This window comes from Bacillus cereus (assembly GCF_002567495.1).
In the GTDB taxonomy this organism is placed as follows: Bacteria; Bacillota; Bacilli; order Bacillales; family Bacillaceae_G; genus Bacillus_A; species Bacillus_A cereus_AQ.
In genome coordinates this window covers 1-57,671 of record NZ_NVAP01000043.1, presented here as the reverse complement: position 1 = coordinate 57,671, position 57,671 = coordinate 1, and the positions used below count along the sequence as shown (strand labels likewise).

The window sequence follows — 57,671 nt, the reverse complement described above, 5'->3', positions numbered from 1 at the left end:
CTACATTCATACTCGCTACAGCCACTATACCTATCACTACACCGATAAGTATCGATAAAAAATTTTTCATAAGTATCTTTCGCTCTTTAAATAGAGGGATAGCTAACGCTACAATTGCAGGGCTCAAGAATCCTGAAAGAATGTCTCCCCCATTTTCCTTATAATCTTGATGCGAAATTCCTAATGTAAGGAATAAGCAAATCATAATCGCTGTTACCGTTAACACTGGTAAAGTGAATGGAAACGTAATTTTTTTATATAACTTTGTCGCAAATATATATATTATTACAGTAATAAAAATTAAGAGCATTTCAATAACGCACCTTGTCGATTTTATTTTTAGATGTTACTAGCGATTGACTTACATAACCTGAAACAATCAATGTTACTACCGTACTTGCAACAACTAAAAGAAAAATACTACTCCCCTTACTTAAAAGAAAATGTCCATATTCCATTAATCCCGTTGTCGAAGGAATGAGAAATAACGGTAAAAATACTATTAATTTTTCCGCACCTATCTCAAACCACTTTAATGGTAAAATACGAGTAGAAAGGAGTATGAACAAAATTAACATCCCTATTAAACTTCCTGGCATCGAGAGTTCGAAAACTTTCTGAATCCATAGACCAGCTAAGCTAAATACATATAGCATTCCTACTTGAAGTAAAAGCTTTACATACTTCATTGCCTTCCCTCATTTCAATGTCGCACATCCTTATGATAAAATCTCATTTAAAGTCTCTGCAAACCTTGTAATTCCAATCTGAATTTGTTCTCCATTTGCTCTACCAAAAGTAAATCGTATATAGTCACTTCTCGAACCTAGAACACTCCCTGGAACAAACGCTACACCATTTCGTATCGATTCACCTAATAAATGATATTCATCAAATGCTCCTTGCACTTTGCACCACAAATGTATTCCGCCCTCCGGAATGAAAAATTCAACTCGGTCCCCTAATAATTCTTCAAGCTTTCTCATTAATTCATCTCTTCTTTTCTTCAATTGTCCCCGAAGCATTGTAATATGCGTATGAAAATCCTCTGATTCTAAAAATTGATTTGCTACCCACTGTGTAAATACACTATGGCCAAAATCAACTTGCTGTTTTGCATCTGCTAAACGCTCTATTACGCGCGTAGGACCAATTATCCATCCAATACGTAATCCTGATGCAACAATTTTTGATAATGAACTTATATAAAGAACATTTCCATTTTGGTCCATTGATTTTAATGTCGGGTTCATCTCTCCATTAAAAGAAATCAAACTATACGGATCATCTTCTACAATTGGTATACCGAACTCAGAAGACAGTTCTAAAACCTTTTTACGTCTCGCTAATGAAAGCACAGTACCAGTTGGATTGTGATAATCTGGATTCAAAAAAACCATACGAATACGATGCTTTTTGTGCAAATCGATTAAGTCATCTGGATTCATTCCATATTCATCAACAGGTAAATGAAATATGTTTAAAGCGGCCGATTTAAACATTGGAAGCGAAAAACAATACGAAGGATCTTCAATCGCAATCGCATCGCCAGGTTTTAATAAACATTGAACGATAAGATTAAGCGCCTGTTGTGCTCCAGATGTAATAAGAATAGAGCTTGAATCTGCTTCAATTTGTTTATATTGCTGAACATGTGCTGCAATTGTTTTTCTCAACATCTCATTTCCAAGTGGATGGTCATAACCGAGGTTTTCCATAAATGTTTTCTCTGACAAAATCGTTCGAAATCTATCACTCGGAATTAATTCTGGTGACAGTTCACCACTTGCTAAATTAATTAAGTCATCTTTTTGTGTTTCCGTTCGAATTTGTTGGACAAGCGGTACGTTAGGTAAGAACGATCCATCTTCAACGTACCTACCCCAGTTCGGTATTCGTTTATGTGAGACACCCCATATGTCTGTATTCACCCGTGTTCCGCTTCCTTTTTTCCGTTCTACCACTCCAAGTGATTTTAATTCTTCATACGCAGCTACTATGGTGCTCCGGTTCACTTGTAATTCCTTTGCCAATATACGCTCAGAAGGTAACTTACTATCAGAAGGAAATTCACCTGAAGAAATGCCTCTTTCAATATAATCAGCAATTTGTTTATAAACAGGTGTCTTATCTGCACGATTCGGTTTCCATTCCATCTAGTTCCCTCCTTTCAAAACGAATGATCCTCCATTTATTACTAACAGTATTCACCGTAAAATTAGTATTAATCAGTCACATTTTCTTACCCTAAAATGGATATATCCAAAATGGTTCTCTTTCCGATTACTCGATAGCTTCTGAAATTCCAGCTTCATACTCTCGTTTCAGTTCTGTTACAAACTATCAAACCATTACCGCATACCATGTTACCCCCATCAGTAGAACAAAAAGAAGAAGAATATAGATTGCAGATAAGTTTTTCACATTTCTCTTTGTAGACTTGCCGTAATTTCCCTCTACATTTCGCGCAACTAGTACGGTTCCAAATAGCGATACAATTACAATAATAACCACTAGTGAAATTGCAAAACTCATTGTCTTTTCACCTCTCTAAGAACCATCTATTTTAATTAAAAAACTTACAAAAAACCTTCCTCTTTAAAACATTGATACAATACTACCTTTCTTCTCTTATCATAATAGATGTTTGCAAAAAACGGACCAACCACTTTCATGTTTTTTTGCTCATCCACTTTAATAATAAAAAGCAACTGATCACTTAGGACCAATTGCTTTTTCGCTGGATTATTTATATTGATTTTCACTTGAAATTAATCCGATTTAAAAGTTTCGTCTTTTCATAATGAAACATCGATTGAGATAACTCGAAAATTGTTCCATTTACAAGATAAACTGTATTTTCAATAAGAAGCGCCGGATCACTTTCATTTAATTCTAAAAGCTGTGCATTTTCTTTATTTACTTTTTCACAACTAATAACTTTATCGGCAAAACCAATATTTAATCGTAAATCTTCAATTAAATAACTGTATACAGAACTCAATGCTATTTCTTCATTCAAATATGGAATAATATCCTTTTTGAAATAACTTACTTCAATAGAGAATGGTTTAGCATCTACAATTCTTAAACGCTTCAAAAAATACAGCCTAGTTCCAACTTCGCATTGCATCCGCTTTGCTATCTCTTCGTCCGCATCTATTACTTCAAGCTCTAACACTTTCGTTTCAATATTTTGCGAAACGAGATTTTTCGTTAGTCCACGTAAACTTCCTAAATTAATGTAATCTGTTACAGAAGTTTCGCGTAAAAACATGCCACTACCTTGTACTTGAAAAATATAACCTCTATTCACAAGCTGACTAATTACTTTACGTATCGTATTACGGCTTACTTCAAACCGATTCATCAGCGCTTCTTCTGTAGGTAGTTTTTTCGTTTCATTAAAAAGCCCGTCTCGAATGTTTTGCTCTAACACATCTGCAATTTGTTTATACTTTGCACTCATACACTTTCTCCTAAAATACTCTTTTATCTGTTATAACTCTTCTCCTCTCGTTTCGATCACATGTTTATACCAATGAAACGAAAGTTTCTTCTTACGTTTTAAGTTATCATTATGATCGACAAAAATAAAGCCATATTGCTTTTTATATCCATTTAACCAACTTAAAAGATCAATCACTGACCATGCATAATAACCTTTTAAATTAATTCCCTCTTCAATTGCACGCTTCATTACTTTTAAATGCTCTTCAATGAATTTAATCCTCGGAACATCTACAATTTCTCCGTCAATGATTGGATCTTCATCACCAAGTCCATTTTCCGTTACATACATCTTTATGTCACCATAACGCGCTTTCAACATATGCAATCCATCTAAGAAGCCTTCGGGAGATATTTCCCATCCCCATTTTGTATATGTTTTATCATCCATTTTGACTGTTCGATAAAAACCATCAAAAGAAGGATTACCTGGAGCAAGTGTTGAGTTTTCTCGAGAATGTTCCTCACTCTTTATATCCATATCGTATCTTTCTACTCGTATTGGTTGATAATAATTCAAACCAATAAAATCATTTTCTTCTGCATTTTGTTTAATGATTTCTAATTCTTCAACCGTCCAATTAGGAGTCCACCCTTTTTCCTTTAATTGTTGTACAACATAAGACGGATACTCACCTTTTAACACTGGATCATAATACCAATACGTTTCATATTCATTCGCATGATTTGCTGCTCGTATATTTTCTTTTTGATCATCCACACTATAAGCAGGTAAGAAAACATGTGTAATCCCAATCTCACCATATTGTTTCAGCTGCTTGTACACCGCAACTGTTTTCGCATGTGCATAAAATACATAATGAGTCGCTTGAAAATACTTTGGAACATCATTTTGTATTCCTGGTGGATGTGCACCTTTTAAATAACCTAATCCACAAAACATTACTGTCTCATTAAAAGTAATCCAATGCTTAACTCTGTCACCAAATGCATTAAAACAAGTTTCTGCATATTTTACGAAAGCCTCTGCTGTTCTTTTATTCGTCCATCCACCATCTTTTTCTAACGGTAATGGTAAATCCCAATGATATAAGGTGACAAACGGTACAATCCCGTATTTTAAACATTCATCAATTAAGTTGTTATAAAATTCGATTCCTTTTTCATTTACCTCTCCATCTCCAGTCGGCAATATTCTCGCCCAAGAAATAGAAAAACGATACGATTCTAACCCCATCTCAGCCATTAAGCGAACATCTTCCTTATATCGATGATAATGATCAACAGCTACATCACCATTTGTTCCATTATATGTTTTCCCAGGAATTTTTGAAAACTCATCCCAATTCGTAATACCTTTTCCCTCTTCATTCCATGCACCTTCTACTTGATAAGAAGCTGAAGCAGCTCCGAATAAAAAATCATGTGGAAACTTCATAGTATATACCTCCATTTCATTACAACAAATCAAATTCATTACTACATATAAAATTTATAGGTACAAATTTTATATGTATAATTATATCGTATGTTTTTATTTTTTTCTATCATGAAAGTACGATATCTAATGTTGGTTTTGGGGAAACAAAAAGAAGCGACGTATTTTATCGCTTCTTTCTATCATCTTTATTCTTTTATAAGTGACTTATTCGCTCTTATAACTTCTTGATACAGCAACGGTGACCACTTTTCATTTATGTAGTCTTGCATTACCCAGCCTACTCTTGTAGGTTTCTTTTGTTTTATATCGTTTGCAATTTCAGGATTTATATAAGAGGCGTAGTAATATGGACTATTCCATGCTGTACCACCAGAAGACAAACTTGTAAAATTAATGTACAGATGATTAACATCTTCACTATTGTTAATCGTTTCATTTATCGTATCTTTAATAGATTTTACTTTCTCATCATAACTCACTTTATATTTATCCTGAACTGTTACATTTACACTTTGATTTACAGTTGTGGTAAATGTCTCATTATCTGGCCAATAAAAATTATTATATCCTCCCGTTTCATTACTGCCACTATATCTTTTTAGTAGTACAATTTTCCCACGAGCATCTCCAAGTTTTATATTTCCTTCTGTTTTTAAAAAGATAGGATCAACAAAATAATTTTTTTCAAACGTACTACTAAATGAACCTTCTGCCCCTTTCATATCCTCATACTCTTTTTTTAAAGACATAATAATTGTTTCACTCGGGTTATCTTTTAAAAATTGTTTCGCTTCGTTTACGAATTCATGCAATGTTACATAAAGATATAATGGCCCATGATGAAGTACTATCGTATTATCATCTGTTAAACGTCCTCTTATATCAAAAATTCTAGCTCCATGATCCATTTGATAACGAAAGTCATGTTCTTGCGTCATTCCCCATACTTGCTTAATCGGATTTTGCAACTTGAACGTCCCACTATCGTGTGTTCCTGGAATTGAAATTCGTGCTAACGGAATATTATCAGGTATAGGTTGCATCCATTTTGACCAATTTTCAAGCTCATTAGCAGAGCTAGCTGCAACTACTTGCTTATCATGTAAAGCAAATACGAATGTGATAAATATTGTACTACATATAAATAATTTCAAAATAAACTTCTTATTGCTCATTATTATCCCTCTCTTTTTCTGTTTTTTATATCAAACTTATTGAATATAATATAAGCTAGTTCATAAAAAATAAATAATATTTCATCAATATGAAATATTGCATAGAAATAAAATTAAAAAATCATTCACATATACTGAATTAGAAAATTTTAAAGGAACTTCATCTGAAGTTCCTTACACCTATTTTATATTCAATACATATGAACCATCTTTATTCTCAAATTTATAGACGTATAAATAATATTTACCTGGCTTTGCATTATAAGTTCCTTTAACTACATTTCCTTCATTTTCACCATATGCTACATAGTTATTTAAATCTGATTCATGATGAAGTACCCATGTCATTCCGATATTTTGTTCATTTAGTAGAGAAATATTAATATTTTCTGGCGAGTCAATTTGGAAAGTAAATACATCTACTCTATCACTATTATGTAGTGTTCCTTTCATCGGTGTATGAAAGTTAACTTTAGTTGCCTGTCTAGGCTCATTATTGGGTTCATTTTCTGTTACTTGTACCCCATTCCCACCGTTTGGTTCTCTTTGTTCATACCCTAAGTTTACTAGTATAGACTTCAAATCTGGTAAAACACCAATTTTATCTGCATATGGATCTTTAGATTTTGTTCCTGTGCTCTGGTTGCTTAATATTGCTCTTAGTTCACTAGGTCTATATGGTTGTCCTAAACGTTCTTTAGCAATACTTTGTACTAAAGTTGCTGCCCCAGCAATAATTGGTGAAGCGCTAGATGTTCCGCTAAAGCTTGAAGTATAAAGATTTACAGCACTTCGACTTTGCTCGGCTGTAGTTGTATCTACATTTTCTCCCCACCCGTATACATCAATACGGCTTCCATAATTTGAAAACCACATACGCTCATGAGGAAAAGATGAAGAGCTGGCTCCTACCATAATTGCACCTGAATCTTTAAAATCTTTACTATTACGATTTAAGACTTGTTTACCATTTCTATCTTTAAACTGATCTAAATCATTCCACCCATTTGCTCCAGCCTCTATAATTACAACACCCTTATCTGTACCAGCACGAATTGCATCAAAGATATCTGGTTGTACTTCAACAGGTAAATATTTATCACCATATCCATCAAAGGATGCTTGTGCCTCTAATAATAAAACATCTCCAGTTTCTAAATGATTTACAGCACTTAGTATTGCATCAGCTGTATTATACTGTCCGTTATCTCTTATTTGAGAGATAACCTTTGCTTTCGCTTTTGGCGCAATCCCGATATTCCCAACTTCATTATCCTCAGATGATACAATTCCTAGTACAGACGTCCCATGGCCGACATGCTGATCTATATTTCTTCCAGACATTAACTCAATATTTTGATGTAATAAATCCTCATGATTTAATAGCCAACCGTATTCCATATCAACAAAAGTTATACCATTTCCATTACCGCCTTGAACTCCCCAGGCGAAAGGCGCATTAATACCGTATGGAGCTGCTTCAAGATAGCCTTGTTTTTTAAATCTAGGATTGTTATTAGGATTAAGCGATACACTTGATGGTTGCACTTCAGGTGGCATTATTTTCTCTTGTTTCTTCATATACACATCTTCTATTAAAGAAGATGCCTTTAACTTATCCACTAGTTCTTCTTCATGCCCACTATTTTGATTTTGAAGAATATAGTAGTTTGATAAACTTGTAGATACATTATTAGGTGCTTTCACTTCTAGGTTTTGTATTTGTTCCGGACTTACAGATGTGAATAAACGAGTAAATGTTACATCTGGATATTCTGTCAAAAAATCTTTTATTACTTTATCGTTCGTTTGAGATTGTATTTGTTTTTCAATACCATCTTCATATGGCAATTTCAAATCCGCTCTAAATTTTACAATGATTTGCTTACCTGTTTCTTGTTCTATCCCTAATTTACTCTGCTGTTTTATAGAATCAGCATTTACAATATTGACAGTGCCTCCTATTCCTAAAAATGTTGTAATGATTACAGTTGACGCACACATTTTTTGAAATATTTTCATTACATCAATCCTCCTATTAATAATTATTAATCATTATATTAATCTATAATGATTTTATTTCTATAACATATTCCCTTTCTACTAAATAGATTATAGTAATCAGAAATATGAACTTCAATGTATTTTCATATGCAATATTTCATATTCGGACTCTACACTACATGAATAAGAAACTTATGGTGATTATTTATTTTATATGTGCTAATATACTTACATTAATATATTACGCATATATACATTTCAAACTACATTACTTAACAGTTTCACCTTAATTTTTTCTTAGGAGGATTTACAATGAAATTATTAAAACTAAAACATATAATCCCTTTATCTGCAGCTGCAATTACATTTGTATGTAGTCAAAGTACAGCTGAAGCTTCTACCATTCATACAGTAAAAAAGAACGATACACTTTGGGGCATTAGTAAACAATACGGCGTTTCAATACAATCCATTAAACAGGCTAATAATAAAGGAAACGATCAAACTTTTATTGGCGAACAGTTACATATTCCAGAGTCCGTGAAATCAAATAAAATCACTGTTAGTCAAAACGCCAAATCTGCGAACATTTCTGGACAAATTATTTATCAAGTACAACCGGGAGATTCATTAGAAACGATAGCAAAGCGTTACAATGTCACCGTCCAATCTATAAAACAAATTAACAATACAGTCGGAAACAAGCTTTATACAGGACAACATTTAAAAATCAACTCAAGCATTTCAGAAAAAGAAAAAGACTTAATGGCACGCTTAGTTACCGCTGAATCAGGTGGCGAATCCTATAAAGGAAAAGTAGCAGTAGCGAAAGTTATACTAAATCGTGTACATGCAAAAGGTTTTCCAAATACAATAACAGGCGTTATTTATGAACCTATTAAATACGGATATGCCTTTACTCCTGTTACAGATGGAAGAATTAATCAGCCTGCAAGTGCTGAAGCAAAAATGGCTGTAGAAGAGGCTATCTCCACAAACGGAGTACATTCTGATTGGCTTTATTTCTACAATCCAAAAACATCAACAGACAAATGGATTACGACACGTCAAACAGTAGCGGTAATTGGTAACCACGCGTTTGCTAAATAAGAGTTAAAATGATTAACAGACCTCTTTACTGAAAAGGTCTGTTCTTTTTTATATCTAATATTTTATTAAGCATATAACAAAATAAAACTATAGCTGCTTTCAAATAAAAATGTTTGTATTTAATCCATCCTTCGAAGAAATTGAAAAAGTATAAAGTTCAAAAACTCTCTCTTTATTAATAAAAGCTATTTCTTAACTTTATAAAATTGTTATACACTAGAAAAATAAAAAACAAACTATCCGTTAGCAGGTGAAAGAATATGTATGATGTTACAATTATCGGCGCTGGAGTAAGTAGCATTTTTATGGCTTATTCACTAGCTAAAAGTAACAAAAAAGTTTTAATTCTTGATAAAGGTAAAGCGCTAGAAGATCGCCATTGTCCTTTAGACGAAGGAAAAGTGTGTAATTGTACTACATGTGATAAATATTTTGGGTTTGGTGGTTTAGGAAAATCTGAAGGGAAATTTAATTATACAAACGGATTTGGCGGAGAACTTGAGCAAAAAGTCGGTAAAGAGGGCTTTATCCAACTCATGGCTGAAGTAGATGAAATTCTATGTCAGTTTGGTGGAAGTTCGGTTTCAAAATATTCTACTGAAAATTCAAGTCTCACTAAGAGAGCTGAAGCGTGTGGTTTACAAATGCTAACAACAGAAGTAAGACACCTTGGTACTACACTTTCCAGTAACATTTTTCAGCAGCTCTATGAATTTTTACTTACGAAAATAAATATTCAATTTCATATAGATGTACAACATATTCTGAAACAGAAAGATTATTTTACAATAGAGACAAATCAAGGAACAGTTCAATCTAAGCAAATAGTATTTGCAACTGGACGCTCTGGGGCGGATTGGTTAAAAGAAATGTGCACTTCATTAAATATTTCCCAGGAACAAACTCGTGTAGATTTAGGTATTAGAGTAGAAATGAAAGAACATCAATTACGTTCTATATTAAAAGATACTTTTGAAACAAAACTTTCTTATCAAGGTGAGCATTTCACAGCAACTACTTACTGTATGAATCCAAAAGGACGCATCATTCGAAAGTACGAAGAAGGTTTAGTTATGCCTGACGGTCAAAATTTTCGAGAGCAAGGAACTAGCACTTCTAATTTAAATTTCACTTTATTTATTCCTTGCTATTTTCCAACTCTCAAAGAAGCAAATCTGTATGCAAGTTCAATTATTAAAGGTATTAACCAAGGACGAGACCGGATTGTTATACAGCGCTTAGAGGACTTACTAAAGAAACAACCTACGGCGGAAAACAGCATGGAACATAATCGTATACAGCCTACCCTACAAGGGGATTATGGAGATTTGAATCAAGAAATTCCTCAATTATATATTGAAGGGCTCAAAAAATTTTTATTATGTTTAGAACAATTTATACAAGAGCCTATCGATCAACATACTTTATTATATGGAATGGATGGAAAGTTCTATGCTCCTACGATAAAAATTAATAATCATTTCGAAACTAGTATACATGGGCTATTTTTAATTGGAGATTGTTCAGGCGTTACGCATTCATTATCTCAAGCAGCTGCAAGTGGTCTGTATGTTGGAAAGTACTTATCTGACATTTAATTTCTATTATTAAGATGTCAGTCAAATATTTTCAATTTCAAAATACTTTACTTATATATAGTAAAAGTATATTAATAAGTCCCCTATCCTTCCCGGCTAATAATTAACCGACAAAAAGTCGAGATTTTACAAGATACATATGTAATATAACTGTATATTTAAAACGATTGGCATTCAATTCTAATAAATTGAATGTCAACAGTTTTAAAAGTCTCTATCCATTTTCACTTTCATTTGTTCGATATTTTGTAACATCATCATAGTGTTTAATATGGTAGGATGTCTATAAGTCAATTTCACTACAACTATGACTTGTTCTGCCCGTTTCTCAAAAAGAGTTATATTTATGCTACTACGCTTTAAAAATCCCCATTGTATGTATATGAATACTTCAAATTATTCCCTTTAGAAAACAGAGTCGAAATGGTTCATTACACTCTAATAGTTATAAAAACATAATATATAACTCCAGTTAAATAAATTGTATAAAGAAGGTGTAAAAATGAAGAATAAAATAAATTTACAAATGCAAAATATAAGCTTTGTTATAATAATGGCTTTAGCAGTATGGTTAAAAACATATCTTATTACGCGATTCAGTTTTGATTTAAAAATCGAGTCTTCAACGCAAGAGCTTATTTTGTTTATTAGTCCTCTAGCCGCATCATTAGCATTTGTTGGATTAGCATTATTTGCAACTGGTGAAAAGCGAAATTATATAGCGCTATGTATTAATTTCTTATTAACAATCGTACTCGTTGGAAATGTAATGTTCTATGATTTTTATAGTGATTTCGTTACATTACCAGTACTTGGACAAACCTCAAACTTTGGACAATTAGGCGGCAGTATTATAGAAATATTAAACTACAAAATTATACTCGCATTCGTAGACATTGTTTTCTTCTTTATTTTATTAAAAAAGAAATCATTGGTCTTTAAAACAGAACGTGTAACTCATTCTACACGCTTGTTATACTTTCTTTTAACAATTGGTGTATTCTTTGCGAATCTACATCTTGCAGAAAAAGAGCGCCCTGAATTATTAACGAGATCATTCGACCGAGTCATGCTTGTCAAAAATTTAGGCCTATATACTCACCAAGTATATGACTTAACACTGCAAGTAAAAGCCGGTTCACAAAAAGCGCTTGCTGATAGTAGTAAATTACAAGAAACTGAAAACTACGTAAAAGCAAACCAAAGCGAGCCAAACCCTAATATGTTTGGTGCAGCGAAAGGAAAAAATGTAATTGTCGTCACTCTTGAATCCCTGCAAACCTTCTTAATAGGCGCATCAGTTAACGGTCAAGAAGTTACACCATTCTTGAATCAATTCATAAATGAAAGCTATTACTTCGATAACTTTTTCCACCAAACTGGGCAAGGAAAAACGTCCGATTCTGAATTTCTAATTGATACGTCGTTGTATCCATTAAATCGAGGAGCTGTATTTTTCACACACGGTAACAATGATTATACTGCGACGCCAGAAATTTTACGTCAGCAAGGTTATTTCACTTCTGTATTCCATGCGAATAACGCAACATTTTGGAATCGTAACATTATGTACTCTGCTCTTGGTTATGATCGTTACTATAATGAACTTGATTACAAAATTACGCCCGAAACAAATTTAAATTGGGGATTAAAAGATATCGAATACTTTGATCAATCTGTAGATATATTAAAAACTGTTGATCAACCATTTTACGCTCGTTTCCTTACGCTAACGAACCATTATCCATTTACGTATGATGAAGATACAAAATTCATTGAACCATATAACTCTGGTAATGGCGTATTTGATCGTTATATCGTAACAGCACGTTACTTAGACGAATCCATCAAAAAATTTATTGAGCGTTTAAAAGCCGAAGGAATGTATGATGATTCTATTATTGTATTGTATGGTGATCATTATGGCATTTCTGAAAAACATAATCGTGCAATGGCACAGTTTTTAGAAAAAGATCAAATAACAGAATTTGATACTTTAAATTTACAACGCACACCTTTATATATTCATATGCCTGGCCAAACAGAAGGTCAAACGATTTCAAAGCCTACAGGACAAATCGATATGAAACCTACTATTCTAAATTTACTTGGGATTGATACTACGAACGATATTCGTTTTGGCCATGATATGTTTTCAGATGAATATACCGGATTTGTTGTTTTACGTGATGGTAGCTTTATTACAGATAAGTATGCATACAAAAACAACACTTTCTACGACCGTATAACAGGTGAAATTGTAGATTTACCAAAAAAAGAAGCTCAAGCCCTCATTAAACGTGCACAAAATGAATTACGAATGTCTGACAAAATTATTGAAGGCGATTTATTACGCTTCTCAGAAAGCAATAAAATTAAAACTGGCGAAGTACAAACTAAAATTAAAGAAACAGAAAAATAATCTATATATGAAAAAGGGAGCAACTTATAACAGTTGCTCCCTTTTACTTTTATTCTACGCTTGTTTCTAAAGCTACATCCGTATAGGTATTATCATCACCTATATTTAAAATTACTTCACATTGACGCAATCTCAATTCAAAGAGCATGATAGAATCATGATAGATTTCAGGATTTGATTTCATCTTATGTAATATCTCTTGTTTTTCTTGTATTTCTAAATGCGTGTTTTCTACAGCTTGCTTTAAGGAGTTAAATGGATTCCTAAAGAATATATTAATATCTCGCTCTTGTGTGTTTTCAAACAGCTCAAATTGCAAGAAAAATTTCTTCATAATAGAAGCCGTTACCTCAGTATAATCTTCATTTTCTACATACTGTTTGTATTTGTTATATAGCATAGATTTATTTTTAGGAAGAACTCCAAATAATTTACCGGCACTTTTCAGTAAAAATTGTGCTGGCGTAAATCGACGTAAAATATTTACTTCATCCATTTGTATTCTAGTCGTCATCCTGTCAGTATCTCTGCGCCAGTCATCAAGCACTTTAAAGTCACATTCTAACTGTATTCTATTTTCTCCAAATAGTGAATTAAGCCCTTCACTAAGTTCTTCTAAATACGTTTGGCTTTGAAGAAGCTCATTATTAGAAGTTGCAATCCAATTTTGCATAGAAAGAGCAAGATTAGGTAGTACAGTTTGTTCTAAATATTTATGCACTCTTTCATTCATTGCTTTATTTAGTTCCGTATCCATGTGCCCGAAATCACTTTCTTCACTAATTATATTAGAACAACTCTTTAATATCTTCGGGATATTTTCAGTAAGATCATTTGTAATTTCAGTCTTCATTGAACGATATGATTGTGTAATGAAATGAATTTTTTCCCTCTCAAATGCAGTAAGGTTATTAATGCTACCGTTTAGTTTCACTAGCATATCTTCATTCCAATTAATAGCATCCACTAGATTGTTTTCTTTCTCAACACGTTTATCCAAAAGATATGTAATTGTTTTTCGAATGAAATATAATAACTTTTCAGTACGTTCTGCATCGATATGTTTATGATTAAAGTTAAAATGAATAAACTCAGTTAAATCAGTTAATTGTTGACTACTTGTATATAACGAAGAATAAGGGAAAATTCTCGCATGTGGGAAATATGTGTTTATTCTCGCTGCCGTATCATGTAATACCCTTTTTACTTCTGCTTCACTGTAAATGTTATCGATTTTATTTAATAAGAAATGAATTTGTAAATTTGGCGTATGTTCTTGAATACTTAATAGAATGTCACGTTCTTTATCAGTAAAAGGTGAATCCGCATTCAATACGAACAGTAATTCGTCTACAGAATTTAAATATTCGAATATCTCATCTCTAGTGTCGTTATTCCTATTAAAGCCAGGTGTCACTACAAATGTAAGTTTATTTTCATTTAAAAATCTGCATGGTAATTTAAATTCAACACATGCTCTATCTCTATATGTTTGATGGTGCTGAGACATCATATTATGGTAATCAGAGACATCTTCCGTTGTTGTAATTACTGAATCTGTTATAGCGTTTATTTCTATATGAGCATCATTTTTTAAAACTACTACATTTGAAATTGATTTTTCTAATATATTTTCTCCTAATATAGAGTTAATAAATGTAGTTTTTCCGTTTCCTGAAGTTCCCGTTACTAAAATACGATTTGTTCTTAAATCTGCGAGCTCGTCAACTAGCCATTTAAATCGGTGACCTATTTCTATATTGTGCTTTTGTGCCCATTGTGTAATAGATTCAAAAAGGTGCAAACTATACTCTAAGCCATTCACATGATTAATAGAATATAACAACAAATTTTCCGCATGTTTTATATTTGCTGAATCTATTTTAGAAGGGAAAATCTCATCCCATGCCAATACAGCTGCAGATGGAAATACAGCATAAGATGGATTGACTACCTTTAACCAATTTGCTAACAGATTTGGTATGATATCGTTTAATTGTCTAAGCGTATATTGACCTTGAATTAATGCAAAGTACGTTTCTTCGTAAAGAGCAGAAACTTTGTTCCATATATCGGACGAATGTATTTCAATATGTAAGAAAGATTCATTTATTGTATTAAGCCATAATAAATAATTTTGTTCATCTTTATAACTGTTCCAAAGTGATGAAACCATTTGTGTAAATTGTACTTGATCTACATTATTTAATGTAGCTAATGCATCATAAAAATAGTCTGGTGAAATATGTTTAGTAAACCCTTTATCGATATATCCTTTTAACACCTCAAACCATGGATACGATTCTATTCGAATTAACTCATCCACAGCAAGCTCTACTGCACTATCAAAATCTTGCTGTTCCTCATAAAAGGAACGGGCAATTTTTGTGACATTCGGATAATCAGGATTTAAAGAAACTGCTTCTTTAATAACACCGAAAGCTGAGTCAAAATTATTTTGCTCAATGTAAAGAGAAAGTAATTGTAATCTAATTTCGGTCATCAATATTTTATTATCAGTAGTAATGGAAGTATAAATATTTTCAGCAAATGATAATTGATTAAGTTCGAAATAAGCATCCGCAATATTTTTTTGTGCCCATGGTGCTAATTCATTACTAACCTTCTCCCATTTAAAAATAGCTGCTTCAAAATCTTGATGACGATAATAAAATTCACCTTGTGCAAAACGGATATAAGACCCATCAGAAATCTCATTTTTTTCTTCGTTTACATAAGCTTGTCCAAGTACGTCAAGAGTTGGTTTTGTTTCATTCTCCATTAGGAATGTTTCATAATACACCTTTTTTATTAATTGTTTTTCTAATCTCATCTTTTCCCCCACTATATCTTGAAAATACATTTTTAAGATATGTCAATACTTTTTGTATGTATGCTTTTTATCTTAACAAAGAATATCTTTTGGAAAATTTCATTTTCCTTTCATTTTTCAAGTTAGATTGAATTTTTATGAGAAAAGTTTCAGTTTTTTTTCAATTTCCTTTCAGTTATGAAACAGCATTAAATGTTCCTAATAACCTAATAACACTATAATATCCCACATTATATTATCAGGAAAACCCCATATAAACCATATTATAAAAACAATCTATATTGAATTTATATGCATAATTCACTGTGCTGTCAAACAAAAAAACAACAATAGGAGCTAACAGCTATTCTTACCATTTCTTCTCAAATTGTTTTCCTTTAAAATGTTTCAGTTGTTATGTAATTAAATTCCATTAACCTATATAAATAACTAGTCCAAAAAAAATCTATATGCATATCATGTTATAGTAAAGAATTTAGGAGATCCTAAAAGGAGGCATTTTCATGTTTGAAGATAAATCTAAAATAAATTACCCATATGAATTTACTGAAACTACAACAGTTCCTCTAAAGAACCCCATTGATAAAAAATTCAAGAACGGGACAGGTACACATAACTTTCCAATTAAGAAGCACTATAAAGAGCAAGTTCTATACACTGAAAAAATTAATAATAATAAAAATAAATAATTGTATAGATCCTTATAACAATTAGCCAAATAAGAAGCAACATTTGGCCATGCATAGTTATTTGGTTAGTAATGTAGAAATCTTTATTATACAATTCATGCACCTTTTAAAAAGTGCTGTATACAGCGCTTTTTTATACATAGATAAATTTAAGCTAACGCAACCAAGAAATAAACTGCAAAATTACTCCACCATATTTTCGTTTAACAATTAAATCTACATATTAAAAGGGAGCAACAGTAAATGTTGCTCCCTTTTGAAATGTAATTTTATTCACCCTACATAACCCTCTTAAACATCTTCTCCAATTCATAAGTAGAATGGTGCACAAGAATCGGTCTTCCGTGCGGGCATGTGTACGGATTTGTTGTTGTACGAAGTTCTTCAAGTAAAGCAAATATTTGATCGTTCGTTAAATATTGATTTGCTTTAATCGATGCTTTACAGCTCATCATGATGGCTGCTTCTTCACGTAGTTTTTTAATATCAACTTTTTTTAGTTTAACAACTTGCTCCATCATTTCGTCGATAATTTCTGTTTCTTGTCCTTTCGGGAACCACGTTGGATGTGAGCGGACGATAAAGGATTGATGGCCGAATTGTTCTAAGAATAAGCCGACTTTTTTCAGTTCTTCTAACTGTTCTTCGACACGTAAAAATTCAGTAAGAGATAAATCAATACGATATGGTACAAGTAGTTCTTGTACTTCTTGTGCTACCCTTCCTACTTTATCACGGAAGTATTCATAATTGATACGTTCCTGTGCTGCATGTTGATCAATCATATATAGGCCATTATCATTTTGAGCGAAAATATATGTTCCATGCATTTGTCCAATTGGATAAAGCGGTGGTAAGTCATTACCGTTCATTTCAATCTCTTTTATTTCTCCGACTTCTTCTTCCAATTCCTCTAATTCAAAGTCTTCATCGTTACTGTTCCACGATTTCTCTTCTCGAATCGGTTCTTCCATTATCGGTTTAGTAGATGGTTGCCAACTTTGTTCTTCTCTGACGAGCGACTGTGGAGGTTGCCATTCTTGCTTCGGCGGTTGCCACAGTTGTGCTGGTTGTTTCACAGCCTGCGGTTCTTCTTGTTTTTCATCCATACCCGTCGGTAAAACAATGTTTGGCATGGATGGTTCTTTCGGCTTCGCATGCTCAAACTGGAACTGTTCTTGCACACTTTCATCTTTTTCTTTTTTCTTCGTTGTTACACCTGCATCTGGAATGAGCTGTATTTTTTTGAATGCTGCTTGCAACGTTTCTTCGATAAGCTTTAACAATTCTTGTTCTTTACTAAAACGAACTTCTAATTTCGCTGGATGTACGTTAACATCAACTAGCATTGGATCCATTTCAATCGATAAGAAGCCGATTGGATATCGTCCGACTGGCAGTAATGTATGGTACCCTTGCTGAATGGCTTTCATTAATACAAAATTTCGAACGTAACGACCATTTACGATTGTTGACATATAATTTCGAGATGCTCTCGTTACTTCTGGTAATGTTACATAACCTTTAATTGTGAAATCTAAAGATTCAGCTTCAATTGGAACAAGCTTCTTCGCAACTTGAATGCTGTAAATCGATGCAAGTACTTGTCTTACATCACCATTTCCTGATGTATGAAGCAATTTCTTTTCATTATGAAACAGCTTTAACGATACTTCTGGATGTGACATTGCAATACGATACACAATATCTGTAATATTCCCAAGCTCTGTATGAATTGTTTTCATATATTTTAGACGAGCTGGTGTATTAAAGAATAAGTTTTGTACTGTAATATCTGTTCCTTTTCGGCTTGCTGTTTTTTCCTGTTTTATAATGTCTCCACCTTTAATAATAAGGTGTGTACCAGGTGCATCACCTGTGCTAGTGATTAATTCTAATTCACTAACTGAGGCAATACTCGGCAATGCCTCACCACGGAAACCGAGTGTTCTTATGCGAAACAAATCGTTTTCATCTTTAATTTTACTCGTCGCATGTCGTTCAAAGGCAACGATACAGTCTTCCTCTGCAATACCATCACCATTATCAATGATACGAATTTTCGATAACCCAGCTTCTTCTAAGTGGATTTCAATAGATGTACTATTCGCATCGATAGAATTTTCCACAAGTTCTTTTACGACTGAGGCAGGGCGCTCTACTACTTCCCCTGCCGCAATTAAGTTAGAGAGTTGATCATCGAGTTTGCGAATTTTCCCCATCTACTTACTCATCCTTTCTTTAACTTTTTCTGTAAGCGATACAGTTCGTTCATCGCTTCTAAAGGTGTCATATCAAGTAAATCAATTTTTTTAATTTGCGCCAATACTGCTGTTTCTTTTTGATCTAACGCAGGCTTGTCTTGTTTCTTCGAAGACTGTTCTCTCCCAAAGAAAGATAGTTGCGATTCTTCTTCAGTCTCTACTTTCGTTTCCTGTATTTCTGCTATTTCCTCTTTTACAACTACAGGTTCTGGAGCAGCTTCTTGTACTTTCACTTCTACACGCTTTGGAATAATAATTTCTTCTTGTCCTTCTAGTTGCGCTAACACTTCTTTCGCACGGGCAATTAAGCTATCTGGAAGCTCCGCAAGTTGCGCAACGTGAATTCCGTAACTTTTATCAGCTGCTCCATCTTGAATTTTATGAAGAAATACTACTTTACCATTCTCTTCAATTGCTGAAACATGTACATTTTTCAGTTGATCTAAACTTTCTTCTAGCACCGTCAATTCATGATAATGCGTAGAGAATAACGTTTTTGCACCAATTTGGTCATGAATATGCTCAATAATTGCTTGTGCAAGTGCCATACCATCATACGTAGATGTACCGCGTCCAATTTCATCGAATAAAATTAAACTTCTTTCTGATGCGTTTGCAATTGCATTTTTCGCTTCTAACATTTCGACCATAAATGTACTTTGACCTGATATTAAATCATCCGCTGCACCAATTCTTGTAAAGATTTGATCAAATACAGGTAATACTGCTTCTGTTGCTGGTACGAAACAACCGATTTGCGACATAACAGTTACAAGTGCTAATTGTCTCATATACGTACTTTTACCAGACATGTTCGGTCCTGTAATTAAAAAGACATCCATCTTCTCTGGCATAATACAATCATTCGGTACATACAATTTCCCGTTCAATACTTTTTCAACGACAGGATGACGACCATCTTTAATAAAGATTTCGCGCTTTGTTGTTAGTACAGGTTTTACAAACTGTTCTTCTTCACTAACTGTCGCGAAACTTTGCAGTACGTCTAATTCACTAATTACTTTCGCTAAATGTTGTAATTTTGGAATGAATACTTTTACTTCTTCACGAAGTGCTGTAAATAAATCGTATTCTAGTTGTACAATTTTTTCTTCTGCTTCTAAGATTAACGTTTCTTTTTCTTTCAGTTCATCTGTAATGAAACGTTCAGCATTAGCAAGCGTTTGTTTTCGTTCGTAGCGGCCTTCTGGAAGTGCTGCAAGATTCGCCTTCGTCACTTCAATGTAGTAGCCGAAAATACGGTTGTACCCAATTTTTAACGATTTAACTCCTGTAATATCACGCTCTCGTTTTTCAAGCTCAGCTATCCACGTTTTTCCGTTTTTACTAACGTAACGATATTGATCAAGCTTGTCATTATAACCGTCTTTAATAATATCTCCATCTTTAATAGAAAGCGGTGGGTTTTCTTGAATACTTCTTCCTAGTAATTCAGTTAAGCTCTCACATGGATCCGCGCCTTCTATTAACCTTGCTGCATAAGCATTATCTAACAAACTAATCGCTTCTAAAATAGCTGGTACTTGAAGTAAAGATCGTCTTAACTGTAATAAGTCCCTTGCATTGACATTACCAAATGCAACTTTTCCTGCTAAACGTTCTAAATCATATACTTCTTTTAGTTTTTCTTTTAAATCTTCACGTAAGAAGTAATCATTTACAAATGTTTCAACCATTTCTAAACGCTCTTCAACTTTTTCTTTCTGAATAAGTGGACGTTCCATCCACTGTTTTAACATACGACCACCCATAGCTGTTTTTGTTTTATCCAATAGCCATAATAATGATCCTGTTTTTTCTTTCGTTCGAAGTGTTTCTGTCAGCTCTAAATTTCGCTTTGAATGCACATCAATTTTCATAAATTGATTCGTATAATAAATTTCTACAGGTTGTAAATGATCTAATGAACGTTTTTGCGTTCTTATCACATAGTTAAATAAGCGTCCAATTGCTTTAATTAACTTTGCTTGCGAAACATTTTTCACAAGATGTTCTAACCCTTCAGGAATTGCCGTTGCATCTTCATATGAAATTGTCATTTTTAACGTTTCAGTTAATTTATTTAATTCATCTTTAGAAAATGAAGAATCTACAACAATTTCTTTTGAACCAGTTGCATACACTTCTAATAAAATATCTTCTACTGAACCTGTTAACAACGTTACTGTATTTTGTCCAGTAGTTAAATCATTACAAGCTAATGCATATGATCCATCTTCAAAATGTGTTAATGCGGCTAAAAAGTTATTTTCTTTCTCATCAATCGTACGCCCTTCCATCATCGTTCCTGGCGTAATTAGTTGTACTACTTCACGGCGCACTACACCTTTAGCTGTTTTTGGATCTTCCACTTGCTCACAAACAGCTACTTTATAGCCTTTTTCAACAAGTTGTTCAATATAGTTTTTAGCTGCATGATGCGGTACACCGCACATCGGTATACGATCACTACTACCACCATCTCGGCTCGTTAATGTAATCTCAAGCTCATGAGCTGCTTTAACGGCATCTTCAAAGAACATTTCATAAAAATCGCCTAATCGGAAAAATAAAAAGGCATCTTGATAGTCTGCCTTAACCTTTAAATATTGCTGTATCATAGGGGTATATTGCGTCATACTTTTCCTCCATAATTCTTACATAGTAATCAATTTTCATATATGTCACATTTCACGGACATCCATATCTCCTATTTCAGGAGTCTTTCTTCATTATAGCACATTTCATAAAGAACCATGTTCATTCAAGCACTACTTATGTAAAGTAAAAAGCTAGGAAGAACTTCTCCCTAGCTTTCTATTACTCTTCTTCTGCATCAACGATAAAGTTCGGATCTAATTCTTCAAATTCATCATCAGCAATTTGGAAATCATCATCTGATTCTACGCAGCCTTCAGGATTTACACTTACACAAATTTTCGTTTCCCCAACTACTTCTGTTACAAATTCACGTTCTACAGTTACAACAATTTTATTACCATTTGGTGATACAAGCGCTTCTAAACAATTTGGCGGCTGAATAACACGAGCAATAATTTCTAAATCGTCACCAGAAAAGTTTTTATCACGATAACCAATGCTTACTTCGTCCGTATAGTTCACACGTTCTGTTACAACTTCAGTCTTTGTATTTCCGTCAAATGAATACCAAGTGTTCACATCATAGAAACCTTCAATTTCCACATGCTTCCCATTCTTTCTTGCTTCGTACGAGTGGTTAATTACCCAGCACCCTAAAATACTTGTTGGCTCATTATTCGATTCACATGTATGCGTTGACTTTGTATACTTACGTCCTTTTCCAACCACTGCTTTTGTAATAATCTCTCTAAATTCGGACATTCGTAACCCTCCTCAATCACTATTCACTTAATCATATGCGTGACAATAGCGGAATGTGTCATTCTTTTTTTTGAGAAGAACTTACGTTTAATCCACAAAAAAAAGAGATGTCAATATGACATCTCTTTAACAACCACAATTTCCTTCTTTACTTTCTACCGCTGCGCCAGTTTCACCCTTAAGTACATCGCCACCAGTTGAAATTAATATTTCATCTGTTACGTTGTTAGAAATTGTACTAGCAACTAACTGTAATAAGTCATTTACATATGTTTGTGAAGATTTAAATTCTTGTACGACTGGAATACTGTCTAACTTATCTTGCAATGCATCAATTTCAGCTTCTACCTTTTTTAAAGCTTCCCACTTACCGTAATGCTGCAAGTTTACTGCTTGTTTTTGCAGTGCTTTAATTTCATCGATTGCGCGCTTTACATTTTCATTTTTATGAATTTGCGCCTCTGCTTTCTTAAAAAAATCAACTTCTTCTGTTTCAGAAATCATTTTTGCTAATTCTTTCGCTTGTTCAACAATGTCATCTTTCGAATATACTTTCATCTATTATTTCACCTCAATCGGCTCTTCAACTAATTCCCCGTTAAGAGACCAAGTTTTTGCTTCCGTTACTTTTACTTTCACAAGCTGACCAATTAAAGATTTTGAAGCGACGAAGTTTACAAGTTTATTCGTACGAGTATAACCTGCAAGTACTTCCGGATTATTTTTACTTTCCCCATCAACTAACACTTCTACAATTTGACCTTTGTAACGACTATTCTTTTCAATTGCCAACGTATTTACTAGTGTATTTAAGCGTTGAAGACGTTCTTTCTTCACTTCCATCGGTACATTATCTTTCATTTTTGCAGCTGGTGTACCTTCGCGAGGAGAATAAATAAATGTAAAGGCAGTATCAAATCCTACTTCACGATATAACGACATCGTTTCTTCAAATTGCTCATCTGTTTCATTTGGGAAACCAACGATAATATCTGTTGTTAATACTGCATCTGGAATTGCTTCTTTAATTTTTCTTACAAGTTCTAAATAATGCTCACGTGAATATTTACGCGCCATAATTTTCAGCATATCTGTACTTCCAGATTGAACTGGTAAATGGATATGTTCTACTAGGTTGCCACCTTTACCAAGCACTTCAATTAAGTGATCATCGAAATCACGTGGATGGCTCGTTGTAAAACGAATACGGGCAATATCAACTTTACGAAGTTCGTCCATTAAATCACCAAGACCGTATTCTACATCTTCAAAGTCTTTACCATATGCATTTACGTTCTGTCCAAGTAATGTAATTTCTTTATAACCATTCGCAGCTAAATGACGAATCTCTTGGATAATATCTTCTGGACGTCTACTTCGCTCTTTTCCGCGTGTATACGGTACAATACAATACGTACAGAACTTATCACAGCCATACATAATATTTACCCAAGCTTTGATATCACCACGGCGTACTTTCGGAAGGTTTTCAATTACGTCCCCTTCTTTTGACCAAACTTCAACTACCGTTTCCTTCGAGAACATCGCATCTTTTAGAATGTACGGTAATCTATGAATATTATGCGTTCCAAACACCATATCTACATGCTGATTTTTTTGCATAATTTTATTTACAACAGATTCTTCTTGAGACATACAACCACATACACCAATTAAAAGGTCCGGATTTCTTCGTTTTAGTGACTTTAAATGGCCTAGTTCACCAAACACTTTATTTTCAGCATTTTCACGAATGGCACAAGTGTTTAATAAAACTACATCTGCATCCTCAGTTGAAAAAGTTGGTTCATATCCAAGTGTTGTGAAAATACCTGCCATTACTTCCGTATCATGCTCATTCATTTGACAACCATATGTACGAATATAGAACTTTCGTCCTGTACCAAAATTGCGAAACTCTTCAGGTAAGCCAAAATCCCGTTCAATTTTAACTTCTTCTTTCCCGCGCTTTTTCGCATCCTTTAAGGAAGGTGGTTGATATACACTTTCAAAGTATTTACTATAGTCTTTCTCTTCTTTTTTCGTAGAGGAATTTGCTTGTTGACTTGCTAATCGTTGATGCTCGTTCATCGGTAATCTCCTTTCACCCTTAACTATACACACTCTATAGTCCATTTTAATGCGCTTAGACTCACCTCAAAAATGGTTAGATAGCTTGGAGATAACTTGTCCTTTGAAACTTGAGTAATCAATCTAATCATTCATAAGAATGAAGTCTTCCCCACGCAAATAGACATTCCCTTTTTATCATTTCTTGTTGTCCTACCCAAAAGCATATTGCTTTATCCCTATAAACATTACCATAGTATGACGTGTTTCGCCAATTTTAACAATCCAGAGGCCCTTTATTATCTTACATTTCATAAGCAATGAACTTGCCATTTTCATACAACGATTTACATATTATTTTACCATTCTGAATTTTCTAAGTAAATAAAACTACCCTATATTTTTTGCACATAAAAAAGGTTGCCAAATCGGCAACCTCCTCTTCTTACATTACATAAATTCAGCAACAAGCTCATCAAACATTTTCTGATCCATATTTAAATCAGATTTCACTAAAGGCTCTTCACTATAGCCTTTAACAAGTTCTTGATATGATGGTTGCTTAGTATTTTGATAAATCAAACCTGTTACTAAACCGTTATTTTCCATTAACGTTTGCATAGCCATCATGCGATTAGATGGATCATATCCCTCTACTGTGCTTAGTTTCGTTAAGTTCTCTTTAAACCAATCGTAAGTATTTACTTTATTATAAGTAACACATGGACTGAATACGTTAATTAATGAAAAGCCTTTATGGTTAATACCAGCTTCAATAATTTGTGTTAATTCTTTTAAATCACTCGAAAAGCTTTGCGCCACAAATGTCGCACCAGCTGTTAAAGCCATTTCCATTACATTTAGTGATGGTTCAATTGAACCTTGTGGTGTACTTTTCGTTTTAAACCCAGCTTCACTACGTGGTGAAGTTTGCCCTTTTGTTAATCCGTAAATTTGGTTATCCATTACGATATACGTAATGTCGATATTACGACGAATAGAATGGATTGTATGTCCCATACCAATCGCAAATCCATCACCGTCACCACCGGAAGCGATAACTGTTAAATCACGATTTGCCATTTTCACACCTTGTGCAATCGGAAGGGCACGACCATGAATACTATGCACACCGTATGAATTAATATAACCTGAAATACGGCCTGAACAGCCAATACCAGAAATAACAGCAAGTTCATCTGGATTTAAGCCAACGTTAGCTGCCGCACGTTGAATTGCAGCTTGCACCGAGAAGTCTCCGCAACCTGGGCACCAGTTCGGCTTTACACTGTTACGAAAGTCCTTAAATGTTGCCATTTAATACAACCCCTTTTTTGCATTCGTTGTAAATCTCTTTCGGCAAGAATGGGTTTCCATCATATTTTAAAAGACTAGAAATTTTCTCACCATTACCAAGATTCATTTTCATAATGTTAGCAAGCTGACCTGTTGCATTGTTTTCTACTACTACAACACGCTTCGCCTTTTTCACAAGTGGATCGATTTCAGCTGTTGGGAACGGGTGAATTAAACGCACATGAGCATGGTTTACTTTCATACCCTCTTGTTCTAAACGCGTCATTGCCTCTTCGATTGCACCACGAGTTGAGTTAAACCCAACAAGCAATACGTCTGCTTCTTCATGCTTAACATTTTTATAAACAGGGGTATTAAACTTCAAGTTCTCCATTTTACGGAAACGTTTGTCCATTTGATCTTTACGATTTATTGCTGATTCAGATGGCTTCCCAGTTTCATCATGTTCTACACCTGTAACATGGTGAACACCATTTTTCATACCAGGTAAAACACGCGGCGAAACGCCATCTTCTGTTACTTCATAACGCTTGAAGTATGCTTTATTTTCACGTTCTGGTAATTCCGCTTCTAAATCAAGCTTACCACGACGAATTTCCACTTTATCTAATTTAAGTGGTTCTACTGTTTGTTTTCCTAACGAAAGCTGTAAATCTGTTAAGAAAATAACAGGAACTTGATATTCTTCAGATAAGTTAAATGCTTCTACAATGTCATAGAAAGCTTCTTCAACTGTACTTGGCGCCATTACGATTTTTGGAATCTCACCATGCGTACCGTAAATCATCGCCATTAAGTCAGACTGTTCTTGTTTCGTTGGTAATCCCGTACTTGGACCGCCACGTTGTGTATCAACAATTACTAATGGGGTTTCTGTAATACCTGCTAAACCGATTGCTTCCATCATTAATGAAAGACCAGGACCAGCAGATGCAGTTAATGTACGAACACCAGCATAGTTTGCACCGATTGCCATTGTACAAGCTGCGATTTCATCCTCAGTTTGGATTACTGTTCCGCCGACTTTCGGTAATTTTTTAATTAAGTATTCCATAATTTCTGATGCAGGTGTGATTGGGTATGCTGACATAAAACGAGCACCACCAGCTACCGCACCAAATGCGATTGCATCGTTTCCAATCATAAACATGCGTTTTTTACCATCAGCTTTTTCAAGCTGCATCATGTTTACTTTCTCACCTAGTAATTCTTTCATATATTGAGAGCCACGTTTAATTGCGTCCATATTCTTTTGAACGACTTGCTCTCCTTTACGACCAAAGATTTCTTCAACAACATCTAAATAAGCTGTTTCGTCTAATCCTAATACTGCACTTGATGCTCCAACAGCAACCATGTTTTTCATTAATGATGTGCCTAATTCTGAAGCAATATCTGTAAACGGTATCACATATAGATTTACATCTGTATTGTCAGGTATTGTTGGATTAAATTTCGCATCCGCAACTACAATTCCGCCTGGACGTAGTTCGTGGAAGTTAAAATCAATTGTTTCTTGGTCAAAAGCAATTAAAATATCTAAATCATCTGAGATCGCGCGTACTTCTGTTGTACTTACACGAATTTTATTATTTGTATGGCCGCCTTTTATACGTGATGAGAAGTGGCGGTAACCGTATAGGTAATATCCTAATCGGTTTAATGCAATACAGAAGATTTCTCCTGTACTTTCAATTCCTTCACCTTGTTGGCCTCCAACTTTCCATGAAAGTTGACTAATCATCTCCTACACCCCTTTTGGCTGCATTCATTGTAGTGTATTTTTTTACAGTAATAGTTTAGCATTTTTTATGCAAATAAACTACAACGGACGCAAATTATGCCTCTTCTGATTTCCCTGAATCTTTAGTATAATGCTATTTCGTTTTTCATTCTAGTATTAGGTCTTAAAAAAAGCAATAAAATCAAATGAATTAATTTTAATTTTTCTGAATTTTAAACCAAAAACTTAAAAACTTATATGTTCGACAAAATTCCCATATAAAAATCGTTCTACAGTAGATGCAGCATAGTATTTATACAGCTCATTCATTACATTTTCATAATCTCCATAGGCCGATACATTTACAACCGTATCTACAATCCCATCAAAATCCGAACCAAATCCTATATTGTTTTCTCCACCTAGCGAGCAAATATATTCGATATGTTTTACTATATCTGTTATATTCGCTTGTCTTTCACTTGTTAGAAACTGTGGTACAAAAGTGACACCGATCATGCTATTTCTCTTTATAAGCCCTTTAATTTGTTCGTCATTTAAATTGCGTGGATGCTCGCACAGTTTATAACAATTTGAGTGGGATGCAATTGGGTTATTCGCAATTTCTATCACATCCCAAAAACTTCTCTCATTTAAATGTGATAAATCCGTCCATAAGTGCAAAGTATTCAGCTCTTGTACAACTTGTCTACCAGCAGTAGTTAAACCTGCTCCACGCGTCTCTAGCGCCCCATCAGCTAACAAATTCGCATAGTTCCATGTTAATCCGAAAGAACGTACACCTAACCGATAAAACAAACGTAATTTCATCGCTTCTTTGCCAATTGCTTCGCACCCTTCTAACGTTAATAGCGCGCCAACCTCGTCCTGTTTTAATTTATTTATATCCTCTTTCGTTCGGATAAATCTCACACCTGGTAGCGATAGAATTTCATTATAAAAAATATCTATCATTTGTAATGCCGCTTCAAATCGTTGTTCATATGCTACTGTTTCTGGCACAAATATAGCAAAACACTGTATACTCCCTTTTCTTTCCTTTAACTGTTCAAATGTAATATGTAATTTGGGGTCGTTTTTAAAATTCTTTTTTCCCTGTGCACTCCATAACTGAAAGAGCACATCACAATGAGCATCAAAAATTTTCATTTTCATTCCTCCATTATAAAAACAACCTGTTTGCATACTGCAAACAGGTTGTTTAAACTTAACGAGGTTCTACAATTAATTTTATTGCTGTACGCTCTTCGCCATCAATCATAATATCTGTAAACGCTGGGATACAAATCAGGTCCAAACCACTAGGCGCTACAAACCCTCTTGCAATTGCTACTGCCTTTACCGCTTGGTTCAATGCACCTGCACCAATAGCTTGAATTTCTGCTGTTCCGCGTTCGCGAATAACACCTGCAAGTGCACCAGCTACAGAATTAGGGACCGACGTTGCTTTAACTTTTAATATTTCCATTCCGCGTTTCCTCCTCGTTTCTTTAAAAAGTATTAGCAATTATTTCACTTTAACTTATATTCACGAGGAATGGCGCGTATTCCTGCTAAATTTCTGTAATTTTTCTAAAAAATTAAAATATAATAACTTATCTAAATTTTAACAGAAATTTACTCAAAAAATGGTTGATCGTCATTAATTAAAATGCGCTCAATTTTCTTTGCTTTTCCTGTATTTGGATCCACATCAATTAACACTGCACTTAATTGCGTTCTACCACTTGTTACTTCAAATCGTACCGGTAAGTTCGTTAAAAACTTCTTCAATACTGCTTCTCGGTCCATACCTAATATTCCATCATATGGCCCTGTCATCCCAACATCTGTAATATATGCCGTTCCGCTTGGTAAAATACGGTTATCCGCTGTAGGGACATGCGTATGCGTACCTACTACTGCTGTAGCACGTCCATCTACATACCAACCTAGCGCTTGTTTTTCACTTGTAGTCTCCGCATGGAAATCAACAAAGATAATATTCGTACGTTTTTTCGCAATATTAATTAATTCATCCACTTTACGGAATGGACAATCAATCGGAGGAAGGAAAGTACGCCCCTGTAAGTTAATAACTGCAACTTCTGTTCCGTTACAGTTTACAAAGATAAGTCCTTTTCCTGGAGTTCCTTCTGGGAAGTTAGCTGGTCTTGCAAGATATTTTGCATCATCGATGAATTCAAATACTTCACGATTATCCCAAGCATGGTTTCCAAGTGTAACTGCTTGTGCCCCACACTCTAAAAAGTTTCGATATATTTTTTCTGTAATCCCACGGCCACCTGCTGCATTTTCTCCATTAATGATTGTTACTGTAGGTGTATATTTTTTCTTTAATGCCGGTACGTACTGTTGAATCATACCTCTACCAGGAGATCCTACTACATCCCCAACAAATAATATTCTCATATGTCTTACCCTTTCTATGTACTGCATTTTTTATTGCTATAGCATCAAGTAAATTCCTTACAGTATGTTTATTATAAGTTTGTTTTACTTTTATGCTATATAACTAACTGTTTTTATTTTATCCAATTCCAACACAAAAAAATAAAGTGGTATTTCACCACTTTATTTTGCGTATTCCACTGCACGTGTTTCACGAATAACAGTTACTTTAATATGTCCTGGGTAATCCAGTTCATTTTCAATACGTTTTCGAATATCACGAGCTAAACGATGAGCTTCTAAATCATCGATTGTATCTGGTTTTACCAGAATACGAACTTCACGTCCTGCTTGAATTGCGAATGATTTTTCAACGCCTTCATAAGACTCTGAAATCTCTTCTAACTTTTCAAGACGACGAATGTAGTTTTCAAGCGTTTCACTACGAGCTCCCGGTCTGGCAGCTGATAATGCATCTGCTGCTGCAACTAAAACTGCAATGATAGAAGTTGGTTCTGTGTCACCATGGTGAGATGCAATACTGTTTATAACTACAGGATGCTCTTTATATTTCGTCGCGAGTTCAACACCAATTTCAACGTGGCTACCTTCTACTTCATGATCAATAGCTTTTCCGATATCATGTAATAGACCTGCACGTCTTGCTAGTTTTTCATCCTCACCAAGCTCTGCTGCCATAAGTCCAGTTAAATATGCAACTTCCATAGAGTGTTTTAAGACGTTTTGTCCATAACTTGTACGGTATTTCAAACGACCTAAAATCTTAATTAAATCTGGATGTAATCCGTGAACACCCACTTCAAACGTTGTTTGCTCTCCGACTTCGCGAATATACTCGTCCACTTCACGTCTTGATTTTTCGACCATCTCTTCAATACGCGCTGGGTGAATACGTCCGTCCTGTACTAGTTTATCAAGAGCGATACGAGCTGTTTCACGACGAATTGGGTCGAATCCAGAAAGGATTACCGCCTCTGGTGTATCATCGATAATTAAATCAATACCCGTTAACGTTTCTAACGTACGAATATTACGACCTTCACGCCCGATAATACGTCCCTTCATTTCGTCATTTGGAAGATTTACAACCGAAACGGTTGTTTCAGCAACATGATCAGCTGCACATCTTTGCATTGCAAGAGATAAAATCTCTTTTGCTTTCTTATCCGCTTCTTCTTTCGCGCGAACTTCACTTTCTTTTACCATAACAGCGATTTCATGAGAAACTTCACTTTCTACTTTACCAAGAATAATTGCTTTCGCTTGTTCGCGTGTCAGATTGGAAATGCGCTCTAATTCTGTTTGTTGCTTTTGAACTAACTCTCCCACTTTGCTTTCCAACTCTTCAATCTGTTGTTGTCTCGCTACAAGAGAATCCTCTTTCTTCTCTAACTGTTGCTCGCGTTTATCGAGCGTTTCGTCTTTACGATCAAGGTTCTCTTCTTTTTGCATTAAACGATTTTCTTGTTTTTGTAATTCGCTTCTACGGTCACGAATTTCTAATTCAGCTTCTGTACGAAGTGTATGAATTTCATCCTTTGCTTCTAAAAGCGCTTCTTTCTTAAGTGCTTCAGCATCACGATTCGCTTCGTCTAAAATACGTCTCGCTTCATTAGCTGCACCATTAATCTTCGCTTCAGCAATAGACTTTCGAACAAAAAAGCCAACAACTGCACCGACTGTTGCAAGCAAAATGGAGATGAGTATCCAAACTGTACTCGTCATGATTTCACCTCCCCTTGCTATGAATGAAAAAAGACTGTCGGCATGTACATTGAATTACAACATACAGCAAAGACCGTCGTCCCGCTTTTTTAAGGGACTTTCTTCATTTCACAATTAAAATGTCATATTATTATTTCGGTAAGATTTAAACCTTACTCCGAATATTACTTCTCTTCTTGAGAAGAGTATATCGTATATAAGAAAAAATATACATTCTCATTGTATCTATCGTAATTTTCATTGTCAAGCGTTGTCTACTTTTACTTTCTTTACCTTCAGTCCTGAATGTTATCTGAATTTGAAAAATTGATAGCATATTATCCTGGAAAACCTTAGTAAATACCATTTTATTCCCTCAAAACATATGAATATCCCTCTTTACACATCCCGTTTGAGTCAAAAAAAATATTTTAACCACTGCGATATACACCTCTTTAATAGAAGGTAAAAAAATAAAAGACACGGGACCGTGTCTTTTATTTTTTAATCTTGACGAGTTGAATCTTCCGTGTCTTCCACACCAGAGTCTTCACCAATTCCGTGATGGTCACGAACAAAGAAGGCAATTTCCTCTCTTAAATCCGTATTCTCTTTTAAGAACTGCTTCGAATTTTCACGACCTTGTCCTAAACGTTCTTCATTATAAGAATACCAAGCACCGCTCTTTTGAACGATATCAAGCTCAGAAGCCATATCCAAGATTTCACCTTCTCTTGAAATACCTTCTCCGTACATAATATCAACTTCAGCAACACGGAATGGTGGCGCTACTTTATTTTTCACTACTTTTACTTTCGTTTTATTACCAACGATGTCGTTACCTTGCTTTAATTGCTCCGCACGACGCACTTCAAGACGGACAGTTGAATAGAATTTCAACGCACGACCACCTGGAGTTGTTTCTGGCACTATCTATAGATTTTCCATCTCTATAGTCCGGACTATCTCTTCATCTCTTTACAGAGAGCCTTGCACTTCCAGCAGTAGCCTATCATCTGCCGTACCCTACTCAGTTAACTAAAAGTCCTTTTCGGTAGTCTCTACACCTTCCCCATATCACTATGGAACTTGGCACGGTATTACCCTAAATATTGGCGGGCTTCACCGTTAGCAACTATATAGATAGTTACACCCTTAGGCAATAAGGTTCACAAGGTTTTTTAACATGCTATCACTAGCAAGGGAAACCCATGGTAAACTCCTTAATCTTTTGCAAGACTTTTTCTTTATTTGCTAACTCTTCTTCATGTATAACAAGATATTTATAGCAACTCTCTTCCATAAATAAAAGTTTTCTTTTATCTCGTTCTTTTATTTTTGGGAGTGAGTGTGCCCATTTCCCATGGACATCTAAACAATATTTTCTACCTAAGTAGAAATCAATAGACCACTTATCGATTCTTTTTTGCTTAATGAACGCCAAATCTAAGCTTAACAATATCTGTTCAACTTCTGCGGTTTTAGGCAAGTAAATATTCCTATGTCTGGTTCTTTTAATTCCGAGTAACTTTAATATTTCACCTACTCGCCTTTCATCAAGATTAATTTCTTTACCTATATCTTTCAATTTTCTATCCGCATGTGTCACAATAAAATCCACTTGCCATTGTTCTACGTTTCGATAAGTTCTATTTCCAATTGTCACTGCCACTTTAATCTCTCCTTATAAGAGATCCCTTATAAAGACTTAAATGAAGAAAACAAATAAAGATTCAAGTACTGCACTCTGATTAAGCAACTTGTAGTTGATTTCCGAACATAACCCCAACTTTTTCACGAATTTGGTTAATAAAGATTGCAATTGTTTTTGATTTGTTGATTGCCCCTGAAAGCTTACGAAGTGCTTGTGACATTAAACGTGCTTGTAAACCTACGTGTGAGTCACCCATGTCTCCTTCAATCTCTGCTTTCGGCACAAGAGCTGCTACAGAGTCAATTACGATAATATCAACCGCACCACTTCGTACAAGTGCTTCTGCGATTTCTAGTCCTTGCTCCCCTGTATCAGGCTGTGATAATAGTAATTCATCTATGTTAACGCCTAATTTTTGTGCATATACAGGATCCATCGCATGCTCCGCATCAATAAACGCTGCTTGTCCACCTTGACGCTGTACTTCAGCGATTGCGTGTAATGAAACTGTCGTTTTACCTGAACTTTCAGGTCCGTAAATTTCAATAATACGGCCACGTGGGTATCCGCCTACCCCTAGCGCCACATCAAGTGCTAAAGAACCACTTGAAATTGTAGAAATTCTACGTTCCGCTTGTTCTCCTAATTTCATAATTGAACCTTTACCAAATTGCTTCTCTATTTGTTTTAACGCCATATCTAATGCCGCTTGACGATCACTCATTCAAAATTCCTCCTTAACTGAATTGCTAATCTTATTATACCTATTTTCAATTCAATTTGCCAACAAAAATCGAACATTTATTCGATTTTTTTATTTTCCATTACATAAATACGAAATTTAACTATAAAAAAGCTAGAAGAAACTTATATCTCTTCTAGCTTTTTATATAAATGATAAAATCCATATTTTGTCGAGCGTTCTCTAATTTGTTGACGACTCCCACTTAAATTAAGAGGAAAGACTACAGTTGGTTCACCTTTAATCGCCAACCCAACAAATACTGTTCCCGGCTCTTTCTGTTCTGAAGCATCTGGCCCTGCTACCCCAGTGAAACTAATTCCAATATCTGCTTTTAATAGTTCCTTAACATTCTCAGCAAGATAACGAGCACATTCTTTACTAACTGCACCATCAGTATGCAACACTTCTTCAGGTACACGTAAAACATGTTGCTTCACATCATTATGATAACAAATGACGCCGCCTTTAAATACAGAAGAAACACCAGCATTTTCAGTTACTTGATTTCCAAAAAGACCACCTGTTAAACTTTCTGCGCTTGCTAAAGTTAACCCTTTTCTCTTCAATAACTCTATTGCCTTGTAATGCAAAAACTCTTGGTCATATCCGTAGAAGAATTTTCCTACTCTTTCTAAAATCAAATCTTCCACATGCTGAATTAGTTTCTCCGCCTCATTAACATTTTGATGCTTAGCAGTTAAACGTAATGTCACTTCTCCATCATTTGCTAACGGGGCGATTGTTGGGTTCGTTTGTCCATCAATTAAGTCTTGAACTTTTACCTCTAATTGAGACTCCCCAATACCGAAGAACCGAAGTACACGAGAATAAATGTTTTCTCCTGTTGTGAGATTACGTAAAAAAGGCTCTACGTAACTTACATACATTGGTTTCATTTCTTTTGGCGGCCCTGGTAATAAAATATAAACTTTTCCATTCTTATTTACCCCCATACCAGGCGCCATACCGTGGTCATTCGCAAATACAGTTGCTCCATTTAAAACGAGCGCTTGCTTTTTATTATTCTCCGTAAAGTCACGGCCTGTACGCTTAAAGTAATTACTTATTAAAGCTAATGCCTTTTCATCATACACAAGCTCTTCATCTAAACTAGCCGCTATCGTTTCTTTCGTTAAATCATCTTTTGTCGGTCCTAATCCACCTGTAAAAATAAGTATATCAGCACGTTCTTCCGCAGCTTCAATCGCCTTTTGCAGTCGCTTATTATTATCACCAACAACAGTATGATAGTACACGTTAATTCCGATTGAAGCTAACTTTTCAGATAAAAACTGGGCATTTGTATTTGCAATTTGTCCAAGTAACAATTCAGTCCCAACCGCAATAATCTCAGCATTCATCCCAATTCCCCCATAAACTTCTATTTTGAGTTTACAAAAGCAGCTCTATTTTTCCAGAAATAATCCCATCCTGAAATAACAGTAAAGATTAATGCAATCCATATGAAAATATCAGCAACTGGAATATGGATTAAATTTAAAGGTACATCGTGTAATAAATATGCTGCAATCGCAATGATTTGTGTCCATGTCTTAATTTTCCCTAGCTGATTCGCTGCAACTACTTCCCCTGTTCCAGCAAGTACAAGACGTAAACCTGTTACAGCAAACTCGCGACTGATGATTACAATAACAATCCAAGCCGGTACATATCGCATCTCTACCAATGTAATAAGTGCTGCTGAAACGAGTAATTTATCAGCTAACGGGTCAAGAAACTTTCCTAAATTCGTTACAAGATTATACTTCCTTGCGTAATGTCCATCAATCCAATCTGTAGCTGAAGCAATGATAAAGATAATTGCCCCCACTAAATGTTGAATGGGTAAATTAACATCACCAATTTTGTATGAACCCCAATCAAAGGGTGCTAACATAATTACCATAAAAATTGGAATTAAGAAGATTCTAGATATTGTAATTTTATTTGGTAAATTCACAGCTATTCCTCCATCATATCAAAAACATTTGTTCATTGAAAAAAAGTCATCGAAGCGATGACTGTTATTGTGCAGGTTTCTCTATCCCTTGGTTTTTAATCACCAATCTTTGGTGATATTCTTTTTGTGGATCTAACGGGAAAGCAAGCACTTGGCCATTCAATTTAATTTCAACATTCGGTGCACTTCCAATATTAAGTCGTACTTCTTTTAATGTTGATACATCGCGTTTTTCTGTTTGACCGCTTTGTACTGTAGTGTTTAGAATTTCGTTACCCGCATCGTCCTTAACATCTACATAACTTGTACCCTTCGCTGAAATTTCCAGTTCTAATGTTTTATTATTATGAATTTCCAAAGTAGATACCTTACCAGCTGTTCCAACTACTTTTACTTCTTGCTGTCCAGTTGGTTGTGCTGGTTGCTCCTCTTTCTTTGGTTCTTCTTTCTTTGGTTCCTCTTTTTTTGGCTCTTCCGCTTTCGCTTCATCTTTCTTCGTATCTAACGGAGAATCTTTCGCTTTTTGAACTTCAATTTTCTCACTTTGAGCACTCGGAACTTTTTCATCATCTTTTCCAGTTAACGCTTGAAACACAAACCAGATTACCACTCCAGCTGCGATTACTAACAGCGCAACTAAGATTTTCGGCATGTGATCCGCAATTGGCCATGATGAAGATTTTTGCATTGTTTCTTGTGTTTTTTGTCCCGTTGATACTTGTGGAACTTCACGCTTTTCAGATTGTGGTATCGTACTCTGATGTTCTACAAGCAGTTCCTCTCCATTTAATCCAACCGCATCTGCGTATTGTCTAATGAATGCACGCGCATAAAAAGCTCCTGGCAATACATCATAATTGCCTTCTTCAATTGCCACTAAATGGCGTTTTTGAATTTTTGTAATCTCATGCAGCTGATCAATAGACAAGCCTTTCGCTTCTCTTGCTTCTTTCAGCTTTTGTCCCAATTCCGTCACTACTAACACCTCAATATTTCTTTAAAAGTCAAACATAGAGAAATTATTTTGCGTACCTTGCTCAATTTCATCTACTAAATTATATTGAATTTCTTCATCATAATCGTTACGCAACTCGATAATATAATCAAAATCATCCAATGTGTATTCTGACTGACTCACAAATACATCAGGATGTTCTACAACTTTCGTTGCAGGCAATCTCATAATTTCACGAACGAGCTGCCAATGTCTTTCGTTGGCACGCTTCGTTGACACAATTCCATCTAAGATGAAAATATTGTCATCGCTATACTCATCTTCAATTAATTGACTACGAACAGTTTGCTTAATAAGGGTAGATGATACAAATAACCACCTTTTATTTGCACAAACACTTGCAGCAACAATGGATTCTGTTTTTCCGACACGAGGCATTCCGCGTATCCCAATTAGTTTATGGCCTTCTTTTTTCATAATTTCTGCCATAAAGTCTACAAGTAAGCCTAATTCGTCACGGACAAATCGAAATGTTTTCTTGTCATCTGCATCTCGTTGTATGTACCTACCATGCCTAACTGCTAGCTTATCTCTTAGCTTGGGTGGACGATATTTCGTTACCGTTATGTTATCCATCGTATTTAAAATTGATTCAAGTCTAGAGATTTGCTCTTGATTATCACACATAAGAAGTAACCCACGTCGTGCATTATCTACACCATTAATTGTGACAATATTAATGCCGAGCATACCGATTAACGAAGAAACGTCACCAAGCAAGCCAGGTCGGTTTTTATGTATTTCATATTCAAAATACCATTCAATCATCCAAGATCACTCCCCTTGCTTACTTTACACCTACGTACTATATTATATGATTTCACCTTAATAGGGAAGCTAAATGTATAATCTATCCTGTGTAATTATTATACAAAAAAAGTAGAGAGGAGAATCTCCTCTCTACTTTTACTTATGTTGTACAAACTTAACCATTAAGTTTGCAATTGTATGTTGCTCCTGTTCATCAGCAACTTTCCAAAGCTCAGCTAATAATTTCTCTTGGTCATTACGTCCCTCTACTTCATTAGCAAGGTAGTCGCCAACACGAAATGCCATATCTGATACTGCACCGCCATCTAAACCTTTTCCTTGCGCTTGCTCTAAACGATCTCCTAAAAAGCTCTTCCACTGATCAAAATTTTCTAATACTGACATAATTAAGCACCTCACTATTGAGTAATAAAATCATGCTTAATTTGTGCAACTGTTCATTTTTTATGTAAGAAATTTTTAGCAGTGCCAACCGCCATTCACTCCGATGATTTGTCCAGTTATATAAGATGCTCCTGGTGATACGAGGAATGAAACTGTTTTCGCTACCTCTTCTGGTAACCCTATTCTACCTAATGGTATATCTTCAGCAATTCCCATTTTATCTTCTTCAGAAAAAACATTTAACATTTCCGTTTCAATTGCTCCTGGTGCTACTGCATTCACACGTAATCCACTTAAAGAAACTTCTTTCGCTAAAGCTTTTACATATGAATTTTGCGCCCCTTTTACCATTGAATAAAGCACTTCACAAGAAGCCCCTATTTGTCCCCATATAGACGAAACAATTACAATATTACCACTTCTTCTCCCGATCATAGGCGGAAGTGCCATTGAAAGTAGTTTATATACGTTCTTCACTTGAAGTTCTACCATATAATCCAATTCATCGTTTGTTACATCTGTTACTAGTCCAAAAATACTCTTCCCAGCTGCGTATACGATAACATCAATAGGATGTTCAATTTGTCCCCACAATTGCTCTGCTCCATCACTAGAAGCCAAATTCGCTTGAACAGGGATAACTTCCCCCCATGCCTCCTGTAATTCCAATACCTTTCCTTCACTATTATTGTAATGAACATAAACTGTATATCCATCTTGAATTAATTGTTTCGAAATAGCAGAGCCAATCCCTCCGCTCCCTCCAGTTACTAACGCATACTTTTTCATAAATTCCCTCTCTTATCTCTACAAGTTCAACTTTCACACAATTAAATAATACCCTCATCTTACAATTTTTCAATGATAAGATGAGGGTATCTTTACAATTTTATTTTTTCGGTAAAACCTGACAAACGCTCATTTTTTCTTCTGATAACAATAATTCCGCTACTTCTTGTAAGTCTTGAACGGTTAGCCCTTCTAATACAGTCAATGCCTCAAATAGACTAGATTCATTAAACGCATATCGTGTAAATTGATTTGCAATATATTCTGGTGAATTCAACGAGCGTAAAAAACCACCAATTTTCTTTTTCTTCACTCGTTCTAATGCCGCCGCATCTAATTGATCATAATCTGTTTTTAATAAAATATCTTTTAAACGATCTGCCAATTCATCAGGTTGTTTCGTATCACCACCAACCATTGCAAAGCCGAAGTTATTTTCTTCTGTATAGTCATACGAGAATGAATCATCAATAAGCCCTTCATTATATAAAGCTTCGTAATGAACAGAACTTTTTCCAAATAAATAATCTAAGAGTAACGTAAGCGCAATTTCTTGTTTTAAAAGCGCTTGCCCCTTTTCTTTTAAATTCGTCGCTTTAATACCCACTAAACATTTCGGTGTTTGCACAGGCATTGAAATAATTTTTTTCTTTTCATTTACCTCATTTGGTTCTTCTTCAAATGAACGCACAATTTCTGGCTGGTTTTTATAATCTTTTTTCGCTTGATTTTCACGTACTAAATCCATCGTTTTCTCTGGATCAATTGCACCCACAACAAATAATAACATATTGCTCGGATGATAAAACGTTTCATAACATTCATATAATAAATCTTTCGTAATTTTACTAATAGATTCGATTGTCCCTGCAATATCAATTTTAATTGGGTGTTTTACAAACAAGCTATCAATTAACCCAAAATACAGACGCCAATCTGGGTTATCTTGATACATTTGAATTTCTTGCCCAATAATCCCCTTCTCTTTTTCAACCGTTTTTTCAGAGAAATATGGCTCTTGCACGAAGTTTAGCAATGTATTTAAGTTTTGTTCTACGTTTGAAGTACATGAAAAAAGGTAAGCTGTTCGTGTGAAGGATGTAAAAGCATTTGCCGATGCTCCTTGTTTACTAAACAATTGAAAAGCATCGTGATCTTCTTTTTCAAATAATTTATGCTCAAGAAAATGCGCAATCCCATCAGGCACACGAATCATTTCTTCTTTCCCTAATGGTACAAATGTATTATCTACAGAACCATATTTCGTCGTAAACGTCGCAAATGTTTTATTAAACCCTTGTTTCGGTAAAACATATACATCTAATCCATTAGGAAGTTTTTCATAATAGAGCGTTTCTTTTAATTGCTCATAAACAATTTTCTCCATTTATTCTCCCTCCGTTCCTTGTAAAAAGTAAATTGTATCTAGTTCAATATTTTTAGCAACCTTTACAATTTCTTCTTTCGTCACATTTTCTATACCTGTAAGCCATTCTTCAACTGGACGTGTACGATCTGAAATAATACCATGATATAGCATTTCTACAAATCCACGCGGTGTATCAATTGCCTCTAATATTTGATTTTGAATGACACTTTTTGTTTGATGTATTTCTTCGTCAGAAAACTCTCCATTTTGCATCGCAAGCATTTGTTCTTTAATAATCTCAACTGCTTTTTCATAATTTTTCGCTTCGATTCCTGACATAACAAATAATAAGCCTTTATGACTTTCAAAGCGTGACGCTGCATAGTACGCTAAACTATTTTTTTCACGCACATTTACGAATAGCTTCGAATGAGAAAAACCTCCAAATAACCCATTGAACAATTGCAGTGCAAAATAATCTTCATCTTTATATGTGACAAACGTGCGATAACCGATGTGTAATTTACTTTGTTTTAATTCTTGTTTTTCAACAACTTCTTTTTCTTCATTATTTCGTCTATGCAGGAGTACATTTCTTTCTCTCACTGGACGCGCTGAAATAGAAAAATACTTACTTATAAGATCAACAGCATTTTCTGAAATATCACCAATAATATATAGATCCATTTCATCTTCCGCTAACACCTTTTGATAATATTGATACAGACTTTCATTTGTAATAGAAGTAACACTCTCTTTTTTTCCATTTGCACTTAAACGATACGGTTCTACTTTGCACATTTCTTCAATTAAACGTTCGTTTGCATAACGCATTTTATCATCATAAGTAGCTTCAATTCGCTGTAAGAGTGCTCTTTTTTCACTTTCTACGATAGAAGGTAGGAAACCGTTCCCCTCCGTTGCTGGATGTAACACAATATCCGACAACATAGAAAGCGCTTTTTCAAATAACGGTGGTGCATCATGTAAATATACTTCATTTGCAATGTCTACATAAATGGAGATGATATGGTCTTCTCCTTTTTTACTTACATCTACCGCTAAAGAAGACCCGTATAATTCTTCTAAATATTGACGAAGACGAATTACAGAAGGTAATTTTTCTGTCGCACTTTGCAATACATATGGCAATAGGGCACGCTCTGTCACCGTCTCTTCATTTAAAGGCGCTTTAAAACGAAATACAAACGTATTCGTTTTATATTTATCAGTCGGAATAATATGTACGCGTAAACCACCTAACTCATGTAGTTGTTGTTCCATTAGTTTCATTTATAGCCCTCCTTTACGTATATAGGAATATTCCTCTTCAATATACAGTTTTTAGAAATGAAAAATCAACTTTTCTTCCTTATTATGCTTACATATGATTCTTTCTAAAAACTTTAATATGTAAGGAACATAGTAAAATTCCGTATTAAATATATTCTATGTAAAAAAGCCCACACTAATGTGCGAGCTTTTTTATACTTATAAAATACTTATCGTTTTCCTTTTTCATAAGGAGTTCCTAATGCTTTCGGAGCTTCAGAACGGCCTACAAAACCAACAAGTGCTAATATTGTGAATACATATGGTAATATCGTTAATAAAACACTTGGAATTTGATCTAATACAGGAATTGTTCCACCTGTTACACTAAGAGATTGCGCAAAACCAAAGAATAGAGCTGCACCTAGTGCGCCTAGTGGATTCCACTTTCCAAAAATCATAGCCGCTAAAGCTAAGAAACCTTGTCCTGTAATAGTTGCCCCTGAGAAGTTATTAGAAATTGACATTGCAAAAATCGCTCCACCAATTCCAGCAAACACTCCTGATATACAGACTCCAATATAGCGCATTTTATATACGTTAATCCCCATCGTATCCGCTGCCATTGGGTGTTCACCAACAGCACGTAGACGAAGACCAAACGGTGTTTTATAAATAACATACCAAACAACGAATGCTAAAATAATGGCAATATACGAAGTTATTGGTACGTTCGAGAAAAATATTTTCCCTAAAACCGGAATATCCGAAAGGCCTGGAATATCAATCTTTTCAATACGATACTGAATAAAGTCAGTCTGCCCTTTATCAAAAATCTTCTTAATTGCAAATACTGTTAAACCAAGAGATAAGAAGTTAATTGCTACACCACTTACAACTTGATCCGCTCGGAATGTAATAGAGGCTACCGCATGAAGTAATGCAAATAATCCACTACCAATTGCCGCAAATAATAACGCAATCCATGGAGTCATCGTTCCCCAAGTATCACCCATTAATAAGTTTGTAACTACTCCAATAAATGCACCAAATAGCATTAGTCCTTCTAATCCGATATTTACAACACCCGATCTTTCACTAAATACACCACCTAATGCTGTGAAAATTATAGGTGCTGATGTATATAACGTACCCGTCACAAGAATGGCTAATATATCTAAAAAGCTCATTTATTTCCCCTCCTTGCTCATGCGTGTAAGCGCCCATCTTAACACATAACTACATGCAACAAAGAAGATGATACATGCAATAATTACATTAATAAGCTCTGATGGTACATCTGCCTCAAAGTTCATTTGAGGGGAAGCACTTTTCAAACCACCAAATAATAAAGCTGAAAGGATTATACCAAACGGATTATTCCCTCCAAGTAACGCTACAGCAATCCCGTCAAATCCTACTCCTGTAAACGAAGACATCGCTGTCATACTCTGGAATGTTCCTAATCCTTCCATCGCTCCACCAATCCCCGCAAATGCACCAGCAATTGTCATGGAGAATACTACATTACGAGAAACTTTCATACCTGCATATTGAGAAGCATGCTGATTAAATCCTACCGACTTTAATTCGTAACCTAAAGTTGTTCGATCTAATAAGAACCACATTAAAATAGCGATTAAAATTGCTACAATAATTCCCCAGTGTAGACGTGAACCATCAGTAATAGAAGCAAGCCAGTCTGAAGATAGTGACGCACTCTCTTTAATATCATACGTTTTGTCATTACCCGCATGTAAGAAACGCTTAATAATGTCATATGTTACATACAACGCGATATAGTTCATCATAATGGTTACAATAACTTCATTCACTTGAAACTTCCCTTTTAAATATCCCGGAATGAAGCCCCAAATTCCGCCCACCAATGCTGCGAATAAAATAGATAATGGAATATGAAGGAAAGCTGGTAGTGAGACTGCATAACCGAACCAAACCGCCGCAAGCCAACCAACTAACAATTGACCCTCTACCCCGATATTAAATAAACCTGTACGAAATGCAAACGCCACCGATAAACCAGCAAGAATAAGCGGGATCATTGTACGAAGCGTTTCACCAATCGCACTTGCGCTACCGAACATACCTGTCCAAAGTGCACTATAACCAACAATTGGGTCATAGCCACTAACTAGCATTACAATTGCTCCTACAAGTAAGCCAAAAATAACGGATAGTACTGGGACTAAAATATTTATCGTTCGCTCTGTTAAAAGTTTTTTAGCCATTGGTACCCACCTGCTCCTTCTTTGTTCCTCCAGCCATTAACAACCCAAGCTGTTGTTCATTCGTTTCTTTCGCATCAACTATTGCTACAATTTTCCCTTCATAAATAACAGCAATTCGATCGCTAACATTTAAGATTTCATCTAACTCTAGTGATAAAAGTAATACACCTTTTCCTTTATCTCTTTGCTCTATTAATCTCTTATGAATAAATTCAATTGCTCCTACATCTAAACCACGTGTTGGCTGTGCCGCGATTAATAAATCTGGATCACGGTCTACTTCACGTGCAATAATTGCTTTTTGTTGATTCCCTCCAGATAGAGCGCGTGCTAACGTTTGCTCACTAGGTGTACGTACATCAAACTGTTCAATAAGAGCCTTTGCTTTTTCTGTAATTTTGCTGAAATTTAAAATCCCTTTCTTTGAAAACGGATTTTTATAGTACGTTTGCAGAACTATATTATCTCTAACAGAAAAATCAAGAACGAGTCCGTGTTTATGACGATCTTCTGGAATATGACCAATTCCCTCTTCTGTTATTCTTCTAACAGGCCAATTTGTTATTTCTTTTCCTCTAATTGCAATAGAACCTGACTCAACTTTTCGTAAACCAGTAATTGCTTCTATTAATTCACTTTGTCCGTTTCCATCAATTCCTGCAATCCCAACAATTTCCCCCGCACGAACAGTTAAGTCAAGGCCTTTTACAGCAGGTAGTTGACGTGCATCGTGAACAACAAGGTTTGCAATTGAAAGTACCTCTTCTTTTGGCTTCGCGTCTATTTTTTCTGTTTTAAAATTCACTTGACGTCCGACCATTAATTCTGCAAGTTTATTTTCATCCGTATTTGCAACGTCAACCGTTCCAATCCCTTTTCCTTTACGAATAATCGTACAACGATCGCAAACTTCCATAATTTCTTTCAACTTATGTGTAATAAGAACAATAGATTTTCCTTCTTGCACAAGCTTTTTCATAATTTGAATTAGCTCATGAATTTCTTGTGGTGTTAACACAGCTGTCGGTTCATCAAATATTAAAATTTCTGCACCGCGATAAAGAGTTTTCAAAATCTCAACACGCTGTTGCATACCAACTGAAATATCCTGTATTTTCGCATATGGATCTACAGCTAAGCCGTATTGTTCAGACAGTTTTTGAATTTCTTTAGCAGCTTCCTCAACAGCAATTTTCCCTTTTTTCCTCGGTTCATTTCCGAGAATAATATTCTCTGTAACTGTAAAATTATGAACAAGCATAAAGTGCTGATGAACCATTCCAATACCAAGGTCATTTGCCACATTCGGATTGGTAATGTTTACAGACTTTCCTTTAATTTTAATTTCACCTTGTTCTGGTTGGTACAAACCAAATAGTACATTCATCAATGTGGATTTCCCTGCACCATTTTCTCCAAGTAAAGCATGTATCTCACCCTGCTTTACTTGCAGCGTAATATCATCATTCGCTACAATGCCTGGGAATACTTTCGTAATATTATTCATTTCAATTACGTATTCCATTGTGTTCCTCCTTTTAACAGGGAACATTCCCCTATTACACTATTAACTTATTAAGCAATTCGGAAGTTTTATACATACAAAGGTTAGTTCTATGAACTAACCTTTGCTATTTCTCTATTTATTTTTTTAGAGAAGCTTCATATTCTTTATACTCTTTATCTGTAGCCGGTACTTTAATTTCACCGTCTGTAATTTTCTTTTCAAATTCTTCTACTTTTGTTAAAATTTCAGGGTTAACTTTTTTCACGTTATCAGTTGTTTTTGAAATACCAATACCGTCATCTTTTAAACCAAACGCTTCAATTTTTCCACCTTTTAACTTTCCATCTTTTGCTTCTTTAGCTACTTTTTCTACAGCTACATCAACGCGTTTTATCATTGAAGTTAATGTTACATTTTCAGGCATACCTTCTTGATGTTGGTCACGGTCAACACCGATTACCCAAACATTTTCACCTTTTTTCTTACGGTTTTTCGCTTCAGTGAACACACCGTTACCTGTACCACCAGCAGCATGATAAATTACATCTACGCCTTGACCGTACATTGCTGAAGCAAGAACTGTACCTTTTTCAGGCTTATCGAATGCTTCTGCATATTCAGATACGATTTCAATGTTTGGATTTACTGCCTTTGCACCAGCTTTAAATCCATTTTCAAATTTACTAATTAAATCACTCTTCATTCCACCAACAAATCCTACTTTATTCGATTTTGTTGACATAGCCGCTACCGCACCTACAAGGAATGATCCTTCATGATCTTTAAATGTAATGCTCGTTACGTTCGGTGCATCTACAACAGTATCTACTATTGCAAATTGTTGTTTTGAAGATTCTTTTGCAACTTCTTTAATTGCACCTTCTAATTTATAACCAATTCCGAAAGTTAAATCATATTTATCTTTTGAGAATTTTTTTAAATTCGGAATATAATCAGCTTCTTTTTCAGACTGAAGGTAACGATAATTTGTCTTTTCTTTTAAACCATTATCTTTACCAAACTTTTGTAACCCTTCCCAAGAAGATTGGTTAAATGATTTATCATCAACGCCCCCAACATCTGTTACGAGACCAACCTTGAAGTCTTTATTGTCTTTCGTGTCTTTCTTGTCACTGCTCGCCTTATCCGAGTTACCACATGCACCTAAAACTGTACTTGCTGCTAATGTTAATGATAATAAAAGGCCTGCTTTTTTCTTCATACTAGAAACCCCTCCAAAAATGATATATATTTATTTATTCTTACGCTGCTGTCCCTTACTTCTTGCTGTCACCTCCCTAAAAAGGAATTTACCTACATACGCTTTCTTAATACGTGGAAGCTAAATTTATCAGCTCTAAAGTAATTGATAGAATATAAGATTGGCTCATCATTTTGATCATAGTGCATTTGTTTTAATACAAGCAGTGCTGTTTCAGGCTCACATTCTAAAATCGGTGAGATTTTCGGATGATAGCCAATTGGCTCAATGTGAGCAACCGCATATGTTATGCGCTTATGCGTGTTATTATGTATCACCGTTAATAATGATTCCTCATTATAACCCGATAAATCTGGCAATATCTCTTTTGCAAGTTTATCGATACAATACACAACAGGTTCCCCATCTGCTGTACGCACGCGTTCAATCATCACTGCATTAAAACCATCTTCACTATTAAACTTCTCTTTTTCCTCTTCTGTTAAAGTTGTAGTAGATGATGATAAAAAGATTGTTCCTGGTGTTTTCCCCACACTAGAAATCATATCTGTAATACTAGAAAGTTGTTCTATTCCAGAAGAAAATAATGGCTTTGCATTTACAAATGTCCCTACGCCATGTCTACGAATGACAACATTTTCTTCTTCTAAAATACGCAACGCTTCCCTTAAAGTCGCTCTACTTACGCCAAGTTCTTTCGCTAAATCAAACTCTGATGGTAACTTTTGTCGTTCTTTATAAGCTCCATCTTTAATTTTTTCTTTGATGTGATCAATCACCCGTAAATATAGGTGACGACTATCGGATTTTACTGACATAAGACTCCCCCGCATTTCAATTATTCGACCTCTGATGTAAGACTTCTTTTCTCTTTTTTCAACTTACAACATAGTACAAATGACTAACTACTAAAAATAAGCGCAATTGTCGAATAAATAATAATAATTTTTTAAGATGAAATTTTCACTCTTTACTGCATAAAAAAAACTTTGCACCATAAACATTCCTCATTTCGAGAAAAAGTTCGGCACAAAGATCCTTTACATCCTTTGTTACACACTTTTCCCCTCATAGTCTAGCAATTCATGGTTGCCAGGTAGAAACTTATGGACCTTATCTCCAAGATTATATGAGGCAGTGATTCTTTTCGAAGTAATCTTACCATTTGCTCTCATACGTGTCAACAAAATCTAACATTTTTCTACATTAAATATCGAACATTTACAAAAAACACAATCAAAGTATTCGTATTCTAAAGAACACCTCTAAATGTAAGCCCTTTCTTTATTGCTGAGTATAGTATATAACAAAAACACTATATAAAAAAGCCTAATTGTAAAAACAATTAGGCTTTTTTTAAGAACTTTTTTCTTGTACATCATTAATGAGCACTTCTCTCGGTTTACTACCTTCATATGGACCTACTACACCATTCATTTCCATTGCATCAATTAGACGAGCAGCTCGCGTATAACCTACTCTAAACCTACGTTGTAACATAGAAACAGATGCTGTTTGCATTTCCACTACAAGTTGAACCGCTTCATCGTATAATTCATCTTCTACTTCCTGCTTTGTATCAGGAACATCTTGCGGAATCATATCTTCTTGATATTGCGCTTTTTGCTGTCCAATAACATATTCTACAACTCTCTCAACTTCATCATCTGATAAAAATGCACCTTGTACACGTACAGGTTTCGATGCACCAATTGGTATAAACAGCATATCTCCACGACCTAACAACTTCTCCGCACCACCACCGTCAAGAATTGTACGTGAATCAGTTTGAGAAGATACAGCGAATGCAATACGTGATGGAATATTCGCTTTAATAACACCTGTAATAACATCAACCGATGGACGCTGCGTCGCAATAATTAAATGTATACCAGCAGCACGAGCCATTTGCGCGAGACGCATAATTGCATCCTCTACATCAGACGAAGCAACCATCATTAAATCAGCTAACTCGTCCACAATGACTACAATATACGGCAATTCGGGTTGCTTCGCTTCTGATTGACTATTATGTTCTTTAATATAGTCATTATAGCCTTCAATGTTACGCGTACCACTATGAGCAAATAATTCATAACGACGTTCCATCTCACTCACAACTTTTTTCAATGCTTGCGATGCTTTTTTCGGATCAGTTACAACTGGTGTTAACAAATGAGGCACACCGTTATATACATTTAACTCTACCATTTTCGGGTCAATCATCATTAATTTTACTTCATGTGGTTTTGCACGCATTAAAATACTAACAATAATACCATTAATACATACACTTTTCCCGCTACCTGTCGCACCAGCTACGAGTAAATGGGGCATTTTATTTAAACGAGCTAATACAGCTTCACCTGTAATATCCCGTCCAAGACCAATTAACAACTTCTCTTCCGGATGATTATTAGCCTTAGAATCAAGAACTTCCCTCAACGTTACCATCGAAACTTCTGAGTTCGGAACTTCGATCCCTACAGCTGATTTCCCGGGAATTGGCGCTTCAATACGAATGTCCTTTGCAGCTAAAGCAAGCGCTAAATCATCACTTAAACTGACAATTTTGCTTACCTTTACCCCCATATCAGGATACACTTCATATTTTGTAACTGCAGGACCTCTATGTACTTTTGTCACTTTCGCTTTCACACCGAAACTTTGGAATGTACGTTCTAATTTACGAGCATTCTCATAAATTTCCGCATTTTCATTTGTAACTTGCTTATTCTTTGGAAATTTTAATATATCAAGTGAAGGAAGCTTGTAATCTTTATTTTCTACATTTGAAAATTGCATAGGAGGTGCTTGTGCTTCACTCTCTAACGATTCAACGATTTTTTCCCCACGCTTTTTCTTTGGTTCTTCAATTGGTGGAGTCTCTTCAATAGACGGCGAAGTTATCAAATCTTCTTGCTCTACTTCGATTCGTTTATCTTCTTCTTCATTTACAGGATAATTCTCAGTGAAATTTGAAATAATTGGCGGATCAATTTGGATTTCTTCCATCGGCTCAATAACTTCTTCTTGTTCTGTAGCACGTTTGCTTCTTGTACTTCTTGTTGTTTTTTTCTTTTCTGTTTGTTCAGCCGTTCTTTTGGATCTCCAATCTTTATAATCCCCTTGCATCACTTCAAATTGACTTCTAAGAATTCTACCAACTGGAGCTAACACTTCTCCAATATGTTTATTTGTTATACAGAGTATCCCAAGAATAACTAAAATAATTCCAATGATATAGGCTCCTACTTCGTCAAATAAGAAATAACATGTCGCAAACATAAGCGCACCAAACATACCACCGCCTAAATGAACGCTATCTGGCCCCTTTTTCATTTCAAGAAAGAAGTTATCTTTCGTACTCACAATAACAGAAGTATTTTGCACTGCTCCATCTTTTGTAAGAAGGTTAAATAATGTAATATGACTAAACATTAATATCGCCAATACAATTAAATAAAATCCAATTAACCGTTTATTTAAAAGGTTCGGCCATCCGCGTTTTATAACAAAGGAAATCGATAAAGCTATTACACCTAACACACCAATTATGTACCACTCACCAAAGAAGAAGCGAAAAAATAACACAAACGATTTCCCTACAACGCCTAGCTGTAAAATCGTAATGATTGAAAGTGCAAAAAGAGTTAAACCGACGATTTCATAATACAAAGTTGGCTTTATCGTACGTCTTGCCTTTGCCTTCGTCCCTCTTTGCTTTTGTTTTGCCATTTCTTCACCTCGTGTTCTACATATAAGTAAAACTCCCTTAAAAATGCTCTACTTATATGTCTGTTTTCTCTATTTTTCAGGTCTTTATATCTTCTATTTTTACACTTCTTGTAAAATGCTAAATAAACAGAAGAAAGCAGCCTACTCATGGCTGCTCAACCGTCTTGTTTTTTATATTATACCATAGCTCCTAAACAAAATCCTTCTTTTTGCTAAAAGGTTATTTTCTGACCGGGCTCAAATTCTAAGTAGTGAAGTGGGTTCGTACTGAGCACACGTACAATAGAATAATACCCATGTTCCTCTTCAGAAACCATTAATTCTACACCATTTATATTTACAACTTTTTGACTTTCACATTGTGAATAATCGGCCGGATACACAAGTTGCTCTGGCATAATTGTATATAAAATCATTGTAGCATTGTCCCTTCTGCACTATCTTCCGCGCGAACATCTATTAATTCGTTTAATTTTCGAATCGCATTTCCAATACCACCGACATCATCAATAAGACCGTACTTTACTGCATCCCCACCAATTACATTCGTCCCAATATCTCGCGTTAAATTCCCTTTCGCAAACATAAGCTCTTTAAAACGATCTTCTGTTACTTTCGAGTGCTTCGTCACAAAACGAATGACTCTTTCTTGCATTTTATCCAAATACTCAAATGTTTGTGGCACACCTATGACAAGACCTGTTAAACGAATTGGATGAATTGTCATCGTGGCAGTTTCCGCAATAAACGAATAGTCAGTAGAAACGGCAATCGGTACACCGATGGAATGTCCCCCTCCTAAAACTAGAGATACTGTTGGTTTTGAAAGTGAAGCTACCATTTCAGAAATTGCTAGCCCAGCTTCAACGTCACCTCCAACTGTGTTTAATATTAAAAGCAAACCTTCAATCTTCGGATTTTGTTCAATCGCAACAATTTGCGGAATGATATGCTCGTATTTTGTTGTTTTATTTTGCGGTGGTAATTGAACATGACCTTCCACTTGTCCAATAATCGTTAAACAATGAATACGTGATTCATTCATTTGTGGTACATTTGTCTGTCCAAGCTGTTGAATTTTTTCTACTATTGAAGCCTCTTTTCCAGTTTCTTTTGGCTCAGCTTCTTTTTCCTCATTTGTATATCGTTCACGTTCTGTCATTTCGCATCCCCTTTCACTCGTATATAACTATTATTTCTTAAGTTATAAATTTCATTCGATAGGGTTAAAAAAGAAAAAAGATCACCCGTAAGGGTGACCTTTTTTACACTTCCATAATAATCGGTAAAATCATAGGTTTTCTCTTTGTCTCTTCGTACAAGAACTGCCCTAATAATTCACGAATATTTTGTTTTAACATAGACCATTCAATTGAATATTCTTTAATTGATTGCTCAACAATCATACGTACAATCTCTGTAGATCGTTCAATTAACGCTTCTGATTCACGAACATATACAAAACCACGTGAAATGATTTCTGGACCAGAGATAATTTTCTTTTCATCTTTACCAAGTGTTACAACAACTACTAATATTCCATCTTGAGATAACATCTTTCTATCTCGAAGAACGATATTACCAACGTCACCTACACCTAATCCATCAATTAACACATTACCAGCTTGCACTTTACCGACTAAGTTCGCTTCATCGTCACCAAAACCAATTACATCGCCTTTTTCTACGATAAAGATATTTTCTCTTGTAATACCTACATCTTCAGCTAAATATGCATGTGCTTTTTGCATACGGAACTCACCATGTACGGGTACAAAGTACTTCGGTTTCATTAAATTCAGCATTAATTTTAATTCTTCTTGGCTACCATGACCTGAAACGTGAACTTTTCTTTCACCGTAATAAATAACTTCTGCTCCAGCTCTAAATAACAAATCAATAATTTTCGATACAGATATTTCATTCCCCGGAATTGGAGAAGCTGCAATAATAACAGTATCACCTTTACGAATTGAAATTTGTTTATGAGCCTGCTTCGCCATTCTAGAAAGGGCTGCCATCGGTTCACCTTGACTACCTGTCGTTAAAATAGCTACCTTTTTCTCTGGGAAATTGTCTACTTCTTGTAATGAAATAACCATACCTTCTGGAACATCTAAATAGCCAAGACGTCTTGCAATGTCTACCACTTTCACCATACTACGTCCTACCACTGCTACTTTTCTTCCTGTTTCGGCAGCCGCGTCAAATACTTGTTGAATACGATGTACATTCGATGCAAATGAAGCAACGATAATACGACCTTCTGCACCGTAGAACACTTTAGAAATTTCTACACCAACTTCTTTTTCCGAACCTGTATAGCCTGGACGCTCAGCGTTTGTACTATCCGATAATAAGCAAAGTACGCCTTCATTTCCTATTTGCGCCATTTTCCCAAGATCCGCTCCATTATTTCCAATTGGAGTTTGATCAAATTTAAAGTCTCCTGTATACACTACAGCACCTTTTGATGTATGGAAGCAAACACCAACAGAATCCGGAATACTATGTGTCGTTCCAAAGAATGAAACTGTTGTAGTATTAAAATCTACTGTTGAATTTGAATCAATTGTTTTTAAGTCTACACGGCCTAACATGCCCGCTTCGCCAAGTTTTTCTTGTATAAGTCCTACCGTTAATTTCGTTGCATACACTGGAATAGATAATTTACGAAGTACATAAACAATTCCACCGATATGATCTTCATGACCGTGAGTAATAAATAAACCTTTTACTCGCTCTTGATTTTCCACTAAGTATGTAATATCAGGAATAACGATATCAATCCCAAACATTTCATCTCCTGGGAACATTAATCCTGCATCTACAATAAAGATTTCAGAATCAATTTCAACACAGTACATGTTTTTCCCGATTTCACCTACTCCACCAAGAGCAAATACTTTAACAGACTCATTCTCTTTTCTCTTCATGTTGTTGCCTGGTTTAAAAATCTTGCAAACACTGATTTCACTAAAATTGCAGAGACACCAGGGGAAACTCTACAACCACCATATATTCACCGTCCAAGACGAATGTCCTTACCGTTATGCGATATCATGTCCTTGTATATTTTTTAAACCAGGTTTCACCTCTCTTTCATTATATAAATCAAATATCTTATTCGATATGATATGAAAATTTATTTAAATTATAATTTCTTCCAATTTTGCTAAGCATACCCGTACTAAGCTACTTAGCCATATTATACCTGATACAAGAAATAGAACACAAGTTAAATCGTGCGAAAGAAAAAGTAAAAGAAAGGAACAGCACCAAAAATATCTGACTTATTTCCGTTACTTTTATAGTCCATGTTATTTTGAAAAAGCTCCTCTAAATACGCTAAATTACTTTCATATGATGAATTCCCCAGATTTTTTTCTTGAATTGTACAAAAACACTTATAAAATGAAGGTTTTTTATAGATTACGTCATATTTGAGACAATTCCTCTAAAAACATAACCGAAAGTATATTCTGTACTAGCAACTACTTTTCAACAAAATTAAAGATGTAAGATCCTTTTCTTATAAACACTGCATTACATGACAAAAAGCTATGAATTACAAACTCCCGCTAGAAATTTCTAGCGGGAGTTTAAGTTGACAATCACTATTAAAACCAAGAGGTTAGAACCTAATTAATGGAAAAGTCTATATCATACTTTAACAAGTAGAGAACACGTAGCGTAATACTTATTTTAAACATAAAAATGTTTTCGATATTATAGGGTCATATACAGATGTGAAAGGCGCGCCTGAAATCATTTTACAAAAGTTTCACTTTAAAACAGATTCAAACATTTTCATATCAATAAAAAAATGACCTAGTTTCACACTAGGTCATTTTTATTAACGAGGAATAGATTGCATGACAGATTGTAACGTTACTCTTTCTTCTTCTGTTAATGGAAGAAGTGGTAAACGTACAGAACCTACATCTAATCCAACCATTTGTAACGCTGTTTTTACTGGAGTTGGACTTGGCGCCATAAATAATGAATCAGTTACTCTTACAAGTAATTGATGTAATTTTTGTGCCTTCTTAAACTCTCCTGCTTGGAATGCTGTAATCATTTCTTGCATTTCGTTTCCGATCACATGAGATGCTACTGAAACGATACCTTTCGCTCCAATTGCCATAGCCGGTAACGTTAAACCGTCATCACCGCTGTATACCGCAAAGTCGTCCGCTGTTTTTTCAATGATTTCTGTCATTGTTAACACATCGCCGCCTGCATCTTTAATAGCAACAATGTTTTCTATTTCTGATAAACGAACAACTGTATCAACGGAGATTTGTACAATAGATCGCCCTGGAACGTTATATAGCATAACCGGAAGCGGCGTACTTTCAGCAATTGCCTTAAAATGCTGATACATTCCTTCTTGACTCGGCTTGTTATAATACGGTGCTACTAACATTACTGCATCCACACCAACTTCTGTTGCCTTTTTAGTTAAGTCAATAGAAGCATGCGTATTATTGCTACCTGTTCCAGCGATTACGGGCACCCTTTTATCGACAACAGATACGACATGGCGATATAACGCTACTTTTTCTTCTGAAGTTAATGTAGGAGATTCACCTGTCGTTCCTCCTACCACGATTGCTGTTGTACCGTTATCAATTAAATAATTTACCAATTTCGTTGTCTTTGCAAAATCGATATTCCCGTTTATATCAAACGGTGTTACCATCGCGGTTGCAATTGTCCCAAAATCTATCATGGTCTCACTCCTTATTGTTCCAGTTGCTTTTCTTTTGAAAGCTCAAACGCACTATGTAATGCATTTACAGCCTCCACTAAATCAGTTTCTTTTACAAGAACCCAAATTGTTGTATGACTATCTGCCGATTGCAGAATTTGAATACCTTTTTCCGCTAAAGCTGTAACGATTTTCGCAGTAACCCCTGGGATGCCTGCCATTCCAGCTCCAACGATAGATACTTTCGCACAATGTTCTGTCACAATTGGCTCATATCCAAGTTGTTTTAGCACTTCGACAGCAAGAGCTGATACATTATCGTTTACTGTGTATGCTACACCAGTAGGAGAAATGTTAATTAAATCAACACTAATTCCTTCATTTGCCATTTCTTTAAATACATGTTGCTGTATATCGTATGCTGTTTCTTTTGCAAGTACTTTAATTTGCGTTACGTTTGATACGTGGGCAATACCTGTAACAGGACGCTCTTCTACATCCTGCCCTTTTGTAGCACCATCGTATGCTGCAATAAGCGTACCTTCACTATCAGAATACGTAGAACGAACACGAAGTGGCACTTTTGCATGCATCGCAATTTCAACTGCACGTGGATGAACGACTTTTGCACCTTGATAAGCCATGTTACAAATTTCGTTATACGTTACAGTTTGAAGATGACGTGCATCTTTTACGATACGAGGATCCGCAGTCATAACACCTTCTACATCTGTGAAGATATCAATAAATTCAGCATGAAGCGCAACACCTAAAGCTGAAGCTGAAGTATCGCTACCTCCGCGTCCAAGTGTTGTCGTATCACCTTTTTTCGTTTGCCCTTGGAATCCTGTAACGACGATTACATCTAGATTTTCTAACTCTTCATGTATACGATCGCAATTCATTTCAATAATCTTTGCATTCGTAAAATCATCATTTGTTACAAAACCAGCTTGTGCACCATTTAATGCTGCTGCCTTTATGCCGTTTTCATTCAACATATTAGAGAAAACAATTGCAGAGATTAACTCTCCGCACGATAATAATAAATCTTGCTCACGTTTAGAAATAGTAGATTCCTCTTGATTGACAAGACTTAATAACGTATCCGTTGCATATGGTTCACCTTTACGTCCCATAGCAGATACGACAGTAACTACTTTATAACCAGCAGCTAATGATTTTTTTATATGATGAAGCGCATGCTTACGTCCATTTTCATCACGTACTGATGTGCCACCAAATTTTTGAACAATTATTTTCATATTTTGCACCTTCTCTTAGCCGTTTACACTAATTGTAATTTTACTAAGCGCTCTGCAATTTGAACAGAATTCCATGCAGCGCCTTTTAATAAGTTATCAGATACGACCCAAAGATGGAATCCTTTATCGTTATTTAAATCTTTACGGATTCTTCCAACGAATACTTCGTTTTTACCTACTGCAGTAGCTGGCATTGGATATAACTGCTCTTCTGGATTATCTTGCAGAACAATACCTTCCGCATTTGCAAGTAAGCTCTTGAATTCTTCTACTGTTACACCTTCTTTTTCTACTTCGATGTAAACAGACTCAGAGTGTCCTGATACAACTGGTAAACGTACACATGTTGCCGCTACTTCTAATTCAGGCATATGCATAATTTTTTTCGTTTCATTAATCATTTTCATTTCTTCAAACGTAAATCCATTATCTTGGAACTTATCAATCTGTGGAATCGCATTAAAAGCAATTTGGAAATGCTTCTTATCGCCTGATACAGGAAGAACATTTGCCTTAACTTCTTCGCCATTTAAGATTGCTTGTGATTGTTCATGAAGTTCTTCAATAGCTGCCGCACCAGCACCTGATACAGCTTGATATGTGGAAACGATTACTCGTTTTAAACCATATTGCTGACGAACTGGCTCAAGAGCTACTACCATTTGAATTGTAGAACAGTTTGGATTTGCAATAATACCATTATGTTCTTTTAAGTCGTTTTCATTTACTTCAGGTACAACAAGTGGCACGTTTTCTGTCATACGGAATGCACTTGTATTATCAACAACAATCGCACCGCGTTTTGCTGCTTCTGGCGCTAATTGTTTCGATACAGATCCACCAGCACTAAATAGTGCGATATCTACTCCTTCAAAGCTTTCAGGAGTTGCCTCTTGAACTGTAAATTCTTCGCCTTTATATACAAGTTTCTTACCTGCAGATCGTTTAGATGAAAGTAACGTTAATTTCCCGATTGGAAATTTTCGTTTCTCTAAAGTGTTTAACATTTGTTCACCAACTGCGCCGGTTGCTCCAACTACAGCGACATGAAAAGTTTTTTGCTTTTCCATCACTATGCCCCTTTCTAGATACCAATCCTTCTATAACTTAGAATCAGAAGGAGTATACAATACCCCTTCTAATCTTAATAACGTTAATTTTATCATATTCTACAGTAAGAATGATGGTTTCATCAAAAATTGTCCGTTTTTTTTCGTTTTTTAATTCATATATCTGAATTTTTCTACGACCACCGGTTGCAATTGCTTTCCTTGCAGCGCTTCTAATACTGTATCTTCCAGTAACTCCATACGAGCTACCATTGAGTTCGGTTTTTTCTCTGGTGCATCTTGCCCGAATGGGACGAAGTAGATGTTTTTTGTGGCCATTAGGCGCATGAG

The 57,671-nt window shown here is 35.2% G+C and carries 45 protein-coding genes, 3 pseudogenes and 1 riboswitch (1 of these 49 running past the window's edge); of the genes and pseudogenes, 4 read left to right on the top strand and 44 right to left on the bottom strand.

Annotation, left to right across the window (positions count from 1 at the left end):
- The 8 genes from COK05_RS20615 to COK05_RS20575 all read right to left on the bottom strand — a co-directional run.
- Positions 1-310, bottom strand: partial view of an LrgB family protein gene (locus COK05_RS20615; RefSeq protein WP_098614035.1) — the start only. Its footprint begins 362 nt before the window's first position; the window shows 310 of its 672 coding nt (coding positions 1-310); its start codon is at positions 308-310; its stop codon lies off the left edge, out of view.
- A 1-nt stretch (position 311) separates the two neighbouring features.
- Positions 312-689 carry a CidA/LrgA family holin-like protein gene (locus COK05_RS20610; RefSeq protein WP_098614034.1) on the bottom strand — a complete coding sequence of 126 codons (378 nt, stop codon included), beginning with the start codon at positions 687-689 and terminating at the stop codon, positions 312-314.
- Positions 690-719: 30 nt separating this feature from the next.
- On the bottom strand, positions 720-2,156 hold the full coding sequence (pdxR, locus tag COK05_RS20605) for a MocR-like pyridoxine biosynthesis transcription factor PdxR (protein WP_098614033.1): 1,437 nt from the start codon (positions 2,154-2,156) through the stop codon (positions 720-722).
- A 187-nt stretch (positions 2,157-2,343) separates the two neighbouring features.
- The gene (locus tag COK05_RS20600; RefSeq protein WP_098614032.1) at positions 2,344-2,535 is read right to left on the bottom strand and encodes a hypothetical protein; all 192 of its coding nucleotides are present in this window, start codon (positions 2,533-2,535) and stop codon (positions 2,344-2,346) included.
- A 226-nt stretch (positions 2,536-2,761) separates the two neighbouring features.
- The gene (locus COK05_RS20590) at positions 2,762-3,469 is read right to left on the bottom strand and encodes a GntR family transcriptional regulator (protein WP_098614030.1); all 708 of its coding nucleotides are present in this window, start codon (positions 3,467-3,469) and stop codon (positions 2,762-2,764) included.
- 30 nt (positions 3,470-3,499) lie between these two features.
- The gene (locus COK05_RS20585) at positions 3,500-4,909 is read right to left on the bottom strand and encodes a glycoside hydrolase family 1 protein (protein ID WP_098614029.1); all 1,410 of its coding nucleotides are present in this window, start codon (positions 4,907-4,909) and stop codon (positions 3,500-3,502) included.
- Positions 4,910-5,097: 188 nt separating this feature from the next.
- Positions 5,098-6,087: a phosphatidylinositol diacylglycerol-lyase gene (gene plcA / locus COK05_RS20580; protein ID WP_098614028.1), complete on the bottom strand. Its 990-nt coding sequence runs from the start codon at positions 6,085-6,087 to the stop codon at positions 5,098-5,100.
- Between the two features lie 180 nt (positions 6,088-6,267).
- Positions 6,268-8,109, bottom strand: coding sequence for a S8 family peptidase (locus COK05_RS20575; RefSeq protein ID WP_098614027.1), 1,842 nt, complete (start codon positions 8,107-8,109; stop codon positions 6,268-6,270).
- A 294-nt stretch (positions 8,110-8,403) separates the two neighbouring features.
- Between COK05_RS20575 and COK05_RS20570 the strand changes: the two genes are divergently transcribed.
- From COK05_RS20570 to COK05_RS20555, 3 genes are all read left to right on the top strand, one after another.
- Positions 8,404-9,201: a cell wall hydrolase gene (locus COK05_RS20570; protein ID WP_098614026.1), complete on the top strand. Its 798-nt coding sequence runs from the start codon at positions 8,404-8,406 to the stop codon at positions 9,199-9,201.
- Between the two features lie 260 nt (positions 9,202-9,461).
- Complete coding sequence (locus tag COK05_RS20565; RefSeq protein WP_098614025.1) at positions 9,462-10,799, top strand: NAD(P)/FAD-dependent oxidoreductase; 1,338 nt, start codon at positions 9,462-9,464, stop codon at positions 10,797-10,799.
- Positions 10,800-11,301: 502 nt separating this feature from the next.
- On the top strand, positions 11,302-13,221 hold the full coding sequence (locus tag COK05_RS20555) for an LTA synthase family protein (protein ID WP_098614024.1): 1,920 nt from the start codon (positions 11,302-11,304) through the stop codon (positions 13,219-13,221).
- 49 nt (positions 13,222-13,270) lie between these two features.
- On the opposite strand, the gene COK05_RS20550 is transcribed toward COK05_RS20555, so the two are convergent.
- The gene (locus COK05_RS20550) at positions 13,271-16,054 is read right to left on the bottom strand and encodes a dynamin family protein (protein ID WP_098614023.1); all 2,784 of its coding nucleotides are present in this window, start codon (positions 16,052-16,054) and stop codon (positions 13,271-13,273) included.
- 503 nt (positions 16,055-16,557) lie between these two features.
- Between COK05_RS20550 and COK05_RS20545 the strand changes: the two genes are divergently transcribed.
- Positions 16,558-16,743, top strand: coding sequence for a hypothetical protein (locus tag COK05_RS20545; protein WP_000461138.1), 186 nt, complete (start codon positions 16,558-16,560; stop codon positions 16,741-16,743).
- A gap of 278 nt (positions 16,744-17,021) precedes the next feature.
- Here COK05_RS20545 and mutL read toward each other — a convergent pair whose 3' ends face one another.
- From mutL to spoVFB, 35 genes and pseudogenes are all read right to left on the bottom strand, one after another.
- A complete protein-coding gene (gene mutL, locus COK05_RS20540; protein WP_098614022.1) occupies positions 17,022-18,965 on the bottom strand; it encodes a DNA mismatch repair endonuclease MutL in 1,944 nt (647 codons plus the stop codon).
- Between the two features lie 8 nt (positions 18,966-18,973).
- Complete coding sequence (gene mutS, locus COK05_RS20535) at positions 18,974-21,646, bottom strand: DNA mismatch repair protein MutS (RefSeq protein WP_098614021.1); 2,673 nt, start codon at positions 21,644-21,646, stop codon at positions 18,974-18,976.
- A 181-nt stretch (positions 21,647-21,827) separates the two neighbouring features.
- Positions 21,828-22,370 (bottom strand): outer spore coat protein CotE, encoded by a 543-nt coding sequence (cotE, locus tag COK05_RS20530; protein WP_001288799.1) that lies wholly within the window; start codon positions 22,368-22,370, stop codon positions 21,828-21,830.
- A gap of 126 nt (positions 22,371-22,496) precedes the next feature.
- A complete protein-coding gene (locus COK05_RS20525) occupies positions 22,497-22,928 on the bottom strand; it encodes a RicAFT regulatory complex protein RicA family protein (RefSeq protein ID WP_098614020.1) in 432 nt (143 codons plus the stop codon).
- A gap of 3 nt (positions 22,929-22,931) precedes the next feature.
- The gene (miaB, locus tag COK05_RS20520) at positions 22,932-24,461 is read right to left on the bottom strand and encodes a tRNA (N6-isopentenyl adenosine(37)-C2)-methylthiotransferase MiaB (RefSeq protein WP_098614019.1); all 1,530 of its coding nucleotides are present in this window, start codon (positions 24,459-24,461) and stop codon (positions 22,932-22,934) included.
- Positions 24,462-24,890: 429 nt separating this feature from the next.
- A complete protein-coding gene (locus COK05_RS20515) occupies positions 24,891-25,757 on the bottom strand; it encodes a 2-oxoacid:ferredoxin oxidoreductase subunit beta (RefSeq protein WP_000190155.1) in 867 nt (288 codons plus the stop codon).
- Complete coding sequence (locus COK05_RS20510; protein ID WP_000625417.1) at positions 25,744-27,501, bottom strand: 2-oxoacid:acceptor oxidoreductase subunit alpha; 1,758 nt, start codon at positions 27,499-27,501, stop codon at positions 25,744-25,746. Before COK05_RS20510 ends, COK05_RS20515 begins: the two co-directional genes overlap by 14 nt.
- Before the next feature lie 225 nt (positions 27,502-27,726).
- A complete protein-coding gene (locus COK05_RS20505; protein WP_141539188.1) occupies positions 27,727-28,686 on the bottom strand; it encodes a dipeptidase in 960 nt (319 codons plus the stop codon).
- A gap of 22 nt (positions 28,687-28,708) precedes the next feature.
- Entirely contained in the window at positions 28,709-28,969 is a 261-nt protein-coding gene (gene spoVS / locus COK05_RS20500; protein ID WP_000404341.1) for a stage V sporulation protein SpoVS, read from the bottom strand.
- A 149-nt stretch (positions 28,970-29,118) separates the two neighbouring features.
- Positions 29,119-29,913, bottom strand: a complete 795-nt coding sequence (locus COK05_RS20495; RefSeq protein WP_001221097.1) for a TIGR00282 family metallophosphoesterase — start codon at positions 29,911-29,913, stop codon at positions 29,119-29,121.
- A gap of 162 nt (positions 29,914-30,075) precedes the next feature.
- Complete coding sequence (gene rny / locus COK05_RS20490; RefSeq protein ID WP_000204910.1) at positions 30,076-31,638, bottom strand: ribonuclease Y; 1,563 nt, start codon at positions 31,636-31,638, stop codon at positions 30,076-30,078.
- 483 nt (positions 31,639-32,121) lie between these two features.
- Positions 32,122-32,544 (bottom strand): annotated as a pseudogene (locus COK05_RS20480) (recombinase RecA); the annotation flags it as partial.
- Between the two features lie 268 nt (positions 32,545-32,812).
- On the bottom strand, positions 32,813-33,289 hold the full coding sequence (locus COK05_RS20475; RefSeq protein ID WP_098614016.1) for a topoisomerase I: 477 nt from the start codon (positions 33,287-33,289) through the stop codon (positions 32,813-32,815).
- Positions 33,290-33,386: 97 nt separating this feature from the next.
- Positions 33,387-33,995, bottom strand: a pseudogene (gene recA / locus COK05_RS20470) (recombinase RecA); the annotation flags it as partial.
- 143 nt (positions 33,996-34,138) lie between these two features.
- Positions 34,139-35,377, bottom strand: coding sequence for a competence/damage-inducible protein CinA (cinA, locus tag COK05_RS20465; RefSeq protein ID WP_098614015.1), 1,239 nt, complete (start codon positions 35,375-35,377; stop codon positions 34,139-34,141).
- A 20-nt stretch (positions 35,378-35,397) separates the two neighbouring features.
- Entirely contained in the window at positions 35,398-35,976 is a 579-nt protein-coding gene (gene pgsA, locus COK05_RS20460; protein ID WP_098614014.1) for a CDP-diacylglycerol--glycerol-3-phosphate 3-phosphatidyltransferase, read from the bottom strand.
- A gap of 64 nt (positions 35,977-36,040) precedes the next feature.
- Positions 36,041-36,952, bottom strand: coding sequence for a helix-turn-helix domain-containing protein (locus COK05_RS20455; protein ID WP_098614013.1), 912 nt, complete (start codon positions 36,950-36,952; stop codon positions 36,041-36,043).
- A gap of 21 nt (positions 36,953-36,973) precedes the next feature.
- The gene (locus COK05_RS20450; protein ID WP_000574107.1) at positions 36,974-37,759 is read right to left on the bottom strand and encodes a DUF3388 domain-containing protein; all 786 of its coding nucleotides are present in this window, start codon (positions 37,757-37,759) and stop codon (positions 36,974-36,976) included.
- Between the two features lie 138 nt (positions 37,760-37,897).
- Positions 37,898-38,146 carry a DUF3243 domain-containing protein gene (locus COK05_RS20445; RefSeq protein ID WP_000114504.1) on the bottom strand — a complete coding sequence of 83 codons (249 nt, stop codon included), beginning with the start codon at positions 38,144-38,146 and terminating at the stop codon, positions 37,898-37,900.
- 75 nt (positions 38,147-38,221) lie between these two features.
- Positions 38,222-38,935, bottom strand: coding sequence for an elongation factor P 5-aminopentanone reductase (gene ymfI / locus COK05_RS20440; protein WP_098614012.1), 714 nt, complete (start codon positions 38,933-38,935; stop codon positions 38,222-38,224).
- Positions 38,936-39,035: 100 nt separating this feature from the next.
- Positions 39,036-40,322: an EF-P 5-aminopentanol modification-associated protein YfmH gene (yfmH, locus tag COK05_RS20435; protein ID WP_098614011.1), complete on the bottom strand. Its 1,287-nt coding sequence runs from the start codon at positions 40,320-40,322 to the stop codon at positions 39,036-39,038.
- Positions 40,323-41,597, bottom strand: coding sequence for an EF-P 5-aminopentanol modification-associated protein YfmF (gene yfmF, locus COK05_RS20430; RefSeq protein ID WP_098614010.1), 1,275 nt, complete (start codon positions 41,595-41,597; stop codon positions 40,323-40,325). It abuts the gene before it with no gap.
- Between the two features lie 209 nt (positions 41,598-41,806).
- Complete coding sequence (locus COK05_RS20425) at positions 41,807-42,766, bottom strand: ABC transporter permease (RefSeq protein WP_000008857.1); 960 nt, start codon at positions 42,764-42,766, stop codon at positions 41,807-41,809.
- On the bottom strand, positions 42,767-43,825 hold the full coding sequence (locus COK05_RS20420; RefSeq protein ID WP_001085254.1) for an ABC transporter permease: 1,059 nt from the start codon (positions 43,823-43,825) through the stop codon (positions 42,767-42,769).
- Positions 43,818-45,350, bottom strand: coding sequence for an ABC transporter ATP-binding protein (locus tag COK05_RS20415; RefSeq protein ID WP_098614009.1), 1,533 nt, complete (start codon positions 45,348-45,350; stop codon positions 43,818-43,820). The genes COK05_RS20420 and COK05_RS20415 overlap by 8 nt, the downstream gene beginning before the upstream one ends.
- Before the next feature lie 118 nt (positions 45,351-45,468).
- On the bottom strand, positions 45,469-46,554 hold the full coding sequence (locus tag COK05_RS20410) for a BMP family lipoprotein (protein ID WP_000725769.1): 1,086 nt from the start codon (positions 46,552-46,554) through the stop codon (positions 45,469-45,471).
- A gap of 92 nt (positions 46,555-46,646) precedes the next feature.
- Complete coding sequence (locus tag COK05_RS20405) at positions 46,647-47,372, bottom strand: GntR family transcriptional regulator (protein WP_000114182.1); 726 nt, start codon at positions 47,370-47,372, stop codon at positions 46,647-46,649.
- A 233-nt stretch (positions 47,373-47,605) separates the two neighbouring features.
- Positions 47,606-47,707: riboswitch (purine riboswitch) on the bottom strand.
- 203 nt (positions 47,708-47,910) lie between these two features.
- Positions 47,911-50,292, bottom strand: a complete 2,382-nt coding sequence (locus COK05_RS20395) for a DNA translocase FtsK (protein WP_098614008.1) — start codon at positions 50,290-50,292, stop codon at positions 47,911-47,913.
- A gap of 212 nt (positions 50,293-50,504) precedes the next feature.
- Positions 50,505-50,708, bottom strand: a complete 204-nt coding sequence (locus tag COK05_RS20390) for a YlzJ-like family protein (RefSeq protein ID WP_079245858.1) — start codon at positions 50,706-50,708, stop codon at positions 50,505-50,507.
- The gene (tepA, locus tag COK05_RS20385) at positions 50,705-51,454 is read right to left on the bottom strand and encodes a translocation-enhancing protein TepA (RefSeq protein ID WP_098614007.1); all 750 of its coding nucleotides are present in this window, start codon (positions 51,452-51,454) and stop codon (positions 50,705-50,707) included. Before tepA ends, COK05_RS20390 begins: the two co-directional genes overlap by 4 nt.
- 103 nt (positions 51,455-51,557) lie before the next feature.
- A complete protein-coding gene (locus tag COK05_RS20380; RefSeq protein ID WP_098614006.1) occupies positions 51,558-53,228 on the bottom strand; it encodes a ribonuclease J in 1,671 nt (556 codons plus the stop codon).
- 920 nt (positions 53,229-54,148) lie between these two features.
- Entirely contained in the window at positions 54,149-55,027 is an 879-nt protein-coding gene (gene dapA, locus COK05_RS20375) for a 4-hydroxy-tetrahydrodipicolinate synthase (RefSeq protein ID WP_098614005.1), read from the bottom strand.
- 11 nt (positions 55,028-55,038) lie between these two features.
- Positions 55,039-56,271 (bottom strand): aspartate kinase, encoded by a 1,233-nt coding sequence (dapG, locus tag COK05_RS20370; protein WP_098614004.1) that lies wholly within the window; start codon positions 56,269-56,271, stop codon positions 55,039-55,041.
- Positions 56,272-56,294: 23 nt separating this feature from the next.
- Positions 56,295-57,341: an aspartate-semialdehyde dehydrogenase gene (gene asd, locus COK05_RS20365; protein WP_098614003.1), complete on the bottom strand. Its 1,047-nt coding sequence runs from the start codon at positions 57,339-57,341 to the stop codon at positions 56,295-56,297.
- 150 nt (positions 57,342-57,491) lie between these two features.
- Positions 57,492-57,671, bottom strand: a pseudogene (gene spoVFB, locus COK05_RS20360) (dipicolinate synthase subunit B); the annotation flags it as partial.

Excerpts from the sequence above, each read along its gene's own strand:
- COK05_RS20565 (WP_098614025.1), top strand. The coding sequence starts at position 9,462 with ATGTATGATGTTACAATTATCGGCGCTGGAGTAAGTAGCATTTTTATG.
- COK05_RS20600 (WP_098614032.1), bottom strand. The coding sequence starts at position 2,535 with ATGAGTTTTGCAATTTCACTAGTGGTTATTATTGTAATTGTATCGCTA.
- COK05_RS20585 (WP_098614029.1), bottom strand. The coding sequence starts at position 4,909 with ATGAAGTTTCCACATGATTTTTTATTCGGAGCTGCTTCAGCTTCTTAT.
- COK05_RS20495 (WP_001221097.1), bottom strand. The coding sequence starts at position 29,913 with ATGAGAATATTATTTGTTGGGGATGTAGTAGGATCTCCTGGTAGAGGT.
- COK05_RS20515 (WP_000190155.1), bottom strand. The coding sequence starts at position 25,757 with ATGGCAACATTTAAGGACTTTCGTAACAGTGTAAAGCCGAACTGGTGC.
- miaB (WP_098614019.1), bottom strand. The coding sequence starts at position 24,461 with ATGAACGAGCATCAACGATTAGCAAGTCAACAAGCAAATTCCTCTACG.
- yfmF (WP_098614010.1), bottom strand. The coding sequence starts at position 41,597 with ATGAAACTAATGGAACAACAACTACATGAGTTAGGTGGTTTACGCGTA.
- dapG (WP_098614004.1), bottom strand. The coding sequence starts at position 56,271 with ATGAAAATAATTGTTCAAAAATTTGGTGGCACATCAGTACGTGATGAA.
- spoVS (WP_000404341.1), bottom strand. The coding sequence starts at position 28,969 with ATGGAAATATTAAAAGTTAAAGCAACGTCGGTCCCTAATTCTGTAGCT.
- cinA (WP_098614015.1), bottom strand. The coding sequence starts at position 35,377 with ATGAATGCTGAGATTATTGCGGTTGGGACTGAATTGTTACTTGGACAA.
- asd (WP_098614003.1), bottom strand. The coding sequence starts at position 57,341 with ATGGAAAAGCAAAAAACTTTTCATGTCGCTGTAGTTGGAGCAACCGGC.
- COK05_RS20380 (WP_098614006.1), bottom strand. The coding sequence starts at position 53,228 with ATGAAGAGAAAAGAGAATGAGTCTGTTAAAGTATTTGCTCTTGGTGGA.
- COK05_RS20610 (WP_098614034.1), bottom strand. The coding sequence starts at position 689 with ATGAAGTATGTAAAGCTTTTACTTCAAGTAGGAATGCTATATGTATTT.
- tepA (WP_098614007.1), bottom strand. The coding sequence starts at position 51,454 with ATGACAGAACGTGAACGATATACAAATGAGGAAAAAGAAGCTGAGCCA.
- ymfI (WP_098614012.1), bottom strand. The coding sequence starts at position 38,935 with ATGAAAAAGTATGCGTTAGTAACTGGAGGGAGCGGAGGGATTGGCTCT.
- COK05_RS20415 (WP_098614009.1), bottom strand. The coding sequence starts at position 45,350 with ATGGAATACGTAATTGAAATGAATAATATTACGAAAGTATTCCCAGGC.
- COK05_RS20405 (WP_000114182.1), bottom strand. The coding sequence starts at position 47,372 with ATGTCAGTAAAATCCGATAGTCGTCACCTATATTTACGGGTGATTGAT.
- COK05_RS20525 (WP_098614020.1), bottom strand. The coding sequence starts at position 22,928 with ATGAAAGTATATTCGAAAGATGACATTGTTGAACAAGCGAAAGAATTA.
- COK05_RS20550 (WP_098614023.1), bottom strand. The coding sequence starts at position 16,054 with ATGAGATTAGAAAAACAATTAATAAAAAAGGTGTATTATGAAACATTC.
- COK05_RS20445 (WP_000114504.1), bottom strand. The coding sequence starts at position 38,146 with ATGTCAGTATTAGAAAATTTTGATCAGTGGAAGAGCTTTTTAGGAGAT.
- COK05_RS20505 (WP_141539188.1), bottom strand. The coding sequence starts at position 28,686 with ATGCAAACAGGTTGTTTTTATAATGGAGGAATGAAAATGAAAATTTTT.
- COK05_RS20570 (WP_098614026.1), top strand. The coding sequence starts at position 8,404 with ATGAAATTATTAAAACTAAAACATATAATCCCTTTATCTGCAGCTGCA.
- COK05_RS20555 (WP_098614024.1), top strand. The coding sequence starts at position 11,302 with ATGAAGAATAAAATAAATTTACAAATGCAAAATATAAGCTTTGTTATA.
- COK05_RS20410 (WP_000725769.1), bottom strand. The coding sequence starts at position 46,554 with ATGAAGAAAAAAGCAGGCCTTTTATTATCATTAACATTAGCAGCAAGT.
- COK05_RS20510 (WP_000625417.1), bottom strand. The coding sequence starts at position 27,501 with ATGATTAGTCAACTTTCATGGAAAGTTGGAGGCCAACAAGGTGAAGGA.
- cotE (WP_001288799.1), bottom strand. The coding sequence starts at position 22,370 with ATGTCCGAATTTAGAGAGATTATTACAAAAGCAGTGGTTGGAAAAGGA.
- COK05_RS20575 (WP_098614027.1), bottom strand. The coding sequence starts at position 8,109 with ATGAAAATATTTCAAAAAATGTGTGCGTCAACTGTAATCATTACAACA.
- yfmH (WP_098614011.1), bottom strand. The coding sequence starts at position 40,322 with ATGGAGAAAATTGTTTATGAGCAATTAAAAGAAACGCTCTATTATGAA.
- COK05_RS20545 (WP_000461138.1), top strand. The coding sequence starts at position 16,558 with ATGTTTGAAGATAAATCTAAAATAAATTACCCATATGAATTTACTGAA.
- mutL (WP_098614022.1), bottom strand. The coding sequence starts at position 18,965 with ATGGGGAAAATTCGCAAACTCGATGATCAACTCTCTAACTTAATTGCG.
- pdxR (WP_098614033.1), bottom strand. The coding sequence starts at position 2,156 with ATGGAATGGAAACCGAATCGTGCAGATAAGACACCTGTTTATAAACAA.
- COK05_RS20390 (WP_079245858.1), bottom strand. The coding sequence starts at position 50,708 with ATGATTTTATATACAATTATGCCAGAGCAACTTGTGTATCCGGCCGAT.
- plcA (WP_098614028.1), bottom strand. The coding sequence starts at position 6,087 with ATGAGCAATAAGAAGTTTATTTTGAAATTATTTATATGTAGTACAATA.
- COK05_RS20450 (WP_000574107.1), bottom strand. The coding sequence starts at position 37,759 with ATGATTGAATGGTATTTTGAATATGAAATACATAAAAACCGACCTGGC.
- COK05_RS20590 (WP_098614030.1), bottom strand. The coding sequence starts at position 3,469 with ATGAGTGCAAAGTATAAACAAATTGCAGATGTGTTAGAGCAAAACATT.
- dapA (WP_098614005.1), bottom strand. The coding sequence starts at position 55,027 with ATGATAGATTTTGGGACAATTGCAACCGCGATGGTAACACCGTTTGAT.
- mutS (WP_098614021.1), bottom strand. The coding sequence starts at position 21,646 with ATGACGCAATATACCCCTATGATACAGCAATATTTAAAGGTTAAGGCA.
- COK05_RS20420 (WP_001085254.1), bottom strand. The coding sequence starts at position 43,825 with ATGGCTAAAAAACTTTTAACAGAGCGAACGATAAATATTTTAGTCCCA.
- COK05_RS20425 (WP_000008857.1), bottom strand. The coding sequence starts at position 42,766 with ATGAGCTTTTTAGATATATTAGCCATTCTTGTGACGGGTACGTTATAT.
- COK05_RS20395 (WP_098614008.1), bottom strand. The coding sequence starts at position 50,292 with ATGGCAAAACAAAAGCAAAGAGGGACGAAGGCAAAGGCAAGACGTACG.
- rny (WP_000204910.1), bottom strand. The coding sequence starts at position 31,638 with ATGACGAGTACAGTTTGGATACTCATCTCCATTTTGCTTGCAACAGTC.